Annotated in this window: 36 protein-coding genes (1 of these 36 cut by a window edge); 20 read left to right on the top strand and 16 right to left on the bottom strand. The window is 60.1% G+C overall.

Annotated elements, in window-relative coordinates:
* The coding region (locus AC1DRN_RS12875; protein ID WP_458238837.1) for an integrase core domain-containing protein at nucleotides 1-188 on the top strand (188 nt) is incomplete at its 5' end.
* 149 nt (nucleotides 189-337) lie between these two features.
* On the opposite strand, the gene AC1DRN_RS12870 is transcribed toward AC1DRN_RS12875, so the two are convergent.
* The 5 genes from AC1DRN_RS12870 to AC1DRN_RS12850 form a co-directional block, all read right to left on the bottom strand.
* A complete protein-coding gene (locus AC1DRN_RS12870) occupies nucleotides 338-1,360 on the bottom strand; it encodes an SIS domain-containing protein (protein ID WP_223460300.1) in 1,023 nt (340 codons plus the stop codon).
* Entirely contained in the window at nucleotides 1,341-2,447 is a 1,107-nt protein-coding gene (gene nagA / locus AC1DRN_RS12865; protein WP_223460302.1) for an N-acetylglucosamine-6-phosphate deacetylase, read from the bottom strand. The genes AC1DRN_RS12870 and nagA overlap by 20 nt, the downstream gene beginning before the upstream one ends.
* Before the next feature lie 65 nt (nucleotides 2,448-2,512).
* Complete coding sequence (locus tag AC1DRN_RS12860) at nucleotides 2,513-3,244, bottom strand: GntR family transcriptional regulator (protein ID WP_223460305.1); 732 nt, start codon at nucleotides 3,242-3,244, stop codon at nucleotides 2,513-2,515.
* A gap of 294 nt (nucleotides 3,245-3,538) precedes the next feature.
* Nucleotides 3,539-4,042: a L,D-transpeptidase family protein gene (locus AC1DRN_RS12855; protein ID WP_223460307.1), complete on the bottom strand. Its 504-nt coding sequence runs from the start codon at nucleotides 4,040-4,042 to the stop codon at nucleotides 3,539-3,541.
* 121 nt (nucleotides 4,043-4,163) lie between these two features.
* Complete coding sequence (locus tag AC1DRN_RS12850) at nucleotides 4,164-4,715, bottom strand: NUDIX hydrolase (protein ID WP_008016748.1); 552 nt, start codon at nucleotides 4,713-4,715, stop codon at nucleotides 4,164-4,166.
* A gap of 146 nt (nucleotides 4,716-4,861) precedes the next feature.
* Here AC1DRN_RS12850 and AC1DRN_RS12845 point away from each other — a divergent pair, with 146 nt between their 5' ends.
* The 10 genes from AC1DRN_RS12845 (at nucleotide 4,862) to tadA (ending at nucleotide 14,369) form a co-directional block, all read left to right on the top strand.
* Entirely contained in the window at nucleotides 4,862-5,461 is a 600-nt protein-coding gene (locus AC1DRN_RS12845; RefSeq protein ID WP_223460308.1) for a CoA pyrophosphatase, read from the top strand.
* Nucleotides 5,462-5,506: 45 nt separating this feature from the next.
* Nucleotides 5,507-6,031, top strand: a complete 525-nt coding sequence (locus AC1DRN_RS12840) for a gamma carbonic anhydrase family protein (protein WP_223460310.1) — start codon at nucleotides 5,507-5,509, stop codon at nucleotides 6,029-6,031.
* The gene (locus AC1DRN_RS12835; RefSeq protein WP_223460312.1) at nucleotides 6,028-6,243 is read left to right on the top strand and encodes a DUF1289 domain-containing protein; all 216 of its coding nucleotides are present in this window, start codon (nucleotides 6,028-6,030) and stop codon (nucleotides 6,241-6,243) included. Before AC1DRN_RS12840 ends, AC1DRN_RS12835 begins: the two co-directional genes overlap by 4 nt.
* Nucleotides 6,244-6,466: 223 nt before the next feature.
* Nucleotides 6,467-6,934 (top strand): VUT family protein, encoded by a 468-nt coding sequence (locus AC1DRN_RS12830; protein ID WP_223460314.1) that lies wholly within the window; start codon nucleotides 6,467-6,469, stop codon nucleotides 6,932-6,934.
* A 77-nt stretch (nucleotides 6,935-7,011) separates the two neighbouring features.
* Nucleotides 7,012-8,193: a formate-dependent phosphoribosylglycinamide formyltransferase gene (gene purT, locus AC1DRN_RS12825; protein ID WP_150754484.1), complete on the top strand. Its 1,182-nt coding sequence runs from the start codon at nucleotides 7,012-7,014 to the stop codon at nucleotides 8,191-8,193.
* Between the two features lie 185 nt (nucleotides 8,194-8,378).
* The gene (locus AC1DRN_RS12820; protein WP_223460316.1) at nucleotides 8,379-8,927 is read left to right on the top strand and encodes a sugar ABC transporter ATPase; all 549 of its coding nucleotides are present in this window, start codon (nucleotides 8,379-8,381) and stop codon (nucleotides 8,925-8,927) included.
* A 220-nt stretch (nucleotides 8,928-9,147) separates the two neighbouring features.
* Nucleotides 9,148-10,617, top strand: coding sequence for an IMP dehydrogenase (gene guaB, locus AC1DRN_RS12815; RefSeq protein ID WP_008053208.1), 1,470 nt, complete (start codon nucleotides 9,148-9,150; stop codon nucleotides 10,615-10,617).
* 99 nt (nucleotides 10,618-10,716) lie between these two features.
* Nucleotides 10,717-12,294, top strand: a complete 1,578-nt coding sequence (gene guaA, locus AC1DRN_RS12810; protein WP_008053207.1) for a glutamine-hydrolyzing GMP synthase — start codon at nucleotides 10,717-10,719, stop codon at nucleotides 12,292-12,294.
* 201 nt (nucleotides 12,295-12,495) lie between these two features.
* A complete protein-coding gene (locus AC1DRN_RS12805) occupies nucleotides 12,496-13,872 on the top strand; it encodes a multicopper oxidase family protein (protein ID WP_223460319.1) in 1,377 nt (458 codons plus the stop codon).
* The gene (tadA, locus tag AC1DRN_RS12800; protein ID WP_223460321.1) at nucleotides 13,872-14,369 is read left to right on the top strand and encodes a tRNA adenosine(34) deaminase TadA; all 498 of its coding nucleotides are present in this window, start codon (nucleotides 13,872-13,874) and stop codon (nucleotides 14,367-14,369) included. The genes AC1DRN_RS12805 and tadA overlap by 1 nt, the downstream gene beginning before the upstream one ends.
* Nucleotides 14,370-14,483: 114 nt before the next feature.
* On the opposite strand, the gene cmoB is transcribed toward tadA, so the two are convergent.
* The 7 genes from cmoB to AC1DRN_RS12765 all read right to left on the bottom strand — a co-directional run bounded on the left by cmoB (nucleotide 14,484) and on the right by AC1DRN_RS12765 (nucleotide 24,437).
* Complete coding sequence (cmoB, locus tag AC1DRN_RS12795) at nucleotides 14,484-15,440, bottom strand: tRNA 5-methoxyuridine(34)/uridine 5-oxyacetic acid(34) synthase CmoB (RefSeq protein ID WP_223458197.1); 957 nt, start codon at nucleotides 15,438-15,440, stop codon at nucleotides 14,484-14,486.
* Nucleotides 15,437-16,216 carry a carboxy-S-adenosyl-L-methionine synthase CmoA gene (gene cmoA / locus AC1DRN_RS12790; protein WP_223458200.1) on the bottom strand — a complete coding sequence of 260 codons (780 nt, stop codon included), beginning with the start codon at nucleotides 16,214-16,216 and terminating at the stop codon, nucleotides 15,437-15,439. The genes cmoB and cmoA overlap by 4 nt, the downstream gene beginning before the upstream one ends.
* Nucleotides 16,217-16,369: 153 nt before the next feature.
* Nucleotides 16,370-17,005 (bottom strand): lysoplasmalogenase, encoded by a 636-nt coding sequence (locus AC1DRN_RS12785; protein ID WP_223458462.1) that lies wholly within the window; start codon nucleotides 17,003-17,005, stop codon nucleotides 16,370-16,372.
* A gap of 2 nt (nucleotides 17,006-17,007) precedes the next feature.
* Complete coding sequence (locus AC1DRN_RS12780) at nucleotides 17,008-17,400, bottom strand: protease inhibitor I42 family protein (RefSeq protein WP_223458202.1); 393 nt, start codon at nucleotides 17,398-17,400, stop codon at nucleotides 17,008-17,010.
* A 298-nt stretch (nucleotides 17,401-17,698) separates the two neighbouring features.
* Nucleotides 17,699-20,116 (bottom strand): endopeptidase La, encoded by a 2,418-nt coding sequence (gene lon / locus AC1DRN_RS12775; protein WP_223458204.1) that lies wholly within the window; start codon nucleotides 20,114-20,116, stop codon nucleotides 17,699-17,701.
* A gap of 303 nt (nucleotides 20,117-20,419) precedes the next feature.
* Nucleotides 20,420-22,831 (bottom strand): glucose/quinate/shikimate family membrane-bound PQQ-dependent dehydrogenase, encoded by a 2,412-nt coding sequence (locus AC1DRN_RS12770; protein ID WP_223458206.1) that lies wholly within the window; start codon nucleotides 22,829-22,831, stop codon nucleotides 20,420-20,422.
* A gap of 223 nt (nucleotides 22,832-23,054) precedes the next feature.
* Nucleotides 23,055-24,437: a carbohydrate porin gene (locus tag AC1DRN_RS12765; RefSeq protein ID WP_223458208.1), complete on the bottom strand. Its 1,383-nt coding sequence runs from the start codon at nucleotides 24,435-24,437 to the stop codon at nucleotides 23,055-23,057.
* A gap of 306 nt (nucleotides 24,438-24,743) precedes the next feature.
* Between AC1DRN_RS12765 and AC1DRN_RS12760 the strand changes: the two genes are divergently transcribed.
* Both AC1DRN_RS12760 and AC1DRN_RS12755 read left to right on the top strand, forming a co-directional pair.
* Nucleotides 24,744-24,974, top strand: a complete 231-nt coding sequence (locus AC1DRN_RS12760) for a VF530 family protein (protein WP_223458210.1) — start codon at nucleotides 24,744-24,746, stop codon at nucleotides 24,972-24,974.
* A 2-nt stretch (nucleotides 24,975-24,976) separates the two neighbouring features.
* Nucleotides 24,977-25,636: a Pr6Pr family membrane protein gene (locus AC1DRN_RS12755; RefSeq protein WP_223458212.1), complete on the top strand. Its 660-nt coding sequence runs from the start codon at nucleotides 24,977-24,979 to the stop codon at nucleotides 25,634-25,636.
* A gap of 103 nt (nucleotides 25,637-25,739) precedes the next feature.
* On the opposite strand, the gene AC1DRN_RS12750 is transcribed toward AC1DRN_RS12755, so the two are convergent.
* Together AC1DRN_RS12750 and AC1DRN_RS12745 are read right to left on the bottom strand one after the other, a co-directional pair.
* Complete coding sequence (locus AC1DRN_RS12750) at nucleotides 25,740-26,522, bottom strand: siderophore-interacting protein (protein ID WP_223458214.1); 783 nt, start codon at nucleotides 26,520-26,522, stop codon at nucleotides 25,740-25,742.
* Nucleotides 26,519-27,094, bottom strand: coding sequence for a PadR family transcriptional regulator (locus tag AC1DRN_RS12745; protein WP_223458216.1), 576 nt, complete (start codon nucleotides 27,092-27,094; stop codon nucleotides 26,519-26,521). The genes AC1DRN_RS12750 and AC1DRN_RS12745 overlap by 4 nt, the downstream gene beginning before the upstream one ends.
* A gap of 510 nt (nucleotides 27,095-27,604) precedes the next feature.
* On the opposite strand from AC1DRN_RS12745, the gene AC1DRN_RS12740 reads away from it, so the two are divergent.
* The 6 genes from AC1DRN_RS12740 (at nucleotide 27,605) to AC1DRN_RS12715 (ending at nucleotide 34,623) form a co-directional block, all read left to right on the top strand.
* Nucleotides 27,605-28,099: a CS1 type fimbrial major subunit gene (locus tag AC1DRN_RS12740; RefSeq protein WP_223458218.1), complete on the top strand. Its 495-nt coding sequence runs from the start codon at nucleotides 27,605-27,607 to the stop codon at nucleotides 28,097-28,099.
* Between the two features lie 109 nt (nucleotides 28,100-28,208).
* Nucleotides 28,209-30,734 (top strand): CS1-pili formation C-terminal domain-containing protein, encoded by a 2,526-nt coding sequence (locus AC1DRN_RS12735; protein WP_223458220.1) that lies wholly within the window; start codon nucleotides 28,209-28,211, stop codon nucleotides 30,732-30,734.
* Nucleotides 30,735-30,738: 4 nt separating this feature from the next.
* Nucleotides 30,739-31,965, top strand: a complete 1,227-nt coding sequence (locus AC1DRN_RS12730) for a hypothetical protein (RefSeq protein WP_223458222.1) — start codon at nucleotides 30,739-30,741, stop codon at nucleotides 31,963-31,965.
* 60 nt (nucleotides 31,966-32,025) lie between these two features.
* Nucleotides 32,026-32,769, top strand: coding sequence for a molecular chaperone (locus AC1DRN_RS12725; RefSeq protein ID WP_477786723.1), 744 nt, complete (start codon nucleotides 32,026-32,028; stop codon nucleotides 32,767-32,769).
* Between the two features lie 33 nt (nucleotides 32,770-32,802).
* On the top strand, nucleotides 32,803-33,303 hold the full coding sequence (locus AC1DRN_RS12720) for a CS1 type fimbrial major subunit (protein WP_223458226.1): 501 nt from the start codon (nucleotides 32,803-32,805) through the stop codon (nucleotides 33,301-33,303).
* A gap of 96 nt (nucleotides 33,304-33,399) precedes the next feature.
* Nucleotides 33,400-34,623 (top strand): hypothetical protein, encoded by a 1,224-nt coding sequence (locus AC1DRN_RS12715; RefSeq protein ID WP_223458228.1) that lies wholly within the window; start codon nucleotides 33,400-33,402, stop codon nucleotides 34,621-34,623.
* Nucleotides 34,624-34,697: 74 nt separating this feature from the next.
* On the opposite strand, the gene AC1DRN_RS12710 is transcribed toward AC1DRN_RS12715, so the two are convergent.
* Nucleotides 34,698-39,815: a dermonecrotic toxin domain-containing protein gene (locus AC1DRN_RS12710; RefSeq protein ID WP_223458230.1), complete on the bottom strand. Its 5,118-nt coding sequence runs from the start codon at nucleotides 39,813-39,815 to the stop codon at nucleotides 34,698-34,700.
* Between the two features lie 162 nt (nucleotides 39,816-39,977).
* Nucleotides 39,978-43,088 carry a transglycosylase domain-containing protein gene (locus AC1DRN_RS12705; RefSeq protein ID WP_223458232.1) on the bottom strand — a complete coding sequence of 1,037 codons (3,111 nt, stop codon included), beginning with the start codon at nucleotides 43,086-43,088 and terminating at the stop codon, nucleotides 39,978-39,980.
* 496 nt (nucleotides 43,089-43,584) lie between these two features.
* Here AC1DRN_RS12705 and AC1DRN_RS12700 point away from each other — a divergent pair, with 496 nt between their 5' ends.
* On the top strand, nucleotides 43,585-43,995 hold the start of the coding sequence (locus AC1DRN_RS12700; protein WP_223458234.1) for an amino acid permease. 1,011 nt of this gene lie beyond the right edge of the window; only the first 411 of its 1,422 coding nucleotides appear in the window; it begins with the start codon at nucleotides 43,585-43,587; its stop codon lies beyond the right edge, outside the window.

Below are 43,995 nucleotides of genomic sequence, written 5' to 3'. Positions count from 1 at the left end.
GGGATAACGCCCCGATGGAGCGTTTCTTTGGGAGCCTTAAATCAGAGTGGGTGCCAGAAGATGGCTACAACTCTGAGCATGAAGCCCGCATAGACGTGCAACGCTACGTGATGCGTTACAACAACGTCAGGCTCCATAGCTACAACGGCTATCGTTCACCGGTAGCTATGGAAAAACTGGCGGCATGAAAACCGTAACTGGTGTCCAAAATTAGTTGACCAGTTCAGCCTGCTCGCGAAGAACTTGAGAGCAACGCGTACATTCAGGAAGAACGCGTCATCGTTCACGTCCATCGCGAGCAGGCTCGCTCCTACAGGTCAATCAATCGCCATTCGATTTAGTGTGTGCGCGTCACTTTGCTCAGGTGTCGCGGCTGGTCCGGGTCCATGCCTCGGGCCACGGCCAGGCCGGCAGCCATCACGTAGAAACTCTGGATCGCCAGAATCGGGTCGAGGGCCGGGTGTTCGGCGCGGGTCAGGGTCAGGTCGCGTTCAAGCACGTCATCCGGCGCGGCCAGCAGGACAAGGGCGCCGCGCTGGCGCATGTCGGTGGCCAGGCTCAACAAACCAGCCTGTTCGGGGCCCCGTGGGGCAAACACCAGCAGCGGGTAGTTGTCGCCAATCAAGGCCATCGGACCATGACGGACTTCGGCGCTGCTGAAGGCTTCGGCCTGGATCGCGGAGGTCTCCTTGAACTTGAGCGCCGCTTCCTGGGCGATGGCGAAACCGGCGCCACGGCCGATCACCATCAGCCGCTGACAACCGCGCAAGGCATCGATGGCCGGGCTCCAGTCCTGTTGCGCGGCGTCGCGCAGGCCTTCGGGCAAGGCAAGGCCGGCATTGAGCAATTCGGCATCTTCTTTCCAGTGGCTGATCAACCGCGCGCTGGCGCTGAGGGTGGCGATAAAACTCTTGGTCGCGGCGACGCTGCTTTCAGTGCCGGCCAACAATGGCAGGCTGAATTCGCAGGCGGCTTCCAATGGCGATTCTTCGGCGTTGACCAGCGAAATGCTCAGGGCGCCGCGCTTGCGCAACAGGCGCAGGCTGTTGACCAGGTCCGGGCTTTGCCCCGATTGCGAAAAGGCGAATGCCACCTGGCCGCTGACCTTCAATGGCGCCTGCTGCATGGTCACCACCGACATCGGCAGCGACGCCACCGGGATGCCCAGCAGTTGCATGGTCAGGTAGGCGAAGTAGCTGGCGGCGTGGTCGGAGCTGCCGCGTGCCACGGTCATGGCCACTTGCGGCGGCTGGCGGCGCAGGCGCCCGGCGATCTCGATCATCTGCGGGTCGAGTGTTTGCAACTGGGCCTGCACGGCCTCGAACGAGGACAGCGCCTCTTCAAGCATTTTTGAAGTCAATGTCTTCTCCTTCGACCATGACAGCGGTCAGTTTCAGTGAGCGATCCAGCCGCACGCAGTCGGCCCAGGCCCCCGGTTGCAGGCGCCCGCGTTCGGTGAGGCCGAGGTAGTCGGCGGGGAATTGCGACAAGCGTTGCGAGGCTTCGGCAATGGGCAGGCCGATCTTCACCAGGTTGCGCAGGGCCTGATCCATGGTCAGGGTGCTGCCGGCCAGAGTGCCGTCGGGCAGGCGCACACCGCCCAGGCATTTGGTCACGGTGTGGCTGCCGAGCTTGTATTCGCCATCAGGCATGCCGGCGGCGGCGGTCGAGTCGGTGACGCAATACAGGCACGGGATCGAGCGCAGGGCCACGCGGATGGCGCCGGGGTGCACGTGCAGCAAGTCGGGTATCAGTTCCGCGTATTTGGCGTGGGCCAGCGCCGCGCCGACGATCCCCGGTTCGCGGTGATGCAGCGGGCTCATGGCGTTGTAGAGGTGGGTGAAACTGCTGGCGCCAGCCTCCAGCGCGGCCACGCCTTCCTCGTAACTGCCAAGGGTGTGGCCGATCTGCATGCGAACGCCGCGGCTGCTGAGGTCGCGAATCAAGGCGTCATGACCGGCGATTTCCGGGGCAATGGTGATCACCCGGATCGGCGCGAGCGCCAGATAGTCTTCAACTTCGGCCATCAGCGCGGTGTGGGCGAAGTTGGGTTGCGCGCCGAGTTTGCCAGGGTTGATGTAGGGGCCTTCCAGGTGCACGCCGAGGACGCGGGCACTGCCTTGCGGGCGCTGCTCACAGAACTCGCCGACGGCTTTGAGTACGCTGGAAATTTCCTCGCTCGGCGCGGTCATGGTGGTGGCCAGCAGCGACGTTGTGCCGAAGCGCACATGCGTTCGGGTAATGGTTTCGAAAGCGGGCGCACCTTCCATGATGTCTTTGCCGCCGCCGCCGTGAACGTGCAGGTCGATGAAACCCGGCAGCAGGTACGGCAGGCCGTTGTCCGCCGGATCGCAGGGCACGCCTTCGATGGACACGACCTTGCCGTGCTCGTGGACCAGTCGGCCGCGAACCCAGCCGTGGGCGGTGAGGATGTTGTCTTCGGACATGTCGGGTTCTCGGTGTTTTAGCGACGCAGCTCTTTATCTACGAAGATCTTTATCTTCGAAGCTCTTTATCTACGAAGCTCTGCAACAAAGTCGTAGTAGTCGTTGCGGCAATAGGTGTCGGTGACTTCGATGGGCGTGTTGTCTTCCAGGTAGCCGACCCGGGTCATCAGCAGCATGGCGGTGCCGGGGGCGATGCCGACCAGCGCGGCGAACTCGTCCGAGGCGTTGATCGCCTGAATGTGCTGCAGGGCGCGGACAACTGGCTTGCCGATACCGTCGAGGAATTCGTAGAGGGAGTCGCCGACCATTTGCGGTTTGGGAATGATCGAGGCGGGCAGGGTGCTCATTTCGATGGCCATCACCGTGTCGTCAGCCTTGCGCAGTCGTTTGAGGCGCGCGACCTTGTCGTTGGGCGACAGGCCGAGGCGGATCAGCTCTTCGTGGGTCGGCAGGGTGATTTCCCGCTCCAGCCATTGCGAGCCGGGCACGAAACCCTTGAGACGGAGCATTTCACTGAAGCCGGAAAGGCGCGACAACGGTTGTTCGAGGCGCGGCGTGATGAAGGTGCCGGAGCCCTGGTTGCGGCGGATCAGGCCTTGTTCGAACAACACTTCCAGCGCCTTGCGTGCAGTGACGCGGGAGATGCCCAGCGTCTCGCTCAGATTGCGTTCCGAGGGCATGGCCTGTTCGGCTTTCCACTGGCCGGCGTGGATCGCGGCCTCCAGATTGCGCGCCAGTTGCAGGTACAGCGGCGTGGGTTGGGTGTCGTCGGGGCGCAGGGCGTGTAGGTCGTTCATGTATGGATTGTCCGAAACGTATGTAGGAATTGTCGCTCGGTTGTGGCGCGAAATTAATACCACTTGAATACCATGTCAACGCGCGCGCCGAGCTTAAGGCGTAGTAAAGCCGGCCTGCTTCGGCAACAAAGAAAGGGGTTGGCTTGAAGTGGTATTAGCGCAGGGGAATTCAGAAGCAAAGATCGCAGCCTGCGGCAGCTCCTGCAGATCAGAGTGGTATCACCTCTGTAGGAGCTGCCGCAGGCTGCGATCTTTTGAATTTATTTTTTGATGTCGACCGATGGTCGTGGGGAATTACGGGCGGATTTCGATCATCGTGCCGTCCGGCACCAGGTTCCAGACTTCGCGCATGTCCATGTTGCGCATGGCGATGCAGCCGTCGGTCCAGTCCAGGGTGTGGAACAGGTCTTCCGGGGTGTCTTCGCTGTCCGGGGTGCCGTGGATCATGATCATGCCGCCGGGCTCGACGCCTTCACGACGGGCGCGGGCCGAGTCGCTGATGTTCGGGTAGGAAACGTGCATCGCCAGGTTGAAGCGATCGCTGGTCTTGCGCCAGTCGACCCAGTAGAAGCCTTCCGGGGTGCGTTTGTCGCCTTCCATCAGCTTCGGCCCCTTGGGGCGCTTGCCCAGGGAAATGCGATAGGTCTTGAGCGGCTTGCCGTCATTGATCAATTGCAATTGATGGGAAGACTTGAGAACCAGGATTTTCTCGATGACCTTGCCGTTCAGGGTTTCCACGGCAGAAGCCTCGGACACCGCGACGAACGACAAACAGAACAGGGCAAGCAACCAGCGCATTGAAACGATTCCCCAAGAGGTGTCGCGACTATTTATGTATAGAAGTTTTTGCAGGAGCTGTCGCAGGCTCGTGCCGCGTTCGGGCGGTCTTTCGGCGCCTTTGAGTGATGCCGAGATGACATCAGATAATGGCAGGCTGAGCAAGTGGCGGGATCGATTCAGACCGAACGGGATAGACCTCGGTCCGCCGGTCAGCGAAGAAGCATTCTAAGGTACGACCCACCGTGCGGAAAGCCAGCTCATCCCATGGAATGTCCGCTTCGTCGAATAGTTGCACTTCCAGGCTCTCGGGGCCGGCAGAAAAATCCAGGTCCGCCAGCTCGGCACGGAAGAACACATGTACCTGGCTGATATGCGGCACGTCGATCAGGGTATAGATGCTCAGGTTGCGCACCCGGGCGCAGGCTTCCTCGGCGGTTTCGCGAATGGCCGCCTGTTCGATGGTCTCGCCGTTTTCCATGAAACCGGCGGGCAGGGTCCAGTAACCGCGACGTGGCTCGATGGCCCTTCGGCACAACAACACCTTGGTGCCCCAGGTCGCCACGCAACCGGCGACGATGTTGGGGTTCTGGTAGTGAATGGCCTGACAGCTGTCGCAGACAAAACGCAGGCGCGAATCGCCTTCGGGAATGCGCTGGGTCACCGGGTTACCGCACTGGCTGCAAAATTTCATGCTGGGGTTCCTGAATGCTGCGCCTATCTTGGCGTGCGGCAGTGTCTGTCGGCAAGTTGTCGTTTCGCGACATGGGCTGTTGCGGGGGTTGGGCGACCGCAGCGATTGGTGCATGATGCCGGGTAGGGCACAGATCGAGAACACTCATGCTGGACGAGCTACTGCATCGGGTTAGCAACCACACACCAAGCACATTGGAGACCGACCGTCGTTTTCCCGAAGCCGCGGTACTGGTGCCCATCACCCGCAGTGACGAGCCTGAGCTGGTGTTGACCCTGCGTGCCAGCGGCCTTTCGACCCATGGCGGCGAAGTCGCCTTTCCCGGCGGGCGTCGTGACCCTGAAGACCCGGACCTGATTTTCACCGCCCTGCGGGAAGCCGAAGAAGAAATCGGCCTGCCACCGGGGCTGGTCGAGGTGATCGGCCCGCTCAGCCCGCTGATCAGCCTGCATGGCATCCAGGTCACACCCTATGTCGGGGTGATCCCGGATTTTGTCGAATACCGGGCCAACGATGCAGAGATCGCCGCGGTGTTCAGCGTGCCTCTGGAGTTCTTCCGCAAAGACCCCCGCGAACATACCCATCGCATCGATTATCAGGGCCGCAGCTGGTACGTGCCGAGCTATCGCTATGGCGAATACAAGATCTGGGGGCTGACGGCGATCATGATCGTCGAGTTGATCAACCTGCTGTATGACGCCAAAATCAGCCTGCACCAGCCTCCCAAAAGCTTTATCAATACCTGAAGCCATCGTTCGAATGGCCCTGCTTGAGCCCTGAGGAAAACAACAATGAAATACCGCCTGGGCGACGCCCGCGTCGAAACCCATCCACAGAGCTGGGTCGCACCCAATGCCGTGCTGGTGGGCAAGGTCAAGCTGGAAGAGGGCGCCAACGTCTGGTTCAACGCCGTGCTGCGCGGTGACAACGAGTTGATCCTGATCGGCAGGAACAGCAACGTCCAGGACGGCACCGTGATGCACACCGACATGGGCTACCCGCTAACCATCGGCACCGGCGTGACCATCGGCCACAACGCCATGCTTCACGGCTGCACCGTCGGCGACTACAGCCTGATCGGGATCAACGCGGTGATTCTCAATGGCGCGAAGATCGGCAAAAACTGCATCATCGGCGCCAACTCGCTGATTGGCGAAGGCAAGGAGATTCCGGACGGATCGCTGGTCATGGGGTCGCCCGGCAAAGTGGTGCGCGAATTGACCGGGCCGCAGATCAAGATGCTGGAAGCCAGCGCTGCTCACTATGTGCACAACTCGCAGCGTTATGCCCGCGACCTGGCCGAGCAGGAACAATGACCGCCACCGAACGCCCGGTCGCATCGCCCTGCGTGAGCATTTGTGCGCTGGACGACGATGATATCTGCACCGGTTGCCAACGCACGGTGGAGGAGATTACCCGCTGGAGCCGCATGACCAACGACGAGCGGCGCAAGGTGCTGGGGTTGTGTCATGAGCGGGCCAAGGCCAGTGGGTTGATCTGGATGCTGCCTTCCAAATCCGATAGCTGAATTGGCCCCAGAAAGTGCTTCGCACTTTATCGTCGGAGCGCCGCCCGGAGCAAGCTCGCTCCCACATTAGTTTGGTGTCGATCACAAAAGTGGGGTCGACATGAATCAATTGTGGGAGCGAGCTTGCTCGCGATGAGGCCATCCCAGGCACCCGACCTCTATTGGCTCGTCTCCCCCCTCTGAAGTACCCTGTGCACAAAATTGACAGGTACTTGTACACGCCATGCTCTTCCTGATCGCCTACATCGGCAGCGTCGTGCTGATCAACTTCGCCTTTTCCACCGCACCGCACCTGGACATCATCTGGTCCGCGTGGGGTGGTCTGGTGTTCATCCTGCGCGACATGGTGCAGACCCGCTTCGGCCATGGCGCCCTCGCGGCGATGCTGGTAGCGCTGGTTTTGTCCTATATCACCTCCGATCCGTCCATCGCCCTGGCCAGCGCCACGGCGTTCGCGGTTTCCGAGTGCATCGACTGGCTGGTGTTCAGCATCACCAAACGCCCCTTGCACGACCGTCTGTGGATAAGTTCGGCCCTGAGCATTCCCATCGATACCTTTATCTTTTTCGGCATGATCGACGCCCTGACGCCGGGGGTGATCCTCACCGCCCTGGGTTCGAAGTTCGCCGGGGTCACCGTCGTGTGGCTGATCATGGCCTGGCGCCTGCGCAAACAGGCTGTCGTCGGCTGAAGTTCATGTAAAATGCCGCGCTTTCTCCCCATGGGAAGCGTGCTTCCCTCGATGATCCGCTTCTTGAGGACCTTCAGATGACCCGTATCGGAACTCCATTGTCGCCGACCGCGACCCGCGTATTGATGTGTGGCTGTGGCGAGTTGGGCAAGGAAGTGGTGATCGAGCTGCAACGCCTGGGCGTTGAAGTGATTGCCGTGGACCGTTACGCCAACGCGCCGGCGATGCAGGTGGCGCACCGCAGCCACGTGATCAACATGCTCGATGGTGCTGCACTGCGCGCCGTGATCGAAGCCGAGAAGCCGCACTTCATCGTGCCGGAAATCGAAGCCATCGCCACCGCTACCCTGGTGGAACTGGAGGCCGAAGGTTTCAACGTGATCCCGACTGCCCGCGCTGCGCAATTGACCATGAACCGCGAAGGCATCCGTCGTCTGGCCGCTGAAGAACTGGACCTGCCAACCTCGCCGTATCACTTCGCCGACACCTTCGAGGACTACAGCAAAGCCGTCGAAGACCTCGGTTTTCCGTGCGTGGTCAAGCCGGTCATGAGTTCCTCGGGCAAGGGCCAGAGCCTGTTGCGCAGCGTCGATGACGTGCAGAAAGCCTGGGACTACGCCCAGGAAGGTGGCCGTGCCGGTAAAGGTCGGGTGATCATCGAAGGCTTCATCGATTTCGACTACGAAATCACCCTGCTGACCGTGCGCCACGTCGGCGGCACCACCTTCTGCGCGCCGGTCGGCCACCGTCAGGAGAAGGGCGACTATCAGGAGTCCTGGCAGCCGCAAGCCATGAGCCCGATTGCCCTGGCTGAATCCGAGCGTGTTGCCAAAGCGGTGACTGAAGCCTTGGGTGGCCGTGGTCTGTTTGGCGTGGAGTTGTTCATCAAGGGCGACCAGGTGTGGTTCAGCGAAGTCTCGCCACGCCCGCATGACACCGGCCTGGTCACGCTGATCTCCCAGGACTTGTCGCAGTTCGCCTTGCATGCACGGGCCATTCTCGGTCTGCCGATCCCGTTGATCCGTCAGTTCGGGCCTTCGGCCTCTGCGGTGATCCTGGTGGAAGGGCAGTCGACCCAGACCGCTTTCGCCAATCTGGGGGCCGCACTCAGTGAGCCAGATACCGCGCTGCGCCTGTTCGGCAAGCCTGAAGTCAACGGCCAGCGCCGCATGGGCGTGGCCCTGGCGCGCGACGAGTCGATCGAAGCCGCCCGCGCCAAGGCAACCCGTGCTTCGCAGGCGGTTGTCGTCGAACTGTAAAAACAGCTATGGCGGGCCTATACCTTCTATAGGCATCGCGCCATTGCTTTACCTGTAGGAGCGAGCCTGCTCGCGATGGACTCAAGAACACCGCGGGGAACCCAGACTCCCCGCGTTATCGTTAACGACCATCGCGAGCAGGCTCGCTCCTACAGGTCATTTATCAATGCTTCAGGCCTGTACCCATGAACTCGCAAAGCATCATCGTCCCGAAAATCTCCACCCTGCCGGTGCACGAGCCCCGGGCCCGGGCGATCGTGCGCTGGCTGGTGCGCAAGAACATCATCCAGGAAGAACTGACCACCTGCGGCCGCACCGGCAACCGCATGGGCCACGCCATCGCTGAAGGCGCGCGCGCCGTGGTCCTGCACCCGGAGGCGCTGCCGTTCGGCGAAGCGGTCAATGGTCTGGAGATCGTCACCAAGCGCTGCATCTATACGCCGGCCAAAGGTTTTCTTGGAGAGGCGGGCTGTGCCGAGTGCCGCAAGGAAATCGGCGAAGCCCTCTTCGAAAGCCTGGAAGACTGGATGCCGGGGCGTACCGACAACTTCACCTGCCCCGAATGCGGGCATGAAGACGACATCAACGGGTTTCTGTTCCTGCAGGAGTGCGGCTTCTCCAACCTCGGTTTCATCTTCAATAACTGGGCCGAAGCCGGGTTCAAGCAGATCTTTCTCGACGAATTCGCCGATTGGCTGGATCAACCGGTCAGCTGGGTCAAGGTAGAACTGTAGGAGCGAGCTTGCTCGCGATGGACGTGCAGGCAACGCTCGTTTCCAGACAGCGCCGGTCATCGTTAACGACCATCGCGAGCGAGCTCGCTCCTACAAGGGTTTTCGGTGCTAAAAGCCCCGTCGATCACCGCGTCAATAATAGACAGAGTTTTACATTGAACCCGAGAGGGTGTCTGACTATAATGGCGCGCTTCCATTTTCCCGCTCGGGAGCCCCCGCGATGCTGCGTATCAGCCAAGAAGCTCTGACATTCGACGACATTCTCCTAGTGCCCGGTTATTCCGAGGTGCTTCCTAACGAAGTCAGTCTCAAGACCCGCCTTACCCGTGGCATCGAGCTGAATATTCCACTGGTTTCCGCCGCCATGGACACCGTCACTGAAGCCCGTCTGGCAATCGCCATGGCTCAGGAAGGTGGTATCGGTATCATCCACAAGAACATGACCATCGAGCAGCAAGCTGCCGAAGTCCGCAAGGTCAAGCGTTACGAAGCCGGTGTGGTCAAGGATCCGATCACCATCGTCGCCGACGCCACCGTGCGCGAGTTGTTCGAACTGACCCGCATGCACAACATCTCCGGCGTTCCGGTGCTGCACAATGGCGACCTGGTCGGCATTGTCACCTCCCGTGACGTGCGTTTCGAGAACCGTCTGGAAGCCACTGTCCGTGAAGTGATGACGCCTAAAGAGCGTCTGGTCACGGTCAAGGAAGGCGCCGACAAGAACGATGTGCGTGAACTGCTGCACAAGCACCGCATCGAGCGCGTGCTGATCGTCGACGACAAATTTGCCCTCAAAGGCATGATGACCGTCAACGACATCGAAAAAGCCAAGGCTTATCCGCTGGCCAGCAAGGACGATCAAGGTCGTCTGCGCGTCGGCGCAGCTGTGGGTACCGGTAAAGATACTGGCGATCGCGTTGCTGCGCTGGTCGCTGCCGGCGTTGACGTGGTGGTGGTCGACACCGCTCACGGTCACTCCAAAGGCGTGATCGACCGCGTTCGCTGGGTCAAGCAGAATTTCCCTGAAGTGCAGGTGATCGGCGGCAACATCGCCACCGGCGCTGCCGCCAAGGCCCTGGCCGAAGCTGGCGCTGACGCCGTCAAGGTCGGTATCGGCCCTGGCTCGATCTGCACCACCCGTATCGTCGCCGGTGTCGGCGTGCCGCAAATCAGTGCCATCGCCAACGTTGCCGCTGCCCTCGAAGGCACCGGCGTGCCGTTGATCGCCGACGGCGGCATCCGTTTCTCCGGTGACCTGTCCAAGGCCATCGTTGCCGGTGCTTCCTGCGTGATGATGGGCTCGATGTTCGCCGGTACCGAAGAGGCTCCGGGCGAGATCGAACTGTTCCAGGGTCGTTCGTACAAGGCTTATCGCGGCATGGGTTCGCTGGGCGCCATGTCCCAGGCCCAGGGTTCCTCCGACCGTTACTTCCAGGACTCCTCGGCAGGCGCCGAGAAGCTGGTTCCGGAAGGCATCGAAGGGCGTGTTCCGTACAAGGGCACCCTGAGCGCGATCATCCACCAGTTGATGGGCGGCCTGCGCTCCTCGATGGGCTACACCGGCAGTGCCGACATCGAAGAGATGCGCACCAAGCCTGAGTTCGTGCGGATCACCGGCGCCGGCATGGCCGAATCCCACGTTCACGACGTGCAGATCACCAAAGAAGCGCCAAACTACCGCGTAGGTTGAGCCTTCAAGCAACAAGCTAAGCAACCGGGGCTGTTTTATTCAGCCCCGAGTTGTTTCTGAATCACGACTGTTTCCGAATTTTTTAGACGAGACTGAATCATGGCCCTCGACATTCACGCTCACCGCATCCTGATCCTCGACTTCGGTTCCCAGTACACCCAGCTGATCGCCCGCCGCGTGCGTGAAATCGGCGTGTACTGCGAACTGCACCCGTTCGACATGGACGAAGATGCGATCCGCGAATTCGCTCCTAAAGGCGTCATCCTCGCCGGCGGCCCGGAGTCGGTTCACGAAGCCAACAGCCCTCGCTGCCCGCAAGCCGTCTTCGACCTGGGCGTGCCGGTCTTCGGTATCTGCTACGGCATGCAGACCATGGCCGAGCAACTGGGCGGCAAGGTTGAAGGTTCCGAGCTGCGTGAGTTTGGTTATGCCCGCGTTGACGTGGTCGGCAAGAGCCGCCTGCTCGACGGCATCGAAGACCACATCGACGCCGACGGCCTGTTCGGCCTCGACGTGTGGATGAGCCACGGTGACAAGGTCACCCGCATGCCGGAAGACTTCCACATCCTGGCCAGCACCCCGAGCTGCCCGATCGCCGGCATGTTCAGCGACGAGCGTCGCTACTACGGCGTGCAGTTCCACCCTGAAGTGACCCACACCAAGCAGGGCGGTCGCATCCTGTCGCGCTTCATCCTCGACATCTGCGAGTGCGAAGCACTGTGGACGCCGTCGAAAATCGCTGAAGACGCCATCGCCCAGGTGCGCGCCCAGGTCGGTACCGACAACGTCCTGCTCGGCCTGTCCGGCGGTGTGGACTCGTCCGTGGTTGCCGCGCTGCTGCACAAGGCCATCGGCGACCAGCTGACCTGCGTGTTCGTCGACAACGGCCTGCTGCGCCTGCACGAAGGCGAGCAAGTGATGGCCATGTTCGCCGAGAACATGGGCGTCAAGGTGATCCGCGCCAACGCCGAAGAGCAGTTCCTGGGCAACCTGGCCGGCGAAGCCGACCCGGAGAAGAAGCGCAAGATCATCGGTCGTACCTTCATCGACGTGTTCGATGCCGAATCCTGCAAGCTGGACAACATCAAGTACCTGGCCCAGGGCACCATCTACCCGGACGTGATCGAGTCGGCTGGCGCGAAAAGCGGCAAGGCCCACGTGATCAAGTCGCACCACAACGTGGGCGGCCTGCCGGAAGAAATGAACCTCAAGCTGGTTGAACCGCTGCGCGAGCTGTTCAAGGACGAAGTCCGTCGTCTGGGCCTGGAACTGGGCCTGCCGTACGACATGGTCTACCGTCACCCGTTCCCGGGCCCGGGCCTGGGCGTGCGGATCCTCGGTGAAGTGAAGAAGGAATACGCCGACCTGCTGCGTCGCGCCGACCACATCTTCATCGAAGAACTGCGCAAGGCCGACTGGTACCACAAGGTCAGCCAGGCATTCGTGGTATTCCAGCCGGTGAAATCGGTTGGCGTGGTCGGCGATGGCCGCCGTTACGCCTGGGTCGTGGCCCTGCGTGCCGTGGAAACCATCGACTTCATGACCGCGCGTTGGGCACACCTGCCTTACGAACTGCTGGAAACCGTCAGCGGCCGCATCATCAATGAAATCGAAGGCATCTCCCGCGTCACCTACGACGTATCGAGCAAGCCGCCAGCGACCATTGAGTGGGAATGATCCCGCGCCAGCCCTGAGGGCTTGAGCGCCGGATAAAAAGCCGTGTGAACGAGAGTTCACACGGCTTTTTGCATTGCTGCGGGATTCTTCCTGCGGCCCGTCGTCACGCCCGCTTTGCTGTTTCTTTCACAATTGCGGGTGTATCGTATTCGCCTTTTGCGGGCCCCAGGCCTGTCGCTGATCCGTGAGGTAGTTGAGTTCATGTCCTTTACCCGTCGCCAAATCCTCGGTGGCCTGGCCGGTCTTGTTGTCGTTGGCTTTGGAGCGGGAGGCGCGTCACGTTACTGGCTGGGCAAGATGGCCGACGCCGAGGCGGGCCACGATTACGAGCTGATCGCAGCGCCGCTGGATGTGGAACTGGTAGCCGGGCACAAGACTCAGGCCTGGGCGTTCGGCCCGTCCGCACCGGGCACTGAGTTGCGCGTGCGTCAGGGCGAATGGCTGCGGGTACGCTTCATCAACCACCTGCCGGTCGCCACCACCATTCACTGGCACGGCATTCGTCTGCCGCTGGAAATGGATGGCGTGCCATACGTCTCGCAACTGCCGGTGCTGCCGGGTGAATACTTTGACTACAAATTCCGCGTGCCGGACGCCGGCAGCTATTGGTATCACCCACACGTGAACAGCAGTGAGGAACTCGGTCGTGGCCTGGTCGGTCCGTTGATCATCGACGAACGCGAGCCGACCGGATTCAAGTACGAGAAGACCTTGAGTCTGAAGAGCTGGCATGTCGACGACGTCGGCAATTTCGTCGAGTTCAGCATTCCCCGGGAAGCGGCCCGTGGCGGTACGGCGGGGCGGCTGTCGACGATCAACGGTGTGCCGCAAGCGGTAATCGACCTGCCCGCCGGGCAAATCACCCGCGTGCGCCTGCTCAACCTCGACAACACCCTGACCTATCGTCTGAACATTCCTGGCGTCGAAGCGCAGATCTATGCGCTGGACGGCAACCCGATCGAGCCGCGTCCACTGGGTAAGGAATACTGGCTCGGTCCGGGCATGCGCATTTGCCTGGCGATCAAGGCCCCGCCGGCCGGTGAGGAGCTGTCGTTACGCAACGGTCCGGTGCGTCTGGGCACATTCCGTTCGGTGGCCAATACCGATGCGCCGACCGAGTGGCCGCCGGCACTGCCTGCCAATCCGATCGCCGAACCGGACCTGGCCAATGCCGAGAAACTCAACTTCAATTTCGAATGGGTCGGCTCGGTATCGGTCAACGTCGAAAACGGCAAGCCGCCCAGCCTGTGGCAGATCAACGGCAAGGCGTGGGACATCAGCGACAAGACCTGCGCCGACCGCCCGATTGCCAAGCTCGAGAAGGGCAAGAGCTACATTTTCGAATTGAAGAACATGACTCAGTACCAGCACCCGATTCACCTGCATGGCATGAGCTTCAAGGTCATCGCCTCGAACCGGCACAAGGTCATTCCGTATTTCACCGACACCTACCTGCTGGGCAAGAACGAGCGCGCGCAGGTAGCGCTGGTGGCGGATAACCCGGGTGTATGGATGTTCCACTGCCATGTGATCGACCACATGGAAACCGGCCTGATGGCCGCCATTGAGGTGGCGTGATGCGTCAGATTCGTCCTGCCGCCATCATCGACCGCAGCCGTGATCGCGAATTCATGCGCGAAGCCCTGGCGCTGGCAGCCCAGGGCGCGGCCCTCGGCGAGGTACCGGTGGGCGCGGTGCTGGTGCAGGACGGGGAAATCATCGGGCGCGGTTTCAATTGCCCGATCAGCGCCAGCGACCCGAGCGCTCACGCCGAGATGGTCGCCATCCGCGCTGCCGCCCAGGCCGTCAGCAACTACCGCCTGCCGGGCAGCACGCTGTACGTGACCCTGGAGCCTTGCAGCATGTGCGCAGGCTTGATCGTGCATTCGCGGATTGCGCGGGTGGTGTACGGCGCGCTGGAGCCGAAAGCCGGGATTGTGCAGAGCCAGGGGCAGTTCTTTACCCAGGGCTTTTTGAATCACCGGGTGTTGTATGAGGGTGGGGTGTTGGCGGAGGAATGTGGGGCGGTGCTCAGCGAATTCTTCAAAGCCCGCCGCGCCAAGCCTTCAGACTGAACACCGAACCCCTGTAGGAGCGAGCCTGCTCGCGATGGTATATCAGCTACATTGATGCCGACTGACACACCATCGCGAGCAGGCTCGCTCCTACAGGGATCTTCATCGGGATAATTATTTGCGGGCGACGATGACCGCCCGCATCGGCGCCGGCAGCCCTTCAATTGTCTTGCTGTGATCCTCGGGATCGAGGAAGTCACTGAGCGACTGATACTTCATCCACTCCGTCCCGCGCTGTTCCTCGACCGTGGTGGTGCTCACATCCACGCACTTTACATCGGTGAACCCTGCGCGACGCAACCACAATTCCAGCGCCGGTACCGACGGCAGGAACCACACGTTGCGCATCTGCGCGTAGCGGTCTTCCGGCACCAGCACCTGGTGCTTGTCACCCTCGACCACCAGGGTTTCCAGCACCAGTTCACCGCCCTTGACCAGGCAATCCTTCAGCGCCAGCAAATGCTCGATCGGCGAACGACGGTGGTAGAACACGCCCATGGAAAATACCGTGTCGAAACCTTCGAGGCTTGGCGGCAGGTCTTCGAACGGGAAGGGCAGGTGCCAGGCATTCGGCTCGGAAAGGTAACGCTGCACCGCCTGGAACTGGCAGAAGAACAGCCAGTTGGGGTCGACACCGATCACGCTGTCCGCGCCGGCGCCGAGCATGCGCCACATGTAATAGCCATTGCCGCAGCCGACATCGAGGATGCGCTTGCCTTTCAGGTCCAGGTGCGGGGCGACCCGCGACCACTTCCAGTCCGAGCGCCATTCGGTGTCGACGTGCACGCCGAACAGGTCGAACGGCCCCTTGCGCCATGGCGACAGGCCCATCAGCGCGGAACGCATTTGCGCGCGGGTTTCAGCGTCGCAATCGGTGTCCAGCTTCAAGCCGTTGAGCAAATCGACTTCGCTCGGCTGGATCTTCGGCAGGGCGTCAAGCGCACTTTGCCAGCGCTCCAGATCGCCATGACCCTTTTCCATTTTCTTGTCGAGTTGTGCCTGCAGGGTGTTGGCCCAGTCGGCCAGCGGGGTGCCGGCCAGACGGCGGGCGAGGGGGGACAGATCAATCATGGCAAGGCAATCAACGAGGCAAAGTTAAGACACTGGAACCACGGCACGACTTTCGAGAACCCGGCGGCCAGCAGGCGTTCGCGGTGTTCTCCGAGGCTGTCGGGCTTCATGACGTTTTCGATGGCGCTGCGCTTCTGGGCGATTTCCAGCTCGCTGTAGCCGTTGGCGCGTTTGAAGGCGATGTGCAGATCGGTGAGCAGTGCGTGTTCCTGCTCGTCTTCGAAGCGCAGTTTTTCCGAGAGGATCAAGGCACCGCCGGGCAACAGGGATTGACGGATGCGTGTCAGCAACGCGGTGCGCTGGTCCGGGGCGATGAATTGCAGGGTGAAGTTCAGCGCGACCACCGAGGCCGGCTGGAACTCCAGCGCGAGAATGTCGCCCTCGATCACTTCAACCGGCAGCAACTCCTGGAACATCGAATCCTGACCGTTGAGGTACTCGCGGCAGCGTTCGACCATCGCCGCCGAGTTATCCACAGCGATCACCCGGCAACCGTCGGTGCGCACGTGCCGGCGCAGGGCCTGGGTCACGGCACCCAGCGAAGAGCCCAGGTCGTAAAGCACGCTGCCCCGCTGGGCGAACTGCGCGGCGAGCACACCGAGGTTTTCGACAATAGTCGGATAACCCGGCACCGAGCGCTTGATCATGTCCGGGAACACCCGCACCACGTCCTCGTTAAAGGCGAAGTCAGGCACCTGGGCCAAAGGCTGGGCGAAAAGGCGATCGGATTCTTTGCTCACGGCGGTTCCAGCGGTGTAGGTGGAAAAGGCCGGCATTTTAGCCAAGTTGGCGCGGGGATGCGCGGGTTGTCTGATAAAGCGGTGGGATAGGTCTGGATTCTTCGTTGTCAGTGATATCGCTATCGCGAGCAAGCTCGCTCCCACAGGTAAAGCGCTATCCCTGTGGGAGCGAGCTTGCTCGCGATTGGGTCAACTCGGTTTCTGATCAAATGCCGAGGCAGTGATTCCCCATTGCCCCAGCCAATAACTGAGGATGATCACGTAAGGTGCGGCATCGAACGGCACCACAAACCGGCTGATGCCAATCACGCTGTCGGAGAACACAAACGCCACGGCACCACCTGCAGCCAGCAACGCCGAGCGTTTGGGCACATCGGTCCCGAGTCTGGCCAGAGCGCGCCAGAGCATCGCGCTGATGGCCAGGCCATAGACGATCACCGGAATCAACAATGGCCCCAGTCCGTTGGCAATCAGGATGCCCAACAGCACTGCGCCGACCACGAGGGCGATGATCAGCGGCAGCAGCGCCAGGCGCCGGCAATCGCTCAAGTAGGCTTTCAGATAGGCCAGGTGGGCGACCAGAAACGCCCCAAGGCCAAACACGAACAGATCCCCCGGCCATGCCAGCAACACATCGCCAAGCAGGGAGAAGATCAACCCCAGGCTGATCCAGCGCCGATATTCGCCGGGCGGTGCGTCATGCAGCCAGCCGAGCAGGGCCAGCACCGGCAGTGGCTTGACCAGCAGGCACAGCAAGGTGGCGTGCACGCTCAGGCCATAAAGAAAGGTCACCGCACCCATCAGCGCCAGAATCAGCCAGCCCACGCTCAGTTGACCGAGATCGCGCAGTCGAACGAATCCACCGGCAGCACTTCCGGTGCCCACGGCTGTTGCGAGGTCAGGCGCAAGCGCCCGGTGCCGGTCGCGAAGGCTTGAAAACGCCAGGTCGAAACTCCGGCCGAGCCGACGATGCCAGCATCTTCCGGGTTTCGATAAACCTCTGGCCCCAAGGCGTGTAGTACGCCACCGGCCGAATCCTGGATCGCCCAGCGATAACCCGTGGTCGGGTTGCTTGGCAGGGACAGGATCAGGTTTTGCCCGTTGGTGAGCTTCACCGGGCATTCGCTTTGTTTTTCCACGGTCACGTTGTTTGCAGGTTGCGTGGCGCATCCGGCCAGCAAGGCGAGGGCGAGGGGGGCAAGCAGGCGAATGTGGGACATAAAGTCAGTGGCTCCGGCGTTCACGACGAACGGCGAGCATAACTGAAGATGAGGCAAAGTGTGACAGCCAGCCTTGGACTGTGCTGCCAGAGCTGACGCCATCGTCGGATCGCCGCCCGGAGCAAGCTCGCTCCCACAGGGTTTTGCAGTGAACACAAAATTTGTGAACACCACCGATCATTGTGGGGAGCAATGCCCACACAGGTTTTTTACAGTGAACACAAAATGTGTGAACACCACTGACCACTGTGGGAGCGAGCTTGCTCGCGATAGCGGTAGTGCAGGCGCTACAGGAACATCAGAAAAGCACCTTCGCCACATCCGCAAACCGCTTGGCAAAGTGCACGGTAATCCCTTCCTTCAGATACTCCGGCAGTTCCTCGAAACTCCCCTGATTCGCTTCTGGCAGAATCAGCTCGAAAATCTTCTGTCGCCGCGCCGCAATCACTTTTTCCCGCACCCCGCCAATCGGCAGTACATGCCCGGTCAATGTCAGCTCACCGGTCATGGCCACGCCTTTCTTCGGCGGTTGATTGCGCGCCAGCGACAGCAGGGCACTGGCCATGGTCACACCGGCGCTCGGGCCGTCCTTCGGTGTGGCGCCTTCCGGCACGTGCAGGTGGACGAAAGCTTCGTCGAAAAATTTCGGATCGCCGCCATACGACTTCAGATGCGAACTGACGTAGCTGTAGGCGATTTCCGCCGATTCTTTCATCACGTCACCCAGTTGCCCGGTGAGCTTGAAGCCACGGTTGAGGGTGTGGATGCGTGTGGCTTCGATTGGCAGGGTCGCGCCGCCCATGCTGGTCCAGGCAAGGCCAGTGATCACGCCGACACCCGACAGCACCTGCTCGTTGCGGAACACCGGTTTGCCGAGCGACGTTTCGAGGTCTTTCGGCCCGAGCTTGATCACCGCTTTCGGCTCGTCGAGCAGTTTCATCACAGCTTTGCGCACCAGTTTACCGAGGTTTTTTTCCAGCTGACGCACGCCCGCTTCACGGGCATAACCGTCGACCAGTGCCTTGAGCGCGCTGTCGCTGATGCTCAGGCTGCCCTTGGACACGCCGGCTTTCTCAAGCTGCTTGGGCCACAGGTGACGCTTGGCGATGGCGACTTTTTCTTCGGTGATGTAACCCGACAGGCGAATCACTTCCATCCGGTCCAGCAACGGGCCGGGGATCGAATCGAGGGTGTTGGCGGTGCACACGAACAACACTTTCGACAGGTCCAGGCGCAGGTCCAGATAGTGGTCGAGGAATTCGACGTTCTGCTCAGGATCCAGGGTTTCCAGCAGCGCCGAGGCCGGGTCGCCCTGGTAGCTCTGGCCCATCTTGTCAATCTCGTCGAGCATGATCACCGGGTTCATCACTTCGACGTCCTTCAACGCCTGCACCAGTTTGCCCGGCTGTGCGCCGATGTAAGTGCGGCGGTGGCCCTTGATCTCGGCTTCGTCGCGCATGCCGCCAAGGCTGAAGCGATAGAACGGCCGGCCCAGGGATTCGGCGATGGATTTGCCGACGCTGGTCTTGCCCACGCCCGGCGGGCCCACCAGCAATACGATGGAGCCACTGATCTCGCCCTTATAGGCCCCGACCGCGAGAAATTCGAGGATGCGGTCCTTGATGTCGTCGAGGCCGGCGTGGTGTTTGTCCAGCACCTTGCGCGCGTGCTTGAGGTCGAGTTTGTCCTCGCCGTACACGCCCCACGGCACCGAGGTCGCCCAGTCGAGGTAGTTGCGGGTGACCGCATACTCCGGCGAGCCGGTTTCGAGCACCGACAGCTTGTTCATTTCCTCTTCGATGCGTTTCTGCGCTTGTGGCGACAGTACTTTACCGGTCAGTCGCTGTTCGAACTGCTCGAGGTCGGCGCTGCGGTCATCCTTGGTCAGGCCCAGCTCCTGCTGGATGACCTTGAGTTGCTCCTTGAGGAAGAACTCACGCTGATGCTCGCCGATCTTGCGGTTAACTTCAGCGGAAATCTCTTTTTGCAGGCGCGCGACCTCGACTTCCTTGCGCAGCATCGGCAGGACTTTTTCCATGCGCTTGAGCATGGGTACGCAGTCGAGGACTTCCTGCAGCTCACTACCGGTGGCCGAAGTGAGGGCGGCGGCGAAGTCGGTCAGCGGCGACGGGTCGTTGGGGCTGAAGCGGTTGAGGTAGTTCTTCAGCTCTTCGCTGTACAGCGGGTTGAGCGGCAGCAGTTCCTTGATCGCATTGATCAGCGCCATGCCGTAGGCCTTGACCTCGTCGGTCGGCTCGGTGGGCTGGTGCGGGTATTCGACTTCCACCAGGTACGGCGGGCGGTGATGCTTGAGCCAGGTCTTGAGGCGTACGCGGGTCAGGCCCTGGGCGACGAACTGCAGTTTGCCGTTTTCGCGGCTGGCGTGGTGCACCTTGACCAGCGTGCCGTACAGCGGCAGGGCCGAGGTGTCGAAGTGGCGCGGGTCATCCTGGGGCCTGTCCATGTAGAACAGGGCCAGGGAGTGGTGTTCGGACTTGGCCACCAGGTCGAGCGTCTCGGCCCACGGCTCTTCGTTGACGATGACCGGCAGGACCTGGGCCGGGAAGAACGGTCGGTTGTGAATCGGGATGATGTAGACCTTGTCCGGCAGGTTCTGGCCGGGCAAGGCCAGGCCTTTGCCGGGTTTGTGCTGTGGGGCGTTTTGCGGATCGGCGTATTCGCTCGGGTCTTCGGGGAATTCCTGCTGGTCGCTCATGGGGGCACCTGCGCAATGGGTATGGGTCTTAGATGGGGCAGGTTGGCGGTGGTTTCAACGGTCATTTTCTGCAATGCGGTGTTTCGCTGGTGTGTTCAGCGCAGAGACAGGTTAGCTGGATTTCGGCGCGACACCGTTCAACTGTAGGAGCGAGCCTGCTCGCGATAGCGGTCTGACAGCCACTTCAAGGATGTCTGTCATGTCCTCATCGCGAGCAGGCTCGCTCCTACAATGGGACGATGGTGACCATAAAAAAGGCGACGCCTGTGAGGGCGTCGCCTTTCAATGAACCGCCGCTAAAACTTACTCGGACAGTTTGTACGCGATCACATAGTCACCCATTTTGGTGCCCAGTGAGCCGTGACCACCGACGACCAGCAGCACGTACTGCTTGCCGTCCTTGCCGGTGTAGGTCATCGGCGTAGCCTGACCGCCAGCCGGCAGGCGCGCTTTCCAAAGCTCGTTGCCGGTGTTGACGTCATAGGCGCGCAGGTATTGATCCAGCGTGCCGCTGAGGAAGCCGACGCCGCCGGCGGTGACCATCGAGCCGCCCATGCTTGGCACGCCGAGTGGCAGGCCGATAGGCAATGGCGAGCTGTCGCGGCTGGTGCCGTTCTTGCGTTTCCACACGATTTTGCTGGTGGTCAGGTCGATGCCGGCCACGTAGCCCCAGGCCGGAGCCTGGCACGGTACGCCGAACGGCGACATGAACGGGTGCATGATCACCGCGTAAGGTGCGCCCGTGTTCGGTTGCACGCCCGCTGTTTCGCTCTCGCGCTTGCTGCCGGCCGCGACTTCGGCGCGAGGCACCATTTTCGAGACGAAGGCCATGTAGTTCGGGCTGGTGAACAGCATCTGGCGAACCGGGTCGACCGAAACGCCGCCCCAGTTGAAGACGCCGACGTTACCCGGATAGATCAGGCTGCCCTGTTCCGACGGCGGGGTGTACTGACCTTCATAACGCAGCTCCTTGAACTGGATGCGGCACAGCATCTGGTCAAACGGGCTGGCGCCCCACATGGCTTTTTCGGTCAGTTCCGGGGCCAGCAGGTTCAGGTCCGAACGGGCCTGGGTCGGCGCGGTGTGGTCGCCTTTCACGGCGCCTTGCGGAGCCGGGATTTCCTTGATCGGGATGATCGGCGTGCCGTCGCGACGGTCGAGGACGTACAGGCTGCCTTGCTTGGTCGGTTGGATCACAGCCGGCTTGATGCCGTCGGCGGTTTTCATGTCCAGCAGGGTTGGCTGGCTGCCGACGTCCATATCCCACAAGTCGTGGTGAGTGAACTGGTAGTTCCAGCGCACCTTGCCGGTGGCCAGGTCCAGCGCGACCAGGCCGGCACTGAACTTCTCGGCGCCCGGGGTGCGGTCTGCGCCCCACTGGTCTGGGGTCTGGTTGCCCAGTGGCAGGTAGACCATGCCGAGTTTTTCGTCGACGCTGGCCAGCGACCACATGTTGGCCGAGTTGCGGCTGTAGTGCTCGCCCTCTGGCAGCGGTTCGGTTGCGTCGGGATTGTTGCTGTCCCAGTTCCACACCAGATGACCGTCGTGTACGTCAAAGGCCCGGATCACGCCGGATGGCTCGTTGGTCGACTCGTTGTCGGTGACGTGGCCGCCCATGATCACCAGGTCACGGGTGATCGCTGCCGGCGAGGTGGCGTAGTAGCCACCTGGGGTGAACGGTCCGATGCCTTGAGTCAGGTCAACCAAACCGTTTTTACCGAAATCTTCGCAGACCTTGCCGGTGTCGGCGTTGAGTGCGATCAGGCGCGCATCGGCGGTCGGCAGGTACAGACGACGCGGGCAAGCCTGGGCGACGGCTTTACCGGCCTCGGAAATCACTGCGGAGGCCGCGTTTTCAGACTTGGCGTAGGCCGCTTCGTCGTAGTACGACACGCCACGGCAGGTCATGTGGGCGAAGCCCTTGAAGCCCACCGGGCTCTTGATCTGCGGGTCGAAACGCCACAGTTCCTTGCCGGTGTCCGGGTCCAGCGCCAGCACCTTGCTATGGGCGGTGCAGGCATAGAGCATGCCGTTGGCCTTGAGGGGGGTGTTTTCGTTGGTCAGTTCCACCGGGTCATCGGCGGTTGGCAGGTCGCCGGTCTGGATACGCCAGGCTTCTTGCAGCTTGCCGGCGTTGGCCGGGGTGATCTGCTTGAGCGGCGAGTAGCGGTCACCGAATTCGCTGCGGCCATAGGCCTGCCAGTCGCCTTCGGGCATCTGCGGCGCAGTGCTGGTCATGTCAGCCGAGTCACGACCCAGTTCGCCCAAGGTCTCGCCCGGATGGGTGAACTGGCTGGCCACGGCGGTGGCGCCGGCCAGGACCACGGCCACGCTCAAGGCGCCAGTGCCCATGGGGGCAGGGCCGTTGATCAGCAATGGACGACGGAACCACGGCAGCAGCATCACCACACCGAGGGCGAACCACAGCGCCAGGCGCGGCACCAGTTGCCACCAGTCCAGGCCAACTTCCCACAGCGCCCAAACGGTACTGGCGAACAGCACCAGTGCGTACAGGCCTAGCGCCGCGCGGCGGACGGCGATCAGCAACACGCCGCTCAGCGCGATGCCGATACCGGCCAGCAGGTAATACAGCGAGCCGCCAAGCATGCTCAGCTTGATCCCCCCGGCCAGCATGGCCAGGCCCATCAGTAGAAGCAGAATGCCGAGCAGGGTCGGCAACAGACGGCTTCGACTCAAGGCACCATCAGTGCTCATAGTGTGATTCTCCGTGACGTTTCAAGTAGTCCCGCGCAAGTTCACTGTAGATGACGATCCGGCGCGGGCGTGGTTCAGATAAATCGATTCAGTTGACGCATACCCTTGTAGGAGCGAGCCTGCTCGCGAAAAACCCGAGAACGACGCGGGGTATCAGGTTCGCAGCGTTATCGTTGACGTCCATCGCGAGCAAGCTCGCTCCCACAGGTTTTTTCGGTGTTTTTTAGAAAGAAGACTGGACCTTGATCCCGCCGATCAGCGCGTCATCGACCTCGTTCACGCCACCGGGATGGCGGATGTATTGCAGGTTCGGGCGTACGGTCAGCCAGTTGGTCACATGCACGCCGTAGTAGAGTTCGGCGCTGTACTCGGTGTCTTGGGGCGGCAGGAAGGTCGGATTGTCGAAATCGAAGACCGCGTTGGCCTGGTTGGTCGCCTCGGCATTTTTGCGAAAGGCCGGGTTGACGTGAACGCGGGCCATGGCGAAACCGATGTCGTCCCGGGCGCGCGCGTCGAACGGGCCTTTGTAGACAAGTCCGGCCTGGACGTAGTTGTCGATCGCGTTGGTCTTCTTGTCGTGCATCGTGCCGTTGGCGAACAGGCTCAGGCCACGGGAGTGGTCGCTGGCCAGGCTGGTGACTTGCTGCTGAAGGCCCAGCCACAGGCCGTGCTTGCTCGAGGCGCTGCGGTAGGCTTCGCCACTCAGGGCGGCAGGCTGGCCATTGCTGTCCTTGTAGACATCGGTGGCGCTGGCGCTGCTGTAGTAGTAACCGGCGCGGTATTCACCCGGCAGGCCATTGAGCTTCGGCGTCCACACCAGTTCCACCGGCAGGACCGCGCCCTGGGTGCCGCTGCCGCTCAGCTTGAAGCCGTTGTTGCGATCCAGGTTCGACGAGTTCTGCTCAAACGCACCGATCTGCGCGTACAACTGCGGCGTCAGGTGATATTTGACCCGCATCGCCCACTGGCTGACCGGCCAGTTGTACCAGATGTCACCCGCCCAGTTGCCGACCTGGGATCCGCAGAACGCTAGGTTCTGGAAGTCGCAGGGGAAGCTGTTGAAGTCTTCGCCTTCACCGAAACGGCCGACCTTGATGTCGAGTTTTTCATCGAAGAATTTCTGCTGATACCACATCTGCGTCAGGCGCCAGGTCTGGCCGCGGCCCCAGACTTCCTGGGCCGAAGTGAAGCCGCCGACACGCGGGTCGTTGATGCGGTCGTTGCTGATGTTGTTGCCGTTGCGTTCGGTGATGGTCAACTGGAACTCGGCGTCATCCCAGCCGAGGATCTTCTGCAAGTCCAGGTGGGTGCCCAGGCCGAACTGGTCGCTGTAGCGCGCGGTGCGGTCATGGTCGTAGCCGCCGTGCAGATTGCTGCCCATTTCACCGGTGTAATCGACTTTGAAGTCGTAGCCTTTTTCCGCGAGTTCGGTGCGAGTGCCATTCCAGTCACCGAGCATCCACGGTGAATCGCTATCGAAGGCAGGTGCCGCCTGAACGCAGGAGGCAAGGCCCAGCGCGGTGAGGCCACCAATCAGGGGCAGGAAGTTTCGATGGGCAGCAGTTGCAAAGACAGCGCTGTCTCGCAAAGATTTAAAGTCAGGCATAGAGACGGAGTTCTTGATCTTTTTCTGGGGGATAAACGGAAAGCGGCAGGCGTGAAATTAGCAGAAGAAGCGTTTCAGCAGGCGGCGGGCGCAAGGATAATGATCTGTTACAAATAGAGAAAGGGCTTTTGCTGACATGCATCGTTTCGGATTTGGTAACAGTGACAAAAGATCGCAGCCTGCGGCAGCCCCTACAGGATACGGATTCCAATGCAGGAGCTGCCGCAGACTGCGATCTTTTCCGTTTCACCTACATTTAACGTAAGGTGCGCGGCTTCCAATTCCCACTCTGCTCGAAGGCCCGGCATGACCGAACACAACTCTGACCCGCTGCACGGCGTGACGCTGGAACAGATCCTCAACGCGCTGGTTGAACACTACGAGTGGTCGGGGCTGGCCGAACGCATCGATATCCGCTGCTTCAAGAGCGACCCGAGCATCAAGTCAAGCCTGACGTTCCTGCGTAAAACCCCATGGGCGCGAGAAAAGGTCGAACGCCTGTATGTGAAGTTGATGCGCACCAAACGACCGCTTTGAACATGGTCAATCCGTCCGGGTTTCGCCGCCGTTTTGTGGCTGTGGCTGCCACGCTCGGCTGGGCGGGATTGAGCATCCAGATGTACCTGATTCTCCATTCACGCTGGACGCTGGGCGCCAGCCTGATCGGCGGGCTGATGAGTTTTTTCAGCTATTTCACCGTGCTGAGCAACACCCTGGTGGCGACCGTGCTGACCTGTGAATGGACAACCCGCGAGTCAGCCGCGCGCCGTTGGTTCCTGCAGCCTTGGGTCAGCAGTGCGATTGCCGTGAGCATCGCCGTGGTGAGCCTGGCCTACAACCTGCTGCTGCGTCACTTGTGGCACCCCGAGGGTTGGCAATGGCTGGCCGATGAGCTGTTGCATGACATCATGCCAGCGCTGTTTCTGGGGTATTGGTGGCGTTATGTGCCCAAAGGCACATTGCGCGTGTGGCACATCGCGCTGTGGGTGATTTATCCGCTGCTGTATTTCGCCTATTCACTGTTGCGCGGGCATCTGCTGGCGGTTTACCCGTATCCGTTCATTGATGTCGACAAGCTGGGTTATCCACAGGTGTTCATCAATGCCGGCGGGTTGTTGGCGGGGTTTGTGGTGATTGCGCTGCTGGTGATCGGGCTGGATCGGTGGCTTGGATCTCGCACCAAGAGTCAGCGTTTGTAGTGTCTGAGGCGCCGCCATCGCGAGCAGGCTCGCTCCTACAAAGGGCGGGTGTACACAGTTCCAGTGTGGGAGCGAGCCTGCTCGCGATGGGGCCTGACGCCAGTTACTCCTCCTCGCTGTCCCCCAGTTTCCAGTAGCCAATCGCCTTGACGAATTGCTCGTCCAGCCCGTGCTCATCGAGCAACACCCGACGAATCTGTCGCGACACTTTGCTCTCGGTCGCCACCCACGCGTACAGGCTGCCGACAGGCACCTGGATCTGGCGCACGGTGCTCAACAAATGATCTTTGCCACCTTCGCGCAGCACCCAGATCACATTGACCTCGGCCGCACTGTGCAGCACTTGCTGCTCCTTGCCGTTTTCCACTTCCACGATCACCAACGCACGGCGGTTGGCCGCCAGGCCTTCCAGGCGCCGGGCGATGGCGGGCAGGGCGGTTTCGTCGCCGATCAGCAAGTAGCTGTCGAAGATGTCCGGCACGATCATCGAGCCACGGGGCCCGCCGATGTGCAGGAACTGCCCGGGTTTGGCCTGCTCGGCCCAGGTCGAAGCCGGGCCGTCGCCGTGCAGCACGAAGTCGATGTCCAGCTCCAGGGTATTGAGGTCGTAGCGGCGCGGGGTGTAGTCGCGCATTTCAGGCAGCGGGCCGTTGTCCTTGCCTGCGCCCAGCACCAGGGTTTCCAGCGCCACCGCTTGCTCGGCGTTCTGCGGGAACAGCAGTTTGACGTGATCGTCTGTGCCGAGGCTGACGAAGCCTGCCAGTTCGGGGCCGCCCAAGGTAATCCGGCGCATGCGCGGGGTCAGGTCGACCACCCGCAGCACCTCCAGGCGGCGGCGTTTGATTTCGTGCATGACACGGTGAATGGTGGTGATCACTTCAGTCATTCGGCGTTCTCCTGAACGGGTTGAACGGCGGGGCCGTCGACGATGGCTTTGGCGGTGTTGTTGAGCAGATCGCGTACCCGCAGGATTTCCTCCGGGCTCCAGCGGCCATGGTGCATTTGCAGGGCGTGGCGCAGGTTATGCACCGCTTCGTGGATTTCCGCCGGACGATCATGGCCGCGCAATGAGCGCTTGCTGACTTCGATCCGCATGCGCACGCCGTCTAGGGCAATCGCTTGTTCACTTAAAGACAGACGTCCGGCGTCGGTCACGCTGTAACGTTTTTTTCCACCTTCGGCATCGCCCTGAATCATTTCGCTCTCTTCCAGAAAGGTCAGGGTTGGGTAAATCACCCCAGGGCTTGGGCTGTAGGCGCCGTCGAACATGCTTTCAATCTGGCGGATCAGGTCATAGCCGTGGCAGGGCTGTTCGGCGATCAGCGCCAGCAGCAGCAATTTCAAATCGCCAGGTGCGAAGACCCTGGGGCCGCGACCACCGCGTTCGCGGCCGGGGCGTTTCTCGAAGCCGTCGCGGCTGTCACCGTGTTCGCGATGGGGGGAATGATGGTCTCTCATTTCGTCTGCTCTCGTCGTGTTTAGATATAACTTAAGATATATCTTCAGTCTGAATCAAGGCGTTTTCCGTGCGGGGCGACCTCATGCCGACGAGCGGTGGCGCAGCAGAATGTATGGAATCCATCGAAAAACCCCTGCCGCCTGCCTCTCTTTCTACGAACACCCGTTTATTCAAGAATCTTAAAGTTATTACTCTAAAATTTTTGAGTTTATATTTTAAAAGGTGTAAAACCCCCATGTTAAATGGCTGGAATCGCTGTCTGGTTTTTTCAATAAAACTGTATGTAGGGCATAACTTACAGTCACTGTTTGATATTTTGATTTTTTGCGGTTTTGTCTTTCTGGTCATGAGGTTGTTGAACTACGAACTCATAGGAAGTTGCCTGCTTACTTTCCAGAGCGATAAGTCGATCATGCCCCGGCGTTGAAAGCGTACAGCCACCGGATTTTACGGCTATGAGCTGTCCGAACTTTCAATGGGCCGAACCTTTAAAAGAAAACAGGTACTGAATGATGTTCAAGAAATTTGCAATCGCTGCCCCACTGGCTGTTCTGGCTCTCCAATCCTCCATGGCTTTCGCCGCGGGCGAGGCTGCTCACTCGATCAATCTCATCGCTCACGTGCCAACCAATGGCTTCTATGTAGTGCCAACCGACCCTGATCTGGTCAACAAGGATCAGGACATGAGCTTCCAGCCAGCCACTGGCAAGATGGGAGAGGTCAATGGTTTCTTCGACGTGCGCAACAATAACGGCTCGGTTCACGCCAGTCTGGAAAGTGCACCTAAATTGATCTCTGGTGCTCAGTCGATTGATTTGAAAGTCGAGTTCAATAACAAGGAACTGACGCTCACTCCACAAATGGTCGTGGGTGAATCCGAGTCTGACGCGAACTACCGCGCGCCGCTGAAAATCACGGCCAAGGGCACAACTTTCCAGCCGGGTGACTACACCGGTGTGGTCGCAATGACCTTCGACGCCGTTGCTCCGGTCGGCACGCCTTGATCGAGCTTCATGGCAACAAACGCTAACTGCTCAAGTGGCGTTAACCGGCGGACAACCTGACCGGCCTGTCCGCCGGATTCCAACCCGTTCGTAACCAGAGTAAGAGTTCATGTTCCCGATGACACCCATCGCGGCTGCGCTTGCGCTGTTGTTTTGTGCCAGTGCAGCGGCGGCTCCCGTTTCTTCCGCCGGTACGACACCACGAAGTCTGTTGGCCCAGGCCAAAGGTCTGCCGGCAGATTTCGAGGAGCATTTTTTTGATGTGCCTCTGGCTGTTCGGGTGGAACTCGATCAGCAACCGCTGGGAGAGGCGATGGTGGTGTTGTCCCGTGATGATCGCATCACGTTACTTGAATTTACCGACACCAGCGAAAACCGCTTCGGCCCCGCCGAGCGGGAAAAATGGGCCAGTTATCTCAAGCCAGGCGTGCCGCTGGGCACATGCACCGGTTCGTGTCCGGATCAGGTGCTTGCCGTGCATTACAACCTGGAAAACTCCCTCGTCTCGATCCTCACCGAAAATGCTGAGCGCGACGTCGAGGCCAAGCGTTATTACGAACAGCCCGATGGCGGCAGCAGCGGTCTGATGGTGCGCAACCAGCTCAATCTCAATGGTGGCCAGGATCAGGATCTGGGCGGGCGCTATGGCCTTGAAGCCAGCGCGAGCCTGGGCAACTGGAGCCAGACGTTCAATATGCAACTGGCCCGCCTCGGCGGTCCGGATGACAAGCTTTACCACGCAGTGCACGAGCTTTACACCCAGCGCGAATTGCAAGGCAGTTTCTTTCGCCTGGGCTATTTCACCCCCAATTCCGAAGGACTGACCCGCCAGCCGCGCACGTTCGGCACCAGTCCCGATACCGCTGTCGGCGTCATGTACGGCAGCTCCGACAGCCTCGCCATCAACAGTCCGATGCCCAGCGTCTATCCGATCTACGTCACGGCCAACCGCCAGGGCTCGGTGGAAATCTATCGCGACGGTCTGTTGATCAATACCCAGTCGGTGCCCGCCGGTTTGCAGACCCTCGACACCCGTCCGTTGCCGGGCGGAATCTATGAGGTGGAAGTGCGCCTGATCGAAGACGGTCAGATCACCTCCACCACCCAGGAACTTGTCTACAAACCCAACAACTGGCGCAACCTCGATGAGCGCTGGCGCTACAACCTGTTCGCCGGGGAAGAAAGCAAGCTGCTGAGCAACTGGGACCAACAATCCAGTGGCAGTCCCACGGCAGGAGCCTCGGTCAATTACCTGATGCACCCTCGAGTCATCCTCGGGCTGTCGGCGCGGCAAATCCGCGAAAAACTGCAATACGGCAGTTCCATCGACTGGACCCTGGCCAATCACATCAGCCTGTTCGCCAACGTGTACCAGACGCAGGATCATGGCACCGGCCTCGATCTGCAAAGCCTCTATAACTATGGCGCCGGCAGCGTGGTGATCAGCCACAACCGCAGCTGGCTGGACACCACCAATCTTTTCGAAACCCTGCCGGATGGCACCCGGGTGCGCCAACGTAATGTGTTCGTCGGCCAGACCAGCAACTCCTCGCTGGCACTCAATCATCGACTCAGCAGCAAAAGCACGATCAATGCGCGGGTGTCCCACAGCGAGGGCAACGTCGAAGGCGTCGGCCTCGATCTGGGCTGGAACCAGCGCACCAACCTGTTTGGCAGCGATGGCAACTGGCGGCTGTCGTTGTTCGATCGGCCGGGCAGTTTCAGCAGCGGTAATGACCGCAATCGCGGCGTCGACTTGAGCGTCAACCTGGCACTCGGCGCACCTGGACAGCAGATCAGCGGCAGTATCGGTTCGCGCACGGCCCGGGATGGCGGTCGCGACAACAACGCCTCCATTGGCTGGCGCAAAGACCTGAAAGACCATGTGCTGCAAAACGTCTCGGTGACGGCGCTCACCGACACCTACGGCGTCGGCGTTTCCAGCCTCGCCAACTTTCGTACCGACGCGATCAATGGTGATGGTTTCGTTCAGCGTTCGTCCTTCAACGGCAATTTTACCGGCGGCCTGAACCTGGACAGCACCCTGGCCATTGGCGCCGAGAAAATGATGCTGACCAGTCAGCATGAGATGCGCGGCGCGGCGCTGATTGTCGATGTGGAATCGGACATCGATGACATTACCCTGCGCGCCGACGATTACAGCGGCGGCGGTGCGATGTTGAAGCCCGGCCGCAACTTCATCCCGATTACCGCGTATCAGAACAGCTCGGTGAGTTTCGACTTCGAGGGCAACCATGTCCCGGCGGCGACCATCGAGCCCGCCCGCACCCGCTATCACCTGAACAAGGGCGGGGTGGAGTACCGCAAGGTCCGCGTGATGAAAACCCTGACCGTGCTCGGCCGGCTGGTCGATGCCAAAGGCCAGCCGCTCAAGGGCCATCACGTGATCAACCACGCCAGTCGCGGGGTGACGGAAGTCGATGGTTTCTTCTCGATGGAAATGAATGCCGGTTCACCGACGCTGGAAGTGCGTCAAGGCAACCAGTTGCTGTGCCAGTTCCGTCTCGATGCCAGCCGACATCGCAGTGAAAACAACGTGTTGATGATCGGGGATCTGCGCTGCACGCCGGACACCCTGGCGGATGTCACATTCACCGAACGGACGGCGGGTTGAATCTATGAAAAAGTCTTTGTGTTGCCTGGGGTTGTTACTGGCGCTGAGCGTGCCTGAGGCGCAGGCGGTGAATCGGGAGATCCGGGCGCTGTTTCAGCCCGATCCGTCACAGCCGAGCAGAAACGTGTTTATCAACAAAACGTCGAACAGTGGTTATTGCGCGAGCTATCCGGGCGAATGCGAGCAAAACAATATGTTCAGCATTCAATTGCCGATCCGCTTCACTGCCAGCCGCTTCATCGGATCTGGAGAAGGGATCCCGTTGAAGGTGCCGGCAAACTGGCGACGACTGACGGTGACTAACGCCGCGACACAGGAGAGGGAGACCGTTGAAGTGCGCATTACCGGCGTCGGCTCGAATTTTTTCCTGAGTGAATCGGCCGCCAAGCTGGTGGGAGTGAGCGACCCCCTTGAAGGCCATCAGAAACTCTGGACCAGCAGCAGTTGGGTTTATGCGCCTGCGCCCTGCCGGTACAGCGGTGTCGGGTCRTACAGCCCTGAGAGCTATCGGTTTTTCTGGAAAACACCCGTAGAGGCCTCCTGCGTCAAGGTAGCGGCTTACTTCATTCCGTCCATTTACTTCGACACCCTCGATTTTGCCTATGAGCTGCGCACCCCCAATCCGTTGGGCATGTCATCCGGTCTCTATACCGGTGCAATGTCGTACAGCATTGGACCTGGCGGCGATTTCGATATGGGGCAGGTGTTGCTTCCGAACGACGGCAACCTGACCCTGGACTTTGTCCTTGACGTACAGCACACCCTGAAGGTGGAGATTCCACCCGGCGGCAACAAAATCGTGCTGGAACCCCAAGGCGGATGGCGCGGCTGGCTGGAACAGGGGCGCAAGCCTGTGCGCCTGTATCGCGATCAGACCTTCAATATTTCCGCCTCGTCGCGATTCACGATGAGGCTGGACTGCGAGCACCACGATGCGGGCGCCGGCTCGGGCTGCGCCATTGTTGATCGTGGAGGGCGTTACGGGGGAGCTGTAGAAATCAGCGTCACCTTGCCTAACGGGTTGACCGACAGCGCCGGGCAACCGGTCAGGCGAATGCCGTTGAGTCGCCGTGCTCCTACAAGCCCGTTTCTGCCGGGTATCTATGTCGATCGCAAGCCCGGAACGCTGCATTTCGAAGTGGACGAGCGGTACACCCACTGGCTGATAGACAAATCCGAAGGTAGGCCTTTCACAGGCAATGTCACAGTGATCTGGGATTCTGAAGTCTGATCGTTCGGGGCTGGCCCATTTTTTACTTTTTGTTTTTTATTTTTTATGAGGTTGAGGACGATGAAGCGTCTGTTATGGCTGTGTGTGTTTTGCGTGTATCCCCTGGTGGTTCAGGCCGGGCCCCAGATCAATGTCGGCACCGTATACGACTATCTGGATGCCGATAAAAGCACCTATTTGAAACGGGTGTTCAACAGCGGCGACAGCACCGCTTTCGTCAAGGTCAACGTGCTGGAAATCGTCTACGACACCGACGGCACGCCGAAGGAAATACCGGTCACCACGTCCGCCGATGGTGCCTCGCGCAATGGCCTGATGGCCAGTCCCGCGCGGCTGATCGTTCCGGCGCAGGGGATGCAGGGCACCCGTCTGTTGTACATGGGCGAGCGTGACCGTGAGCGCTACTTTCGCGTGCGCTTCGTGCCCGTTGTGCCGGAAAAGGAAGATGAGTTTGYGGTGTCCGGCGAAGAGCGCGACGACTACAAAAAGAACCTGTCAGCGGGGGTCAACGTGATGACCGGGTTCGGCACCGTCTTCTTCGTTCGGCCCAAGGATGCTCGATTCGATAGCGCCGTCAACGAAACCGACAAGCGCTACGAGCTGCGCAACAACGGCAACACGGTGGTCATCATCGATGAATTCAAAAGCTGCTCCTTGAGTAATGAGAGTGAGTGCGGCGCGACCACCAAACATCACGTCATGGCGGGCAAGACCTATGCCTTCGACAAGGAAAAGGGCCGTGAATACCGGTTCACCCTGATCGAGGGCAACAGCAAGAAAAACCTGAAGATCGTCAGCCGCTAGGCCGGCTTTCCATTGACGCAACGGGTATCGAACATGATCAAGCAATGCGCCGCCGTCGTGCTGACGGCAATGACCGTACTGATGGGCTCCTCGACATGGGCTGCCCGGGAGGAACACACCTTCGAGGTGTCCGTGATTATCCCGACGCCCGCGTTTTACGTGATCCCCGCTGAAGCGGACTGGATCCACCGGCCACAGCGACTGAACTGGAACCTGTCGAATTCGACCTTGAGCAGCGTGCGCAAGCATTTTGATGTGCGCCACGACAGCAGCGCGATTGAAGCGCGCCTGGAGGCGGCTCCGTACCTGTCCAACGGCAGGCCCAGTGACGATATCGCGTTGCGGGTCAGTTTCAACGGGGTGGAATTGAGCGCCGACATTGCGCCGCGGCAAGTGGTGTCGGCGGCCGACGCGATGACAGGCTCACGGGTGTTGCTGCAGATCGATCCGGTGAAGCCGGTGGGGGGTTACAAGCCGGGGGACTACAGCGGCAGCGTGCTGATGTTGTTCAGTGCCAAGGCGCCGGGTGAGTGAGTTCTCCCTACAGCGGGGGTGATGATCGATGTTCAACGGTGCACGCCGCAAATCCTTGTCGATCGTAAAGCCCACCGATTGGAAACAGGTAGAGAAATGAAAAAATACAAGGGTTGGCTTGGGTTGTTAGTGGCATTGAGCATGCCTTCGGCAGAAGCGATAAACCGGGAGATCAGGGCGTCGTTCCAGCCGGATCCGTCTCAACCCAATAAAAATGAGTTCCTTAACAAAACGCCAAACAGTGGTTATTGCGCGAATTATCCGGGTCAGTGCATCGAAAACAACATCTTCAGTATTGAATTGCCGGTTCGTTTCAGTTCAGATCGCGCCATCGTGCCCGGCGAAGGTATTGCGTTGAAGGTACCGGCCAATTGGCGGCAGGTAACAGTGACGAATAGGGAGACCCAGGAAACGGAGACCGTTGATGTGCGCATCACGGGCATTGGTTCGAACTTAGTCCTGAGTGATTCAGCGGCCAATCTGACTGGAGCACCCAACGCGCGTGAAGGTCATGACAAGCTCTGGGTCGGCAATGGTTGGGTTTATGCAGCGCAGCCCTGTCGTTACAGTGGTGTAGGGGCATATGGTACCCATTCCTACCGATTTTTCTGGAAATCGCCAGTGGAGGCACCCTGTGTCAAAGTAGCCGCTTTCCGAATCCCGTCCATCTCTTTTGAAACTATCGATTTTGCCTATGAACTACGCACCCCCAATCCCTTGGGTATGTCGAGCGGGCTTTACACCGGTGCCATTTCCTACACCATGGGCCCCGGCGCCGATTTTGACCTGGGCCCCTCGATGAGTCCTGATGAACGCAGCCTGGTCCTGGATTTCGTCCTCGATGTTCTGCACACCCTGAAAGTGGAAATTCCACCCGGCGGCAACAAAGTCTTGCTGGAACCCCAGGGCGGGTGGCGCAGCTGGCTGGAACAGGGGCGCAAGCCTGTGCGCCTGTATCGCGATCAGACCTTCAATATTTCCGCCTCGTCGCGATTCACGATGAAGCTGGAATGTGAGCATGACCTGGGCTTCGGTTCGGGCTGCGCCATCATTGATCGCGAGTCGGGTTACGGGGAGGCAGTCGATGTCAGCGTCAGCTTGCCTGGCGGGTTGACCGACAGCGCCGGGCAACCGGTCAGGCGAATGCCGTTGAGTCCCCATGCTGCCACAAGCCCGTTTCAGCCCGGTATCTATGTCGATCGCAAGCCTGGAACGCTGCATTTCGAAATGGGCGAACGTGCCACCCACTGGTTGATAAACAACGCCAGGGACAGGCCTTACACAGGCAATATCACCGTGATCTGGGATTCGCAAGTATGAGCGCTACAGGCAGTGCAGCGTCGGTCAGCCAGCCCTGACAGGGCTGACTGACCTCTGGATGAGCCAGCCGAGCGTTAAAGGCCGGCGTTGACCATCGCTTCGCGGGTCAACCGTCGAAATAGCTCTTTGCGCGCCTCCGCCAGATCATCGTAATGGCGGTCGCTCAATGGGCCGTCGCTGAAAACCTCAGCCTGAGGGATTTCCAGCTTGTCCGCCAGGTCTTCCATTTTTCGGATGAGCTGATTCATTTGCGCCTGAGGGTGGTCTTTGGCCCATTCGACTTTTGCGGCGCGCAGTTCATCGAGCAAACCCAGTTTGTCGTCGAAATATTGACGATTGGTTTCGCACTTTGTTGGGTGAGTCGCTTTTAAATGGCGCTCCCAGAAAACGTTTCCATCTTCGGGTTCAATCATCCCGTCGACCAGGCCGTTGCCGCTTTCACGCGCCATGATTGATGTGTAGGCTGCATCGATCTTCCCCTGGTCCACACCTGCGCGCGCCCGAAATGCCATGTTTTCCGCCTGCCAGGGCAGGTCGAGACGTTCGGCCAGTCCGGTCTGAAATGCCATATGTATTTCCAGATCATCCGGCGGCAGGTTGTTCTGCGGATCGATCAGGTTCATTTGGGTTTGACGGCCGATCTCTTCCCGGGCGAGGTCACCGACCCGGTCCAGACGTGCAAAGCTGCGGGCCAATTTAACGAGTTTGTTGTCAAGTTCGCTGGGCAGGATCGATTCATTATAAGCCTTTGATAGCAACACTTTTATGCCCATGGAATTGAACAGATAGGCCCCGCCCTCCCGACAATTCGTGGGTTCCCTTGCTTGCAGGAACAATTCCTCGCGAAGGGCGGAGTTCAGCGCGGCAGCATCGATCAGTTCCCAGACTCGGCGAGTCAGCAGGCGGCGTGATTTATCGTTCTGGTAGTCCGCGCTTTCTCGCTGTTTGCGGATGACGGCAAACAACTGTTCGGCACCGGGTTCGGCCAGCACGTCATGCCAGGATTCTTCGCGGTACTTCTTGAGCGAGGACGAGGCGCCCCATTCGGTGGGTTCGTCGGGAAATAATTGCCAATGGGTGATTTCGTCCGCGGCCGCAGGGGAATAGGCCTGCACAAAGTCCAAGCCTGCGGATTCGCGGTACGTGCCGAGGCGGACCCGGTCGGCATTGGATAGCCTCCCTGTGTCGAAGCGTGCGCGACTCAGGATCAACGCGTGATCGGAGCCAGACGTGACCTCGGGCAAGGTATTGATCGGATTCGAACGCATATCCAGCATGAAACCACGGGGACGAGGCTGGTCCACCGCCCCGAGCCTGAACAGCCCCTCGGGCCAGGTCTGGATCCCGGTATTGGCCAGGTTCAGGTCCTTTAAATTGGTCAGTCGTCCGACATCGGGTGGCTGGCTCAACGGATTACCGTTCAGATTGAGGGTGCGCAGGCGAGTCAGGTCACTGAGCTGCTGCGTGGTGTTCGCCGTCATCTTGATGTAGTTGTCGGTCAGATCCAGGTTTTCCAGTTGATCCATCCGGCCAACGCTGGCAGGTATTTCATTCAGCCCGCACTGGCGGGCGCTCAATTGGCGAAGATTGGGGAAGCTGCGCAGCAGGTCATCGGGTGCAGCGGTGCGCAGCTCGTCGAGCTTCAGCGCCGTGATCTGGTCCAGGTGTTGCTGAATGCCGGGTCGCTGGCGCAGATCCGACCACCATCGATCGAACTCCTTAAGCTTGAAAACCGACAGATCCAGGGTATAGCCTTGGTCAGGGTGGCTGTTGCGCTCGCCGAACACGTTGCTTCGGCGCTCGAAGCACTTGATCAGTTGCTCTTCGACATTTAGACCGCCGTTCAGCAGGTAAGCAGGCTGATAGCCGAAGACCAGTTCTCCGGTAACGTCTGTTTCAGGAGGATAGGTGTTGCGCCAGCCCTGCAATGTGTCCCGCAAGTGTTGCCGCTCGCTCTTCAGCCGCTCGATGGCCTCAGTGGGATCACCGTTGTCGTTGCGTAACTTCTCGATGAAGGTCCGMACCTCTCTTTCAGTCATTTCCGGGTACAGATCCTTGATTTTCTCCTCTGGTGTCGATGCACGAAGAAACCGTGGCAAACCGCGCAGCAGTGTTTCGGTTTCAATCGTCACCGCGGGGCGAACGGGCGGTTGCGCCAGTGCAGTGCGGCGCTCGGCAGGTGCTGCGGTTTTCTCCATGATCCACAGCTTGAGCGCGTGGCCTTGACCGCGTAAGTAGCCCAATGCCTTGCGTTTGTCTTCAGGCAGGGCGCGCAGGATCGATTCGTAGAAATCGCCGGCTTTGTTCAGTTGCTTATTGTCCCCGTCGAGCACTTCATACTGGCCACTTTCATCCCTGACCAGCCGGCGCACCGTTGCCGCGTCATCCGGGCCGACGCTGCAGCGCAGCGTGCCGTCATAGGTGCCGTCACGCACTTCGATGCGCAAGCCTTCAAAACTGTCGGTATTGAATTTGAGCGTGTTCAGCGCGAGACGCTCGGTATTGGGTTCCACCCGCTCGTCTTGATAAAAGCCATCGTAGGCTCGAGCGGTGCCGGCTTCGAAATTGAATTCGCGCGCCTGGGTTTTAACGCGCAACGGCAGGCGTTTTTCATCGTCCATTATCTTCAGTTCAGCGGCCTTGGCCTCAGCCAGCACGGTTTCGGCGAGGGTGAGCGGCAGGTCCGGGAAGGGTTGCCTCAACAGGCGGACCTTGGCCTTGCTCGATCGTTCTTCTGCCTGGTATATGCGTTTTGCGATCTCACCTTTACGTGAGTCGACGGCATCGGCCAGTTGATCACGCAATGCCTGGGTGCGTTCGGCGCCCGGAATGTCGCGCCCCAGCAGAGCCTTGATCTCGCTTTCATTCAAAAAGCCCGCCACATGTTCAGGCAGTTTGCCGGACGTCAGCTCGGAGAAACTGATGCTCAACGTATTGGCGGCGGTCGCGTCGGCGTTGCCGTACTTGCGTGAACTGCCGGTCAGTTCGGCGTCTTCGAATACCTCCAGTGCCCGTTCTGAAGGCCAGCCTGGCAACGCCGTCAGTATCGTTTCATACCAATTGGAGGAGGCATCGATTGGCTGCCCTTTGCGAATATTGGCACTCGCGATCCCGACGTCGTCATAGGCGCTGAAGCGCTTGATGGTGTCGGCCAGCATCGGTGGAGGCGCAGCGTTCTCGACATGCATACGGCGCAGCGCATTGTCTTCGGTGCCGCTGCTGATGCGGATCTGCTCCCGTTGCGTGGGCGAGAAGCGATCGACACGGTGCCCGAGGCGGCGCATCAATGTGTCGCCTTCCCAGTTACCCGGATTTTCCGCCTCGTGCACCCAGGCGCCGTGACCGTTATGTTCGACCGTGGGCGAATAGGCATTGGGGCGCGTGGGATGTTTGACACGGTGAGTCGTGATGCTCGGCTCTTGCGAAGCCTTTTCGACGACGTAGAGGTTGTCGTCCAGTGGCAGGATGTGCTGATTGGCGTGTTGATGCAGTCCGTGTTCGTTGGGTTTCGAATCGGGCGTCAGGGTGAGGCTTTTTTGTTCGTAAGGGGCGAGGTCCGGGTGCCACAGCGTTTGTTTGCCGTCAGGCAGCGTGACCGGTTTCATGCCGTCGACCAGTGGTGACAGTTTCAACTTGAAAGCGCTGCCGATTTCAGCACCCGCACCAAACGCCGCCAGTTGAATCACATCCGTGACCACGCCGATCACATGTTCGGCCGCTTCAAGACCAAGGCCTTCGGCCAGATCGACGATCCCTTCGATGACGTCAGTGGTCATTTGATAAACGGTGTAGGCCATCATCAGCTCGCCCAGCCCCGGCACGAAAGGGGTGGCAATCAATAACGCGACATTGAAAATATCCGAGACGATTTTCTTGAAGTTGTCCCACCAGGCCCAGCGCGCCTTGCTGTCCGTGTCGGCGGTGGACACGGCGATTTCCTGCGCGTCGTTGAGGATCTTGTTGAGCTTTTGCTGGTAGGCATGTGTCCAGTAATCCCGGGACACCGGCAGGTGCTGAAACTGCAGGTGCGGACTGGATGCAGGGTCTTCGCGCCAGGTGGGGCGTTGATCCGTCTTGTCGTCTTTCTCATGCCACCTGACCGTTACCAAGCATTGATCGAGATCGGCGAAAAAATGCCCGCGTTGCTGCTGATCGATGAATTGACTGAAAAATTGTCGATACCGCTGCTTCGATGAGGCGCCGACCTTGTCTTCGCGCAACTGACGGGTCAATTCATCCATGAATGCTTTGAAGGAGTCGTATTCCTTGAGCGGGTGATCCGGATCATGGGGCACATAGGCAATCAGTCGTTGAACCCCCCGGCTGTCCTTCACGGCAGGAATCAGCAGGAGAATGCCGGTCAAACGAGTCTCCAGCAACGACAGGTCGCCGCAGAGCATTTTTCGGCCATTGAGCAGCAACTGAGGTTCTTTATCCTGGGCAAGGCTCAGCATCAGCTTGTAGGCGTCGTACTGGATATCGCCGAGGATCAACGCCAGTTGCGCGGCGGCGGCGAGGGCGTCTTTCTGGCTTTCGGTCACCTTGAGCTTCGTGACGGCTTCGGCCACGGGTTCGCCGGGAAGCAGATACTTTTCGAGGTGCTCCTTGTACAACGCGCCGATGTCCAGTTCCCGGCACAGCGCCTGGAACTGGCTGATGGTCATTTTGTCCTTGATCGCAATGACGTCGAAGTGCCCGAGATCGTCAGGTTTGGTGATGTATTGCGAGTCGGCAAGGACTGTTTCGGACTTGGCGAAGTTGTGCAGTGCCGCCTCCAGCAGGGAGACGGTTCGGCTGGTGACGCCGCCCTTCACATCAATCGCATACCAGGGCGAATCCTTGGGCAGGTACAGGCGCAGGTAGGTCGTGCTGACGTCATGCTCGATGCCGTAGCGTTCCTTGAGTTTCGCCTGGAGCAGGGGCGCCGCGAACGAACGGACGTCCTGCAGATTCTTGAGCAGTTTGTCGACCTTGTTTTGCGAGGCCCATGCCTTGAGGTTGGCGGCTTTGAGCTTGTCATGAAGGGAGGCAGGCGTTGTGGTGTACCACGGTTGCATCTTCAAGGGAGTGGCCGCCAGGGCCAGGCCCCTGTCGAGGGTAGCGGTTTTGAAAGGGTCGCTGGTGGTGTTCTTGATGAGTTCGTAGTGCCGGCCTTTATCGATGTTTTGGGCGGGCGTGGTGGTGTCGGTCATGGCAATCATCCTTGATTGGTTTTAAGGATGATCAGCCTATCGGACGAGGCTCAAAAAAAAAGTCTGAATAACTGCGCTCAATCGGCGTCTTTTGCGGGTAAACCGTTGAATATTTGAATCTGAAAAATAATTAATTACCACCTGTGCAACGCAATGGTTCTGTCAACGCCGCGTGACTTCAGTCGGCAAGCAACCTGTTTTGCTGCCGGGTTGCAGGTACGGCATGAGAATCGGTGCCATGCCTTTGAGCACTTGCACCGGCAACGCCGAGGTGAACTTGAAGGTTTCGGCAGATTGGCCGGGAACGAACGCGGTCAACGTCCCGAAGTGATGATCGCCGATGTAGAACACAAAGGTCGCCGTGCGGTTGATGGATTTAGAGCTGAGGATCCGCCCGCCCGAACCGAAGGCTTCAATGCGGTTATCGCCTGTTCCGGTCTTGCCACCCATGGCCAATGGTTTGCCACCGGGTGTTGTGAAACTGCCGGACACCCGTTTCGCCGTACCGGCATCCACCACTTGCGACAAGGCTTCGCGCATGGCCGTGGCGACTTCGGATGGCATGACCCGTTTGCCGACATCCGGGTCATTGATCAATTTGGTTTCATACGGTGTGTTGGCCGCGAAGTGCAGGCTATCGATACGCAGGGTCGGCATGCGCACACCGTCGTTGAGAATGGTGCCGATCAACTCGGCCAATGCCGCCGGGCGGTCGCCGGAGCTACCGATGGCGGTGGCCAGCGACGGCACCAGGTGGTCGAACGGATAGCCGACCTTCTGCCAGCGCTGGTGGATGTCGAGAAACGCTTCGATCTCCAGCATGGTGCGGATGCGACTGTCGCGGGCACCCTTGTGCCGGCTTTTGAACAGCCAGCTGTAGACTTCCTGGCGCTCGAACTGGCTGGCTTTGACAATGTCGCCCCACTTGGCGTCGGGGTGATTGAGCAGGTAGCCCATCAGCCACAGGTCCAGGGGGTGAACCTTGGCGATGAAGCCCTGGTCCGGCAAATCGTAGGAGCCGGGACCGTAGGCCTCGTAGAGCCGCACGAGACGCTCGTCAGTGAGTTTTTCCGTGAGCTTGGCGCCGGTGAGGTGCGAGCGCACGAAGGCATTGAAGCTTGCCTGACTGGCGTGTGGCAGCAGGTAGCGGTGTACGGCGGCCATGCGGATCGGGGTCGGCCGCATGCTGTCGAGGAAGGTCTCGAGCCGCTCCTGGGTGTCCTTGTTCTTGTACTTCTTCCAGAACTTGAGCAGAAACGAAGTGCCTTCACGGTCGGCAAATTCGGCCAGGTATTCCTGGCGCCGCGGGTCGTGGTCGTCCTTGAGCAGTTCGGCACTGCTGTTCGGGCCGGAGTATGTGGTGTAGCGCACCAGGTCACGCATCAGGCGGATGAACGGCAGGTTGATCGACTCGCGCAGGGCGTCGCGCAGGGTCGGGATGCGGTCGTTGTCTTCCTTGCGGAAGTTGTGGAACACATGCAGGCCGCCACCGGTGAAGAACGCCTCGCCGGGGCTGGCGGAGTACTTGCGGTCCAGGGCTGCGCCGAGCATTTTTTGCAGGTCGCGGTCCTTGGTCTCGATCAGGTAATCGACCGCCCAGCGGCTCAGGCGGTCCTGATCCGGCACGTCGACTTTCTTCAGTTCCGGTACGGTCATGCCGGCGTATTTGTCGTGCAGCTCGGAGATGATTTGCAGGTAGGTGGTCAGCACGCGCATTTTCGCGGTGGAGCCCAGTTCCAGTTTGCTGCCTTCGTTGATGTCGAATGGCTGGTCGGTGCTGTCGGTCTGCACCCGCACCCGCGAGCCGTCCGGGGTCAGTTCGAACAGGGTGAAGCTGTAGCGCACCTGGGTGGTGCTGGTAGGGGTCAGCAAGCGTTCGCCCATCAAGCCGATTTCGGCTGCGTAGGCGGGGTCGGCGAGTTTTTTCAGGTACGCCGTGGCCTCGGTTTGCAGTTCACCTTGCAGGGTGCTGGTGGCAGACAGGTCGAGGCGGTCGAGATCGTAAAGCGGACGATTGAGCATGCCGGCCAAACGGCTGCGCGCGACACTGATGCCCTTGTTGGTTTCAATCGGTTGAATGGTCGGCTGGGTGGCCCAGTCGCGATAGATCACTTTGCTGGCCAGGGCGGCGGCGGCGAACTGAGCGTCGATCACATTGTTTTGCGCCAGCAGACGAATGTGGCTGTCGGTGAGGTCGGCCAGTTCATCGTGACCCTTGGTCAGGTAATGCGACGGGCGGCGCTGGGCAATCATAAGCGACAGCATTTCACGCAGGGCCAGGCCTTTTTCCGCCATGGTTTTTGGGTCCGTTGCTGTGCTGGTCAGGACTTCGTTGGCCTTGTTGAAGTCGGAGCCATACCACACGCGCAAGCCCTCAGCCATGCCATGCACTTCGCCGTGGCCCGGTACGGCCGACAGCGGCACGCTGTTGAGGTAATCGCGAACCACATTCTGCCGGGCTTCGAGTGTTTGTGGCCCGGCCTGATAGGCGCGTACGGTGGCGGAAATCATCTGGCGAATTTTTTCCGCGCCATTGACCGTCAAGCCATCGGGGGAGTGCCGGTACTTTTCCAGTTGCGTGGCCAAGGTACTGCCGCCGGCGGATTGGCCGGGTACGTGAAACATCTTGGCCACCTGTGACCACGCCGCCATGCCGAACCGCGGCCAGTCCACCGCCGGGTTGGCCAGAGGTTGCCTGGGGTCCAGCAGGAAACGGTTCTCGATGAACAGCAGGCTGTTGACCACTACCGGCGGAATCGAGGCAAAGGTTGAATAAAGCTGCTGCGGATAGTTGTACTGGTACAGCGGCGCTGCGCGGCAATCGGTGATCGACAGCCCGGCCTGGATTTTCTCGGCATAAGGCACGAACAGCCCCTTGTCAGTGTACTTCAACAGCGCCGGGGAAAAGCGGGTTTGCGCCTCAATGACGAAATCGCGCTTGATCAGGCGCGGCAGGAATTCATCCAGCGAGCTGTAGCCCAGCCGCCGATCGAACGGACCGTCGCCCGGATAGCGAATCGCATCGCTGGGGCCGGGTTTGAGCTCATAGCTCAGGGACGCGGCGTATTTGCTGACTTCCCGGGCCTGGAATTTCGAGGTACGCATTTCCCTCGCCGCCGCCAGCCCCACGACTATCGCGATTATCAACAGCAATAGCCAGAACGCTCCCCATCCGTGCCTGGAACGCCGGGGTTTTTCAGGTGCAGGCGCTTCATCCTCTCGTTCAGTCGGAACCACGGTTTTACTCGAATCGGTTTGCCACAAAGCGCCCATAGTCGACTGATCCATTCATGCAGATTGATCGGACTTGACTCAAGCTTAGACGGTGGTTGGCGAGGGTGAAAAAAATGTGAAGGGCAAAACGTCGGGTAATGGCCATCTTTTGTGGCGAGGGAGCTTGTCGGATTGCCGCACCGTCCCGTTGGGCTGCGTAGCGGCCCCAATGCCGGTAATTGCGCTTCGTCTGATATTGGGATCAGCTGAATTGCGCCTGCTACGCAGGCGAGCGGGAGCAAGCTCCCTCGCCACAAAACAGTCGGCTGGAATGCTTGTTTTAGACATGTCGAAGGGGTAAATACGGCTTTGGCAGGGGCATGACGATGCACCATTGTTGTGCAATACTCGGCGTCGTTTTTCCCACTGATTTTGCGGGTTTTTCCTACAAGACGGCGTTGCCCATGAGGCGGGGCCGGTCCGGGAAGCGATGGCTTATCGGCCCGCGCTTCGCCGCTCGGTGGTCATATCCAATAACAAGACGAGGTTGTCCCCCATGCCCGTAGGCAATCACCAGCCCAACGGCGAGACCGCTCAGGGCGGTCCGCTTAAACGTGAACTCGGCGAGCGGCATATCCGCCTGATGGCACTCGGTGCCTGTATCGGCGTCGGCCTGTTCCTGGGCTCGGCCAAGGCCATTGAAATGGCCGGCCCGGCCATCATGTTGTCCTACATCATCGGCGGTCTGGCGATCCTGGTGATCATGCGCGCCCTCGGCGAGATGGCCGTGCACAACCCGGTCGCCGGCTCGTTCAGCCGTTATGCTCAAGACTACCTCGGCCCGTTGGCGGGCTTCCTGACCGGCTGGAACTACTGGTTCTTGTGGCTGGTGACCTGCGTCGCGGAAATCACTGCCGTGGCGGTCTACATGGGTATCTGGTTCCCCGACGTGCCGCGCTGGATCTGG

The organism is Pseudomonas sp. P5_B3 (genome assembly GCF_056400405.1).
This window is presented reverse-complemented; position numbering and strand designations above follow the sequence as displayed.

What these genes read in the sequence shown, in the direction of transcription:
- nagA (WP_223460302.1), bottom strand. Translation starts at nt 2,447, where the DNA reads ATGTCCGAAGACAACATCCTCACCGCCCACGGCTGGGTTCGCGGCCGA.
- AC1DRN_RS12860 (WP_223460305.1), bottom strand. Translation starts at nt 3,244, where the DNA reads ATGAACGACCTACACGCCCTGCGCCCCGACGACACCCAACCCACGCCG.
- AC1DRN_RS12855 (WP_223460307.1), bottom strand. Translation starts at nt 4,042, where the DNA reads ATGCGCTGGTTGCTTGCCCTGTTCTGTTTGTCGTTCGTCGCGGTGTCC.
- AC1DRN_RS12850 (WP_008016748.1), bottom strand. Translation starts at nt 4,715, where the DNA reads ATGAAATTTTGCAGCCAGTGCGGTAACCCGGTGACCCAGCGCATTCCC.
- AC1DRN_RS12845 (WP_223460308.1), top strand. Translation starts at nt 4,862, where the DNA reads ATGCTGGACGAGCTACTGCATCGGGTTAGCAACCACACACCAAGCACA.
- AC1DRN_RS12840 (WP_223460310.1), top strand. Translation starts at nt 5,507, where the DNA reads ATGAAATACCGCCTGGGCGACGCCCGCGTCGAAACCCATCCACAGAGC.
- AC1DRN_RS12835 (WP_223460312.1), top strand. Translation starts at nt 6,028, where the DNA reads ATGACCGCCACCGAACGCCCGGTCGCATCGCCCTGCGTGAGCATTTGT.
- AC1DRN_RS12830 (WP_223460314.1), top strand. Translation starts at nt 6,467, where the DNA reads ATGCTCTTCCTGATCGCCTACATCGGCAGCGTCGTGCTGATCAACTTC.
- purT (WP_150754484.1), top strand. Translation starts at nt 7,012, where the DNA reads ATGACCCGTATCGGAACTCCATTGTCGCCGACCGCGACCCGCGTATTG.
- AC1DRN_RS12820 (WP_223460316.1), top strand. Translation starts at nt 8,379, where the DNA reads ATGAACTCGCAAAGCATCATCGTCCCGAAAATCTCCACCCTGCCGGTG.
- guaB (WP_008053208.1), top strand. Translation starts at nt 9,148, where the DNA reads ATGCTGCGTATCAGCCAAGAAGCTCTGACATTCGACGACATTCTCCTA.
- guaA (WP_008053207.1), top strand. Translation starts at nt 10,717, where the DNA reads ATGGCCCTCGACATTCACGCTCACCGCATCCTGATCCTCGACTTCGGT.
- AC1DRN_RS12805 (WP_223460319.1), top strand. Translation starts at nt 12,496, where the DNA reads ATGTCCTTTACCCGTCGCCAAATCCTCGGTGGCCTGGCCGGTCTTGTT.
- tadA (WP_223460321.1), top strand. Translation starts at nt 13,872, where the DNA reads ATGCGTCAGATTCGTCCTGCCGCCATCATCGACCGCAGCCGTGATCGC.
- cmoB (WP_223458197.1), bottom strand. Translation starts at nt 15,440, where the DNA reads ATGATTGATCTGTCCCCCCTCGCCCGCCGTCTGGCCGGCACCCCGCTG.
- cmoA (WP_223458200.1), bottom strand. Translation starts at nt 16,216, where the DNA reads ATGCCGGCCTTTTCCACCTACACCGCTGGAACCGCCGTGAGCAAAGAA.
- AC1DRN_RS12780 (WP_223458202.1), bottom strand. Translation starts at nt 17,400, where the DNA reads ATGTCCCACATTCGCCTGCTTGCCCCCCTCGCCCTCGCCTTGCTGGCC.
- lon (WP_223458204.1), bottom strand. Translation starts at nt 20,116, where the DNA reads ATGAGCGACCAGCAGGAATTCCCCGAAGACCCGAGCGAATACGCCGAT.
- AC1DRN_RS12770 (WP_223458206.1), bottom strand. Translation starts at nt 22,831, where the DNA reads ATGAGCACTGATGGTGCCTTGAGTCGAAGCCGTCTGTTGCCGACCCTG.
- AC1DRN_RS12765 (WP_223458208.1), bottom strand. Translation starts at nt 24,437, where the DNA reads ATGCCTGACTTTAAATCTTTGCGAGACAGCGCTGTCTTTGCAACTGCT.
- AC1DRN_RS12760 (WP_223458210.1), top strand. Translation starts at nt 24,744, where the DNA reads ATGACCGAACACAACTCTGACCCGCTGCACGGCGTGACGCTGGAACAG.
- AC1DRN_RS12755 (WP_223458212.1), top strand. Translation starts at nt 24,977, where the DNA reads ATGGTCAATCCGTCCGGGTTTCGCCGCCGTTTTGTGGCTGTGGCTGCC.
- AC1DRN_RS12750 (WP_223458214.1), bottom strand. Translation starts at nt 26,522, where the DNA reads ATGACTGAAGTGATCACCACCATTCACCGTGTCATGCACGAAATCAAA.
- AC1DRN_RS12745 (WP_223458216.1), bottom strand. Translation starts at nt 27,094, where the DNA reads ATGAGAGACCATCATTCCCCCCATCGCGAACACGGTGACAGCCGCGAC.
- AC1DRN_RS12740 (WP_223458218.1), top strand. Translation starts at nt 27,605, where the DNA reads ATGATGTTCAAGAAATTTGCAATCGCTGCCCCACTGGCTGTTCTGGCT.
- AC1DRN_RS12735 (WP_223458220.1), top strand. Translation starts at nt 28,209, where the DNA reads ATGTTCCCGATGACACCCATCGCGGCTGCGCTTGCGCTGTTGTTTTGT.
- AC1DRN_RS12720 (WP_223458226.1), top strand. Translation starts at nt 32,803, where the DNA reads ATGATCAAGCAATGCGCCGCCGTCGTGCTGACGGCAATGACCGTACTG.
- AC1DRN_RS12715 (WP_223458228.1), top strand. Translation starts at nt 33,400, where the DNA reads ATGAAAAAATACAAGGGTTGGCTTGGGTTGTTAGTGGCATTGAGCATG.
- AC1DRN_RS12705 (WP_223458232.1), bottom strand. Translation starts at nt 43,088, where the DNA reads ATGGGCGCTTTGTGGCAAACCGATTCGAGTAAAACCGTGGTTCCGACT.